The sequence below is a fragment of the Subtercola sp. RTI3 genome, from assembly GCF_035018625.1.
Classification (GTDB): Bacteria; Actinomycetota; Actinomycetes; order Actinomycetales; family Microbacteriaceae; genus Subtercola; species Subtercola vilae.
Window position 1 is genome coordinate 224,590 of the sequence record NZ_JASJXO010000001.1, and the last position, 57,671, is coordinate 282,260.

Annotated in this window: 52 protein-coding genes (2 of these 52 only partly in view); 14 read left to right on the plus strand and 38 right to left on the minus strand. The window is 65.5% G+C overall.

The genetic code is table 11. The features are described 5' to 3' along the window. The 3 genes from QN358_RS01170 to QN358_RS01180 all read left to right on the plus strand — a co-directional run. Positions 1–1,121, plus strand: partial view of a PIG-L family deacetylase gene (locus QN358_RS01170; protein WP_323511249.1) — the 3' portion only. It extends 289 nt beyond the left edge of the window; only the last 1,121 of its 1,410 coding nucleotides appear in the window; its start codon lies beyond the left edge, outside the window; it ends in the stop codon at positions 1,119–1,121. Beyond that, the gene (locus QN358_RS01175) at positions 1,118–1,924 is read left to right on the plus strand and encodes a glycosyltransferase (protein WP_323511250.1); all 807 of its coding nucleotides are present in this window, start codon (positions 1,118–1,120) and stop codon (positions 1,922–1,924) included. The genes QN358_RS01170 and QN358_RS01175 overlap by 4 nt, the downstream gene beginning before the upstream one ends. A 222-nt stretch (positions 1,925–2,146) precedes the next feature. Next, complete coding sequence (locus QN358_RS01180) at positions 2,147–3,913, plus strand: glycoside hydrolase family 15 protein (protein ID WP_323511321.1); 1,767 nt, start codon at positions 2,147–2,149, stop codon at positions 3,911–3,913. On the opposite strand, the gene QN358_RS01185 is transcribed toward QN358_RS01180, so the two are convergent. Then, positions 3,897–4,820, minus strand: coding sequence for an SMP-30/gluconolactonase/LRE family protein (locus QN358_RS01185; protein WP_136640363.1), 924 nt, complete (start codon positions 4,818–4,820; stop codon positions 3,897–3,899). The two genes, QN358_RS01180 and QN358_RS01185, sit on opposite strands and share 17 nt — an antisense overlap. 80 nt (positions 4,821–4,900) lie before the next feature. Here QN358_RS01185 and QN358_RS01190 point away from each other — a divergent pair, with 80 nt between their 5' ends. Both QN358_RS01190 and QN358_RS01195 read left to right on the plus strand, forming a co-directional pair. Further along, the gene (locus QN358_RS01190) at positions 4,901–5,701 is read left to right on the plus strand and encodes an SDR family NAD(P)-dependent oxidoreductase (RefSeq protein WP_323511252.1); all 801 of its coding nucleotides are present in this window, start codon (positions 4,901–4,903) and stop codon (positions 5,699–5,701) included. A 75-nt stretch (positions 5,702–5,776) separates the two neighbouring features. Continuing rightward, positions 5,777–6,322 carry a DNA starvation/stationary phase protection protein gene (locus QN358_RS01195; protein WP_323511253.1) on the plus strand — a complete coding sequence of 182 codons (546 nt, stop codon included), beginning with the start codon at positions 5,777–5,779 and terminating at the stop codon, positions 6,320–6,322. Between the two features lie 85 nt (positions 6,323–6,407). Here QN358_RS01195 and dhaM read toward each other — a convergent pair whose 3' ends face one another. Genes dhaM through dhaK form a run of 3 tightly spaced genes read right to left on the minus strand, consistent with a single transcriptional unit; the run spans position 6,408 to position 8,827 of the window. After that, positions 6,408–7,151: a dihydroxyacetone kinase phosphoryl donor subunit DhaM gene (gene dhaM / locus QN358_RS01200; RefSeq protein WP_323511255.1), complete on the minus strand. Its 744-nt coding sequence runs from the start codon at positions 7,149–7,151 to the stop codon at positions 6,408–6,410. A 1-nt stretch (position 7,152) separates the two neighbouring features. Further along, the gene (gene dhaL / locus QN358_RS01205; RefSeq protein WP_323511257.1) at positions 7,153–7,818 is read right to left on the minus strand and encodes a dihydroxyacetone kinase subunit DhaL; all 666 of its coding nucleotides are present in this window, start codon (positions 7,816–7,818) and stop codon (positions 7,153–7,155) included. Between the two features lie 7 nt (positions 7,819–7,825). Beyond that, a complete protein-coding gene (gene dhaK / locus QN358_RS01210; protein ID WP_323511259.1) occupies positions 7,826–8,827 on the minus strand; it encodes a dihydroxyacetone kinase subunit DhaK in 1,002 nt (333 codons plus the stop codon). Between the two features lie 119 nt (positions 8,828–8,946). On the opposite strand from dhaK, the gene QN358_RS01215 reads away from it, so the two are divergent. Further along, positions 8,947–9,717 (plus strand): MIP/aquaporin family protein, encoded by a 771-nt coding sequence (locus QN358_RS01215; RefSeq protein WP_323511261.1) that lies wholly within the window; start codon positions 8,947–8,949, stop codon positions 9,715–9,717. A gap of 103 nt (positions 9,718–9,820) precedes the next feature. Here QN358_RS01215 and trpD read toward each other — a convergent pair whose 3' ends face one another. Further along, positions 9,821–10,873: an anthranilate phosphoribosyltransferase gene (gene trpD, locus QN358_RS01220; protein WP_136642697.1), complete on the minus strand. Its 1,053-nt coding sequence runs from the start codon at positions 10,871–10,873 to the stop codon at positions 9,821–9,823. Between the two features lie 119 nt (positions 10,874–10,992). On the opposite strand from trpD, the gene QN358_RS01225 reads away from it, so the two are divergent. From QN358_RS01225 to QN358_RS01245, 5 genes are all read left to right on the plus strand, one after another. Then, positions 10,993–11,607: a cytochrome c oxidase subunit 3 gene (locus QN358_RS01225; protein WP_237280418.1), complete on the plus strand. Its 615-nt coding sequence runs from the start codon at positions 10,993–10,995 to the stop codon at positions 11,605–11,607. Between the two features lie 50 nt (positions 11,608–11,657). Next, positions 11,658–12,449 carry a c-type cytochrome gene (locus QN358_RS01230; protein ID WP_136642699.1) on the plus strand — a complete coding sequence of 264 codons (792 nt, stop codon included), beginning with the start codon at positions 11,658–11,660 and terminating at the stop codon, positions 12,447–12,449. Between the two features lie 54 nt (positions 12,450–12,503). Then, positions 12,504–13,601, plus strand: coding sequence for a ubiquinol-cytochrome c reductase iron-sulfur subunit (locus tag QN358_RS01235; protein ID WP_136642700.1), 1,098 nt, complete (start codon positions 12,504–12,506; stop codon positions 13,599–13,601). After that, positions 13,598–15,274: a cytochrome b gene (locus QN358_RS01240; RefSeq protein ID WP_136642701.1), complete on the plus strand. Its 1,677-nt coding sequence runs from the start codon at positions 13,598–13,600 to the stop codon at positions 15,272–15,274. Before QN358_RS01235 ends, QN358_RS01240 begins: the two co-directional genes overlap by 4 nt. Before the next feature lie 122 nt (positions 15,275–15,396). After that, on the plus strand, positions 15,397–17,052 hold the full coding sequence (locus QN358_RS01245) for a hypothetical protein (RefSeq protein ID WP_323511266.1): 1,656 nt from the start codon (positions 15,397–15,399) through the stop codon (positions 17,050–17,052). 116 nt (positions 17,053–17,168) lie between these two features. On the opposite strand, the gene QN358_RS01250 is transcribed toward QN358_RS01245, so the two are convergent. The 5 genes from QN358_RS01250 to QN358_RS01270 all read right to left on the minus strand — a co-directional run bounded on the left by QN358_RS01250 (position 17,169) and on the right by QN358_RS01270 (position 22,358). After that, positions 17,169–17,585: a cytochrome c oxidase subunit 4 gene (locus QN358_RS01250; RefSeq protein ID WP_136642703.1), complete on the minus strand. Its 417-nt coding sequence runs from the start codon at positions 17,583–17,585 to the stop codon at positions 17,169–17,171. Between the two features lie 4 nt (positions 17,586–17,589). Then, positions 17,590–19,296: a cytochrome c oxidase subunit I gene (gene ctaD, locus QN358_RS01255; protein WP_323511270.1), complete on the minus strand. Its 1,707-nt coding sequence runs from the start codon at positions 19,294–19,296 to the stop codon at positions 17,590–17,592. Positions 19,297–19,305: 9 nt separating this feature from the next. Further along, positions 19,306–20,151, minus strand: coding sequence for a cytochrome c oxidase subunit II (gene coxB, locus QN358_RS01260; RefSeq protein ID WP_237280424.1), 846 nt, complete (start codon positions 20,149–20,151; stop codon positions 19,306–19,308). Between the two features lie 296 nt (positions 20,152–20,447). Further along, entirely contained in the window at positions 20,448–20,816 is a 369-nt protein-coding gene (gene erpA, locus QN358_RS01265) for an iron-sulfur cluster insertion protein ErpA (RefSeq protein WP_136642706.1), read from the minus strand. Between the two features lie 108 nt (positions 20,817–20,924). Continuing rightward, positions 20,925–22,358: a dipeptidase gene (locus QN358_RS01270; protein ID WP_323511274.1), complete on the minus strand. Its 1,434-nt coding sequence runs from the start codon at positions 22,356–22,358 to the stop codon at positions 20,925–20,927. Between the two features lie 50 nt (positions 22,359–22,408). Between QN358_RS01270 and QN358_RS01275 the strand changes: the two genes are divergently transcribed. Then, a complete protein-coding gene (locus QN358_RS01275) occupies positions 22,409–22,978 on the plus strand; it encodes a DUF3043 domain-containing protein (RefSeq protein WP_323511276.1) in 570 nt (189 codons plus the stop codon). Positions 22,979–23,176: 198 nt separating this feature from the next. Here QN358_RS01275 and QN358_RS01280 read toward each other — a convergent pair whose 3' ends face one another. The 24 genes from QN358_RS01280 to QN358_RS01395 form a co-directional block, all read right to left on the minus strand. Beyond that, positions 23,177–24,214 (minus strand): quinone-dependent dihydroorotate dehydrogenase, encoded by a 1,038-nt coding sequence (locus QN358_RS01280; protein WP_323511323.1) that lies wholly within the window; start codon positions 24,212–24,214, stop codon positions 23,177–23,179. A 7-nt stretch (positions 24,215–24,221) separates the two neighbouring features. Beyond that, entirely contained in the window at positions 24,222–24,740 is a 519-nt protein-coding gene (gene nrdR / locus QN358_RS01285; protein ID WP_323511277.1) for a transcriptional regulator NrdR, read from the minus strand. 44 nt (positions 24,741–24,784) lie between these two features. Further along, positions 24,785–26,092, minus strand: a complete 1,308-nt coding sequence (gene hisD, locus QN358_RS01290) for a histidinol dehydrogenase (RefSeq protein WP_136642711.1) — start codon at positions 26,090–26,092, stop codon at positions 24,785–24,787. 137 nt (positions 26,093–26,229) lie between these two features. Further along, entirely contained in the window at positions 26,230–29,697 is a 3,468-nt protein-coding gene (dnaE, locus tag QN358_RS01295) for a DNA polymerase III subunit alpha (RefSeq protein WP_136642736.1), read from the minus strand. 543 nt (positions 29,698–30,240) lie between these two features. After that, entirely contained in the window at positions 30,241–31,161 is a 921-nt protein-coding gene (locus QN358_RS01300) for an RluA family pseudouridine synthase (protein ID WP_136642712.1), read from the minus strand. Positions 31,162–31,163: 2 nt separating this feature from the next. Beyond that, positions 31,164–31,769 carry a signal peptidase II gene (gene lspA, locus QN358_RS01305; protein ID WP_323511284.1) on the minus strand — a complete coding sequence of 202 codons (606 nt, stop codon included), beginning with the start codon at positions 31,767–31,769 and terminating at the stop codon, positions 31,164–31,166. A 16-nt stretch (positions 31,770–31,785) separates the two neighbouring features. Next, the gene (locus QN358_RS01310) at positions 31,786–32,454 is read right to left on the minus strand and encodes a DivIVA domain-containing protein (protein WP_323511286.1); all 669 of its coding nucleotides are present in this window, start codon (positions 32,452–32,454) and stop codon (positions 31,786–31,788) included. A 65-nt stretch (positions 32,455–32,519) separates the two neighbouring features. Then, complete coding sequence (locus QN358_RS01315; protein ID WP_272898628.1) at positions 32,520–32,828, minus strand: YggT family protein; 309 nt, start codon at positions 32,826–32,828, stop codon at positions 32,520–32,522. A gap of 18 nt (positions 32,829–32,846) precedes the next feature. Beyond that, positions 32,847–33,380 carry a cell division protein SepF gene (locus QN358_RS01320; RefSeq protein ID WP_136642714.1) on the minus strand — a complete coding sequence of 178 codons (534 nt, stop codon included), beginning with the start codon at positions 33,378–33,380 and terminating at the stop codon, positions 32,847–32,849. Positions 33,381–33,420: 40 nt separating this feature from the next. Further along, the gene (locus QN358_RS01325) at positions 33,421–34,164 is read right to left on the minus strand and encodes a YggS family pyridoxal phosphate-dependent enzyme (RefSeq protein ID WP_136642715.1); all 744 of its coding nucleotides are present in this window, start codon (positions 34,162–34,164) and stop codon (positions 33,421–33,423) included. Continuing rightward, positions 34,161–35,339: a cell division protein FtsZ gene (gene ftsZ, locus QN358_RS01330; RefSeq protein ID WP_136642716.1), complete on the minus strand. Its 1,179-nt coding sequence runs from the start codon at positions 35,337–35,339 to the stop codon at positions 34,161–34,163. The genes QN358_RS01325 and ftsZ overlap by 4 nt, the downstream gene beginning before the upstream one ends. A gap of 185 nt (positions 35,340–35,524) precedes the next feature. Continuing rightward, on the minus strand, positions 35,525–36,643 hold the full coding sequence (locus tag QN358_RS01335; RefSeq protein ID WP_323511291.1) for an FtsQ-type POTRA domain-containing protein: 1,119 nt from the start codon (positions 36,641–36,643) through the stop codon (positions 35,525–35,527). Between the two features lie 120 nt (positions 36,644–36,763). Beyond that, positions 36,764–38,206 (minus strand): UDP-N-acetylmuramate--L-alanine ligase, encoded by a 1,443-nt coding sequence (murC, locus tag QN358_RS01340; RefSeq protein ID WP_136642717.1) that lies wholly within the window; start codon positions 38,204–38,206, stop codon positions 36,764–36,766. A 52-nt stretch (positions 38,207–38,258) separates the two neighbouring features. Further along, positions 38,259–39,446 carry a UDP-N-acetylglucosamine--N-acetylmuramyl-(pentapeptide) pyrophosphoryl-undecaprenol N-acetylglucosamine transferase gene (locus QN358_RS01345; protein WP_323511293.1) on the minus strand — a complete coding sequence of 396 codons (1,188 nt, stop codon included), beginning with the start codon at positions 39,444–39,446 and terminating at the stop codon, positions 38,259–38,261. Then, positions 39,446–40,720, minus strand: a complete 1,275-nt coding sequence (gene ftsW, locus QN358_RS01350) for a putative lipid II flippase FtsW (RefSeq protein ID WP_323511325.1) — start codon at positions 40,718–40,720, stop codon at positions 39,446–39,448. Before ftsW ends, QN358_RS01345 begins: the two co-directional genes overlap by 1 nt. Continuing rightward, entirely contained in the window at positions 40,680–42,209 is a 1,530-nt protein-coding gene (gene murD / locus QN358_RS01355) for a UDP-N-acetylmuramoyl-L-alanine--D-glutamate ligase (protein ID WP_323511295.1), read from the minus strand. The genes ftsW and murD overlap by 41 nt, the downstream gene beginning before the upstream one ends. Position 42,210: 1 nt before the next feature. Then, positions 42,211–43,308, minus strand: a complete 1,098-nt coding sequence (mraY, locus tag QN358_RS01360; protein WP_136642720.1) for a phospho-N-acetylmuramoyl-pentapeptide-transferase — start codon at positions 43,306–43,308, stop codon at positions 42,211–42,213. Beyond that, positions 43,305–44,732 (minus strand): UDP-N-acetylmuramoyl-tripeptide--D-alanyl-D-alanine ligase, encoded by a 1,428-nt coding sequence (locus tag QN358_RS01365; protein ID WP_323511297.1) that lies wholly within the window; start codon positions 44,730–44,732, stop codon positions 43,305–43,307. Before QN358_RS01365 ends, mraY begins: the two co-directional genes overlap by 4 nt. A gap of 4 nt (positions 44,733–44,736) precedes the next feature. Next, positions 44,737–46,278, minus strand: a complete 1,542-nt coding sequence (locus QN358_RS01370; RefSeq protein WP_416351940.1) for a Mur ligase family protein — start codon at positions 46,276–46,278, stop codon at positions 44,737–44,739. Between the two features lie 16 nt (positions 46,279–46,294). Then, on the minus strand, positions 46,295–48,055 hold the full coding sequence (locus tag QN358_RS01375; RefSeq protein WP_136642723.1) for a peptidoglycan D,D-transpeptidase FtsI family protein: 1,761 nt from the start codon (positions 48,053–48,055) through the stop codon (positions 46,295–46,297). Positions 48,056–48,085: 30 nt separating this feature from the next. Then, a complete protein-coding gene (locus QN358_RS01380) occupies positions 48,086–48,766 on the minus strand; it encodes a hypothetical protein (protein ID WP_323511301.1) in 681 nt (226 codons plus the stop codon). Continuing rightward, positions 48,763–49,740, minus strand: a complete 978-nt coding sequence (gene rsmH, locus QN358_RS01385) for a 16S rRNA (cytosine(1402)-N(4))-methyltransferase RsmH (protein WP_323511303.1) — start codon at positions 49,738–49,740, stop codon at positions 48,763–48,765. The genes QN358_RS01380 and rsmH overlap by 4 nt, the downstream gene beginning before the upstream one ends. Before the next feature lie 121 nt (positions 49,741–49,861). Further along, positions 49,862–50,293, minus strand: coding sequence for a division/cell wall cluster transcriptional repressor MraZ (gene mraZ, locus QN358_RS01390; protein WP_136642726.1), 432 nt, complete (start codon positions 50,291–50,293; stop codon positions 49,862–49,864). 168 nt (positions 50,294–50,461) lie between these two features. Further along, entirely contained in the window at positions 50,462–50,845 is a 384-nt protein-coding gene (locus QN358_RS01395) for a DUF3040 domain-containing protein (protein ID WP_136642727.1), read from the minus strand. Between the two features lie 111 nt (positions 50,846–50,956). On the opposite strand from QN358_RS01395, the gene QN358_RS01400 reads away from it, so the two are divergent. Further along, positions 50,957–52,084 (plus strand): polyprenyl synthetase family protein, encoded by a 1,128-nt coding sequence (locus tag QN358_RS01400; protein WP_323511305.1) that lies wholly within the window; start codon positions 50,957–50,959, stop codon positions 52,082–52,084. 50 nt (positions 52,085–52,134) lie between these two features. On the opposite strand, the gene QN358_RS01405 is transcribed toward QN358_RS01400, so the two are convergent. Further along, the gene (locus QN358_RS01405) at positions 52,135–52,476 is read right to left on the minus strand and encodes an Rv2175c family DNA-binding protein (RefSeq protein ID WP_136642729.1); all 342 of its coding nucleotides are present in this window, start codon (positions 52,474–52,476) and stop codon (positions 52,135–52,137) included. A 153-nt stretch (positions 52,477–52,629) separates the two neighbouring features. Between QN358_RS01405 and QN358_RS01410 the strand changes: the two genes are divergently transcribed. After that, positions 52,630–55,002, plus strand: coding sequence for a protein kinase domain-containing protein (locus QN358_RS01410; RefSeq protein WP_416351941.1), 2,373 nt, complete (start codon positions 52,630–52,632; stop codon positions 55,000–55,002). A gap of 133 nt (positions 55,003–55,135) precedes the next feature. Here the strand turns inward: QN358_RS01410 and QN358_RS01415 are convergent, their stop codons facing one another. The 3 genes from QN358_RS01415 to QN358_RS01425 all read right to left on the minus strand — a co-directional run. Beyond that, positions 55,136–56,470: a class II 3-deoxy-7-phosphoheptulonate synthase gene (locus tag QN358_RS01415; protein ID WP_136642731.1), complete on the minus strand. Its 1,335-nt coding sequence runs from the start codon at positions 56,468–56,470 to the stop codon at positions 55,136–55,138. Between the two features lie 113 nt (positions 56,471–56,583). Continuing rightward, positions 56,584–57,270, minus strand: a complete 687-nt coding sequence (locus QN358_RS01420; protein WP_136642732.1) for a lysophospholipid acyltransferase family protein — start codon at positions 57,268–57,270, stop codon at positions 56,584–56,586. 64 nt (positions 57,271–57,334) lie between these two features. Continuing rightward, positions 57,335–57,671: the final stretch of an ROK family glucokinase gene (locus QN358_RS01425; protein WP_136642733.1), read on the minus strand. The gene runs 611 nt beyond the window's last position; the window shows 337 of its 948 coding nt (coding positions 612–948); its start codon lies off the right edge, out of view; its stop codon occupies positions 57,335–57,337.

Consider the following 57,671-nt stretch of genomic DNA (forward strand, 5'->3'; position numbering starts at 1 on the left):
CCGCCGTCGCCCTGCTCTCCCCCGCCGCCGAGGTCGCACTCCTCGACTTCGCCGATGGCTCCCTCGACCGCCAGCTGCCCGCCATCCGCGCCGCGCTCGCCGCGCACCCGGCCCTCGCTACACACACCGGCCCTACCCTGCTCGCGGCTCCGTGGCGCGGCGACGGCCACCGTGACCACCGGCTTCTCGGCGAGCTGGCGGCAGAGCTCGCCCGCGAGCGCGGCCTCACACTCGTCGAGTACCCGATCTGGCTGTGGCACTGGGCGAACCCCGGTCACCCCGACACCCCGTGGACCGGTCTCGTCGCGCTCCCCCTCGGCGACAGCGTTCGTGCGGCGAAGCAGAACGCGATCCGTGAGCACCGCAGCCAGGTCGAGCGGCTCTCGCCCGCCGACGGCGACGAAGAGCAACTTCTGGCCGAGTTTCTGCGGCACTTCGACCGCGGTGACGAGATCTTCGTGCGTTCCGAACATCCGGAACCGAAGCCCGGCGTGGCCCACCCGCCCACTCGCACAGCCCTCCCCGGCACCTACTTCGACGACACCTACGCCCGCCGGGCCGATCCGTGGGGGTTCACCACCCGCTGGTACGAACGGCGCAAGCGCGCCGTGACCCTGGCCGCCCTGCCGCGCGAACGGTATGCGAACGCTCTCGAGATCGGCTGCAGCATCGGCGTTCTCACCCACGACCTCGCCGCCCGCACCGACGCGCTGTTGGCCATAGACATCGCCGAAGCCGCCGTCGAGCGGGCACGCGAACGGCTCGCCGGCGAACCCCACGTCACCGTCGAGCTCGGTGACGCCGCCACCGCATTCCCAGCCGGACGCTTCGACCTCATCGTGCTCTCAGAGGTCGGCTACTACTTCGACGCCCCCACCCTCGCCGCGGTCGCCGCAGACATCTTCGCCGCCCTCACCCCCGACGCCACCTTTGTCGCCTGCCACTGGCGCCACCCTGTCACCGACTACCTGCAGACCGGAGACCACGTGCACACCGTCATCGCCGCCCAAGCCGCCCGGGCCTCCTGCACCCGCCTCGCGCACCACATCGAAGCCGATTTCGTGCTAGACGTCTACTCGCCGAACCCGCGGTCTGTGGCAGCCGAAACGGGCTTGGCATGAGCGCCAGGGTTCCGGATGCCCACCCCCGGCCGTTCGCCACATCCCGTCTGCCAGCTTCCCCCAGCCCGTTTGCGCCTGTGAGGTCATTCGCCATTGTCGTTCCCGCTCGCAATGAAGAGCTGCTCATCGCCCAGTGCCTCACAGCCCTTGGCCTCGCCCGCAGCAGCACAGAAGCGAGCTTCGCCGAACTCGGCGCTCCCTGCCCCCACATCAGCATCACCCTCGTGGTCGACAACAGCGTCGACGACACCGCCCGCATCGCCCGCACCTTTCCCGGAGTCGACGTTCTCGAACTCGATCGCTCCAACGTCGGTGTCTCCCGCGCCCTCGGCGTCGCCCACGCGCTCAGGTCGCTGCGGCCTCAGCTGCTTCACACCGCCTGGATAGCCAACACCGACGCCGACTCGGCCGTACCCTCGAACTGGATCACTTCGCAGCTCGCCCTGGCCGCCGCCGGGGCCGACGTAGTCATCGGAACCGTGCGCCCCGACTTCGCCGACCTCACCGACGCGCAGGTCGCCCGCTGGCGGGAGACCCACACCCCCGGCACCGCTAACGGCCACGTACACGGCGCCAACCTCGGCGTGCGCGCGAGCGTCTATGTCGCGGCCGGCGCGTTCGACTCGCTCGCCGAGCACGAAGACGTCGACCTCGTCGCCCGGCTGCGTTCACTCGGCGCTCGCATCGTCGCCTCGGCCGACGCCGAGGTACTCACCTCCGGCCGGCAGCAGGGCCGCACTCCCGGCGGCTACGCCGGTTACCTTCGCAACAACCTGCTCGGCGAGCCCGCTCCGTCGCGCTAGCCGCGCCCAAGCACCCCCGAGCCGCACCGCGCAAGGCTCAGCACGAGCCGGTTTTCCGTCGTACCGTAAAGGGTGACCAGAGCGACCACCCCGAAGAAAACCGCCCCGACGAGCACTGCAACCCGGCGCGGCACTGCCCAGGCCAACAGGGCAACCCCGAGTGCCCAGCCCAGCGAAAGTGCCCAGCCCACCCAGCCGCCCGCCGGCACCACCCCCATCCGCGTGAACGGTTACGCCGACCTGCGCTCGTACGGCGCCATCGGCGACGGCCGCACCGTGGCGCTCATCGCCCTCGACGGCAGCATCGACTGGTTTCCGGTGCCGAACCTCGGCGGCACGCCGGTGTTCGCCCGCCTGCTCGACGAGGCCGACGGCGGCTCCATCGAGCTCACGCCCACCCAGCCGTTCACCACCACCCGCCGCTACATCGAGGGCACCAACGTGCTCGAGACGACGTTCACCACCGACAGCGGGGTCGCCGTTCTCACCGACGCGCTCGTGACCGGCTTCGCGGGCCGCCTGCCCTGGGCCGAGCTCGCTCGCCGGGTCGACGGCGTGAGCGGTACCGTTCGTTTCCGCTGGCGGGTCGCCCCCGGCACCTGTCTCTCGACGGCCTCGCCGTGGATCCAGAAGACCACCCACGGCCCCGTCATCCGTGTCGACTCCACCACCATCGCCGTACGCGGCATCGACCACGGCCCGCGTGGAGGCGGCGACCGCGCTCTGGCGGGCCGCTTCACCACAGCACCGACATCGCGCCACCTGCTCGCCGTCGTCGGCACGGCCAACGAGCCCCTGCACATCCCCGTTCCCGAACTCACCGACAGCGGAATCGAACGCACCGTCTCGAACTGGCAGTTCTGGTCGCGCGAGTTCACCTACGACGGGCCGTGGCCGGATGCCGTTCAGCGCAGCGCCCTGGCCCTGAAGTTGCTCATCTACAGCCCCACAGGGTCGATCGCCGCCGCAGCCACCACGTCACTGCCCGAGAGCTCGCGTGGCGGCAAGAACTGGGACTATCGCTTCGCCTGGGTGCGCGACGCGGCCTACACACTGCACGCGCTCATCCGGTTCGGCCTGCGCGAAGAGACGCACGCCGCCGTGGCGTGGCTGCTGAAGACCATTCGGGCCAACGGCCCCGACCTGCACGTGTTCTACACGCTCGACGGCCAGCTGCCAGAGGGCGTCACCAAGCACGACTCGCCCGGCTGGCGTAACGCCGGGCCCGTGGTCACGGGCAACCCGGCGAGCGGTCAGCTTCAGCTCGGCGTCTTCGGCGACCTCTTCGACGTACTGCGGCTTTATGTTCAGGCCGGCAACGTGCTCGACAGCGAGACGGGCCGCATGCTCGCCGGCATCGCCGACCGCACCTGCGATGCATGGCGAAGCCCCGACTCCGGGCTCTGGGAGCTCGAAGACATCCGGCACTACACCTCCTCGAAGATGAGCTGCTGGCAGGCTCTCGACTGTGCCGTGCAGCTCGCCGAACTCGGCCAGATTCCGGGCGACCCCGCGCGCTGGCGTGCCGAGCGCGGGCTGATCGCCGAGTGGGTTCGGGAGAACTGCTGGTCTGACGAGCGCCACAGCTACGTCGCCTACCCCGGCACCGACGAACTCGACGCCAGCGTGCTGCTGCACACCGTGAGCGGCTTCGACCGCGGCGAACGCATGTCACAGACCATCGACGCCATCCGGTCTGAACTCGGTCGTGGCCCGCTGGTCTACCGCTACTCCGGTGCCGAGGCAGAAGAGGGCACCTTCGTCGCCTGCGCCTTCTGGCTCGCCTCAGCGCTCGTCTGCGTCGGCCGCCATGATGAGTCGATCGCCCTCATGGACGAGCTCATCGGCCTGTCGAACGACGTCGGCCTCTACTCGGAGATGATCGACGCCAGCGACCTGTCGTTCCTCGGCAACATTCCACAGGGCCTCAGCCACCTCGCCCTCATCAACGCGGCCATCACCATCGAAGAGCTCATGCGTTCGATGTGAAGCTCCGCGCCGGCACGCCCCGGCTGTCGGTGTCGAGCGCGAACACCGAGCCCGAGAGCGGATGCTCCCGCAACTGCTGCTCGGTCAGATTCTCTCGCGCGCTCGTCACGAACAGGGTCGAACGCCCCGGCCCCCCGAAGGCCACCGACGTCAGGTTCGGCGCCGGCAGTTCCCGCCGCAACACCTCGTCACCATTCGCCCGGTACTTCACCACCACGCCTTTGCCGTACAGCGCGGCCCAGAAGTCGCCAGCCGCGTCGCGGGTGAGCCCATCGTGCGGCCCATCGTTCAGAAACACGCTCACCTCACCCAGTTCGCCGGTCGCCGAGTAGGGGGCCACGTACACCGTCTCGACACTCGTGTCGGTGAAGTAGATGAGCGACCCGTCGGCCGACCACTCCAGCCCATTGCCCACGCCCACCCCGCCGCACAGCACACGTTGTTCACCACTCGACGTCACCGAGTAGAACGCTCCGTCGGGCTCGCCGGTGGTGAGGTTCATCGACCCGGTCACCCATCGGCCCGCCGGGTCGACCTTGCCCTCGTTGAGCCGCAATCCCGTGTGGGCATGCCGGATGCCCGCCAGCTCCCGCACGATCACCCCCGCCTCACTGACCAGCACCACCCTGTCGCCGAGCGAGACGACGAAGCCGGGCTCGCCGTCGATACTCGCCAGGTGAAACGAAGCGAGCGGTGCGGGCAGCTCGATGTGCCGATCATCCGCCCCACTGACGGCACCGCCGTAGGGGCTGATGTGAAGGATTCCCGATGTGATGTCGCACCAGAGAAGGTCACCCTCGAGGTCGGGGGTACCGGCTTCACCGCCCGCCGCGCGCCACACGAGGCTCTCGCCGAGGATAGCCTTCTGCTCGCGAAAGACCCGAGGTTCTGAAACGAAATCGCCCATCGAACCATCGAACCACACCCGGTGTCAACCGCCCGCAGGCCGACGTGACGGGTTGACACTGCGAGCGTAACGTGAAGGTCATGGATCTCGGTATACAAGGAAAAACAGCACTCATCTCCGGCGCCGATTCGGGTATCGGCTGGCACACGGCACGTCTCCTTCTCGCTGAGGGCGCAACCGTCGTCATCACTGACAAAGACCAGCAGAGCCTCGACACGGCCGCTAGCGAACTGAACGCGCCCGACGGCGCGCTGCACGCCTTCGCCGCAGACATCACCGACGTGGCATCGATCGCCGCCCTGCACGACAAAGTGACCGGGGTTGTCGGCGACATCGATATTCTGGTTCAGTCGGCTGGCATCACGGGAGCCCAAGGCCTCTTTCATGAGATCGACGACGAGGGCTGGACCTCGACGATCGAGGTCGACCTGATGGGCCCCGTGCGACTCGTCTCGGCGTTTCTGCCGAGTCTGCGCAAGGGCGGCTGGGGCCGGCTTGTGTTCGTCGCCTCTGAAGACGCCGTGCAGCCCTATGACGACGAGCTGCCCTACTGCGCGGCGAAGGCCGGCATCCTCGCCCTGGCGAAGGGCCTCTCCCGCAGCTACGCCCTCGAGGGGCTGCTCGTGAACTGCGTGAGCCCGGCCTTCATCCACACGCCCATGACCGACGCGATGATGGAGAAACGGGCCGACCAGCAGGGCACCGACGTCGACGAGGCCATCGAAAGCTTTCTCGACGAAGAACGCCCGTACATGGAACTCAAGCGGCGCGGCGAGCCAGAGGAGGTGGCGAATGTCATCGCGTTCCTCTGCTCAGAGGCCGCCAGCTTCGTGAACGGTTCGAACTACCGCGTCGACTCCGGCTCGGTCGCCACGATCTAGACCGCCAGCCGCCAACACCCCCTGCCCGGTCATCCGGTCGGGCCATCCCCACGATTCACACCAGAAAGGCACACCATGTCTACGACAACCATCGAACGCGACGTTCACGTTCCCGCCGACGGCGGACCGAAGAGCACGCGCCGACAGAACGCCGAGCGCGGCTTCAAAGCGCCCAAAGAGCTCACCGACGCGCTGCAGCAGGTACTGGTCGACCTCATCGAACTGCACGTTCAGGGCAAGCAGGCGCACTGGAATGTCGTCGGCAAGAACTTTCGAGACCTTCACCTGCAGCTCGACGAGATCATCGATGCAGCTCGTGAATTGAGCGACACCGTCGCTGAGCGTATGCGTGCGTTGCATGCGGTTCCGGATGGCCGTTCCGACACGGTCGCGGCCACGACGACGTTGCCCGAGTACCCCAACGGCGAGATCGACACCGCCGAGACCGTCGACCTGGTGACGGTTCGCATCGAGTCTGTCGTCGGAACCATGCGCGACGTTCACGACGCCGTCGACGAGGCCGACCCGACCAGTGCAGACATTCTGCACGCCATCATCCAGCAACTCGAGCAGTACGCGTGGATGGTATCGGCCGAGAACCGCAAGGCGACCGCCAAGTAGAGCCACAAAACACGAAACCCGCGAACACCGGCCTCGACGGGCTGGTCTTCGCGGGTTTCGTGTTCAGCTCGGCGTGCCGCGCGGCTCAGGCCTCACCGAAGCCCGACTCGATGAGCCCGGCCAGCGCATCGAGCGCGTCGGTACCCGATTGATCGGCGGTGCTGAGCGTGGCGGTCGCCCCGCGCACGAGCCCGAGCGACATGATGCCCAGCAGGCTCTTCGAGTCTTTGCCGTTGATGGTTACCTTCGCGGCGAAGGTGTTCGCGAGTTTCACGAACTCTGCCGCAGGGCGAGCGTGCAGTCCGTCTTTGTTGACGATGCTCACCGTTCGGACGAGCGAACCAGAGGCGCCTCGGGCCGCGTCGACACTGCCGCCCGCCGCACCGTCGGTGTCACCCGGGGTGCCCGCCAGGGCATCCGGAGCCTCACCGAACGAACCGCGCGCACTCTCAGCCGCCGCAACGACCTCATCGAGCGCGCCACCCGTCTCGGCGGTCACCGACGCTGCCACCGCGCCCTCGACCAGCGGCGCGTCGACGATGCGCACACGCTCGCGCACCTCGTCGTCGAGAAAGTCGAGCGCTGTCTCGGCGGTCAGAATGGCCGAGCCAAGGTCGCAGAGCACCACGACCCCGACGCCGGAGTCGACCTCGGCGATGGCCTTCGTCACCTTCTCGAAGCTGGTGCCGATTCCGCCCTCGTCGGTGCCGCCGGCCGCAGCCATCGCCGTCGCCGGCGCCATCTGCGACGCGAGTTCGATGAGGCCCGCCGCGATCTTCTCGCTGTGCGAGACGAACACCAGGCCCACCTTGCCGTCGACTGCCGCCACGCTAGGCGCCGGGGCTTTCGACCAGGCTGAAGCCGGGCTGCGCCGCGTCGGATGCCGCACGCAGCATCAGCGCCGACGACTGCGACCCGGGGTCGCGGTGCCCAATGGCCCGCTCGCCGAGGTAACTCGCCCGGCCCTTGTGGGCCACGAGTGGCTCGGTCGACTCGGCACCCTTCTCGGCGGCATCGGCTGCGGCCAGCAGAATCTCAGGCTCACTCTTGCCGTCGGCCTCCGCTGCCGTTGCAGCGTCGACCGCCGGGCTCCACGCGTCGATCATGGTCTTGTCGCCCACAGCGGCCTTGCCGCGGAGCACTACGCCGTCGCGCGCAGCCGTCAGCAGCGCCACGATGGCCGCACCGTCGAGCTCAGCTTCTTTGCCGACGGCCTGCGCCGCCTTCAGAAAAGCCGTGCCCACCAGCGGCCCCGATGCCCCACCCACGGTGGAGATGAGGGTCGTGGCGACGAGTTTGAGGGCATCACCCGGTAGAGCGTCAGCCGGCAGCGCGTCGAGCTTCACGATCACGGCGCTGAACCCCCTGTCGAGGTTCTCTCCGTGGTCTCCGTCGCCGATCTCCCGGTCGAGGGTGATCAGCTCCACTCTGTGCTCGGCGATCACGCGCGCGCTCAGCCTGATCCAGTCGGTCACCCAGGTGATGCCCAGTGTCATGCGTATACTACCTTCCCCACCGAAGCGCGGCGGTCTGCACGGGGGCATCCCACAGCTCGGTGAGTTCGTCGTCGAGTTTCAGAACGGTGATGGATGCCCCCTGCATCTCGAGCGAGGTGACGAAGTTGCCCACGAGCGTGCGCGACACCGTGATGCCCTTCTCGGCCAGTACCTCGGCCGCGCGACGGAACAGAATGTACAGCTCCACCTGCGGGGTGCCGCCCATGCCATTCACGAACAGCAGCACCTGGTCTCCGGAGGCGAAGGGCAGGTCTTCGAGAATCGGCGCGAGCAGGCGGTCGACAATGGCGTCGGCCGGCTCGAGCTTGATGCGTGCACGACCCGGCTCGCCGTGGATGCCGATACCGATCTCGATCTCGTCTTCTGGCAGGTCGAAGCTCGGCTCGCCGGCGTGCGGCACCACAGGCGCGGTCAGCGCGACACCCATCGACCGCGTCTGCGCGTTGACCTTGGTGGCGACGGCCGCGACGGCGTCGAGATCGTCACCGCGTTCGGCAGCGGCGCCCGCGATCTTCTCGACCAGAACGGTGCCGGCGACACCGCGTCGGCCGGCGGTGTAGAGCGAGTCCTTCACGGCGACGTCGTCGTCGACGATGACGGTACGCACGTCGATGTCTTCGGCACCGGCCAGATCGGCGGCGGTCTCGAAGTTCAGTACGTCTCCGGTGTAGTTCTTCACGATGTGCAGAACGCCTGCTCCGCCGTTGACGGCGATCGTGGCGGCGAGAATCGGGTCGGGCGTGGGCGAGGTGAACACCGGGCCGGGAACGGCGGCATCGAGCATCCCGAAGCCGACGAATCCGCCGTGCAGGGGTTCGTGCCCACTGCCGCCACCGCTCACGATGCCGACTTTGCCCGGGGTGGGGGCGTCTTTTCTCACGATGAAAATGGGGTCGTACGACACCGTGACGAGGTCGGGGTGAGCCGCCGCGATTCCGGCGACCGCTTCGGCCACCACGTTCTTCGGATCATTGATGAGTTTCTTCATTGAAATTCCTTCGCTATCGGCGATCCAGTTCACTCAATCTACGCCAAAAAAGCCCAGCGCCAGTAGAGTGACGGGCATCGCCGCATTCGAACAGATGCGGCACGTACAAAGGGGTCGACATGAATGGTTTGGGTCTTGATTTCGTTTCGGAGCTGGTAGGCACAGCTCTGCTGGTACTCCTGGGAACAGGAGTCGTCGCAAACGTCGCACTCACGAAGTCGAAAGGCTTCAACGGCGGCACCCTGATGGTCAACTTCGGCTGGGGCCTCGCCGTCTTCGCCGGCGTCATCGTCTCCTACGCCTCCGGCGCCCACCTCAACCCCGCCGTCACCCTCGGCCTCGTCGCCAACGGAGCGAAAACCTTCGGCTCAGGCAACGCCCAAGTCGACGTGAACATCGCCACCGTGCTCGTGTTCATCCTCGCCCAACTCCTCGGCGCCATCATCGGAGCCTGCTTCACCTGGCTCGCCTACAAACAGCACTTCGACGAAGAACCCGAACCCGCCAACAAACTCGGCGTCTTCTCCACCGGCCCCTCCATCCGCAGCTACGGCTGGAACCTCGTCACCGAGATCATCGGCACCTTCGTACTCGTGTTCGTCGTCATCGGCTTCGGCCGCAACGGCTCCGCCGCCGGCCTCGCCTCCCTCGGCGCCCTACCCGTAGCCCTACTCGTCATCGGCATCGGCGCCTCCCTCGGCGGCCCCACCGGCTACGCCATCAACCCCGCCCGCGACCTCGGCCCCCGACTCGCACACGCCTTCCTCCCCATCAAAGGCAAAGGCCCCTCAGACTGGTCCTACTCCTGGGTACCCGTCGTCGGCCCCATCATCGGCGGAGTCATCGCCGGCCTCGTCGCCGGCCCACTCCTCCCCATCCTCACCACATAACCCCACCTCCTCGCTGAATGAAGAAACGCCCCAAGACTTCTGTTTTGGGGCGTTTTCGACTCCCGCTGCCCTTCGAACAGAGCCTGGCAGCACGCGGAGATGGTCAGCGGTTGGTGGCGGAGACCCAGAGGTCGAGCTTGGCGGCGGCGGCGCCCGAGTCGATAGCGTGGGCGGCGGTGAGCATGTGGGCGGCGAAACGTTCCACGATGCCGCGCTGCGACTCCGACGGGTCGCGGGCCAGGTCGAAGGCGACGAGGCCCGCCGCCGCGTTCAGCAGCACGATGTCTCGCACGGGCCCGGTGTCTCCCGAAAGAACGCGCCGCACCGTCTCGGCGTTCGCATCAGGTGAGCCGCCGCGAAGATCATCGATGCGCGCGCGGGCGATGCCGAGGTCACGCGGGTCGAGGTCGTGCTCGGTCACAGCACCCCTCGACACCTCCCAGATGTGGCTATGCCCTGTTGTGGTCAGTTCGTCAAGCCCGTCATCGCCCCGAAGAACCAGCGCGGTCGCTCCGCGGGTCTGAAAGACGCCCACAAAGAGCGGAACGCGGTCGAGCTGTGCCACCCCGACAACAGACGCTTCGGGCCGAGCCGGGTTGCAGAGTGGGCCGAGAAAGTTGAACACCGTCGGAATTCCGAGCTCGCGGCGAACCGCGCCGGCGTGCCGAAAACCGGGGTGGAACTTGGCGGCGTACGCGAACGTGATACCGGCTTCGGTCAGTACTCGAGCCACCTCAGAACCCTCAAGATCGAGGTTCAACCCGAGGGCAGCAAGCACATCAGAAGAGCCGGCGAGTGAGCTAGCGGCTTTGTTGCCGTGCTTCACGACGGGCACGCCGGCTGCGGATGCCACTATCGACGCCATTGTGGAGACATTCACGGTGCCGAATCGGTCACCTCCGGTGCCCACAATGTCGAGGGCGAACGGGTCGACCACCAGCGGCATCGCGTGCTCGAGAATCGCATCCCGAAAACCGACGACCTCGTCGACCGTCTCGCCCTTCGCCCGCAGGGCCACCAGGAACCCGGCTACCTGAGCAGGTGTCGCAGAGCCCTCCATGATCTCGTTCATCGACCATGTGGCGTCGGCCACCGAGAGGTCTTTCGCCTCGAGAAGCGACGAGATTATGTGAGACCAACTCTGTTCGGGTGCCATATCAGCGATCATAAAGCGTTGCTGAGGGAAGACACGCCGGGCCCGAGTTCTACAGAGTGTGTAAATGCCCAACGCGCGATAAGAAATCGGACATAATGGAAGTTGTGACGAGCAACTCGATGACCCAAACTCCCACCGCGCCCCTGGTGCAGCGGCCCAATGTCGTGGCCGTCGGCACGATCGTCTGGCTCGGCAGCGAGGTGATGTTCTTTGCTGGCCTCTTCGCCATCTACTTCACGCTGCGCTCGACGTCTCCTGAACTGTGGAGCACCGAGACCGGTCATTTGAACGTACCGTTCGCAACCGTGAATACGCTGATTCTCGTATCGTCGTCGTTCACGTGCCAGTTCGGAGTGTTCGCCGCCGAGCGACTGCAGGCGCGCGCTACGGGCTGGAAGCCCACGCAGTGGGGCATGGTCGAGTGGTTCTTCCTCACCTATGTTCTGGGCGCGCTCTTCGTCTCCGGCCAGGTCTGGGAGTACTCGAACCTCGTTCAAGACGGCATCACCCTCTCGTCGTCGGCCTACGGCTCGGCTTTCTACCTGACCACCGGTTTTCACGCCCTGCACGTCACCGCCGGACTCTTCACCTTCCTCCTCATGATCGGTCGCGCCTTCGGCGTCAAGAACTTCGGTCATCGTGAGGCCACCAGCGCCATCGTCGTGTCGTACTACTGGCACTTCGTCGATGTGGTCTGGATCGGCCTGTTCCTCGTCATCTACGTGCTGAAGTAGCAGCGTCCGTCGTGGCCCGAAAGATTTTGCCCCAAAAGAGAGTTGAGAGAATGGCCCGCACTTCGAAGAAAGCGAACAGACGGCACCCGCTTGCAACCGTCGTGCTGATCGCGATCGGGCTGGCCTTCACCGGCGGCGGTTACGCCCTGTTCACCAGTACGGCGACAGCGAACACCGACACGGCCTCGTCACAGACCACGGTCGATGAAGGCAGCAAGCTGTTCGCATCGAACTGCGCCACCTGCCACGGCATGAACCTGCAGGGCACCGCAGCCGGCCCAAGCCTGCTCGGCGTCGGTGCAGCATCCGTCGACTTCCAGGTGGGTACCGGGCGCATGCCGCTCGCCATGCAGGGCCCGCAGGCCATGCAGAAGCCGGCACAGTTCACGGCAGACCAGACCGCCGCACTCGCCGCCTACGTCGCCTCGCTCTCACCCGGCCCGGCCGTGCCGACCGACGACCAGCTGACCAACACCGGTAACGCTACAAACGGTGGTGAGCTGTTCCGCATCAACTGCGCCATGTGCCACAACGTGGCCGGCGCGGGCGGCGCGCTCACCGAGGGCAAGTTCGCACCCGAGCTGACCGGGGTGGAATCGAAGTACATCTACGAAGCCATGCTCACCGGCCCGCAGAACATGCCCGTCTTCAACGATCACAACATCACCCCCGAAGACAAACGCGACATCATCACCTACTTGAAGTACCTGCAGAACAACCCGTCGCCGGGCGGATTCGACCTCGGCAACCTGGGCCCGGTGGCCGAGGGCCTGTTCATCTGGATCTTCGGCATCGGCGCGGTTGTCGCAATGACAATCTGGCTCACAGCAAAGTCGAACTAGAACCCTCGCCCCGCATCTCCTGCAACACATTCTTTAGGCTCGAAAGGGAACACCATGGCACACGACGACAGCAGCGGTAAGGATCTCGCTGCCACCTCGTCTGGGGCAGGCGGCTTGTCGCTCGACCGCGACCTCGTACCGTCGAAGCAGGTCTCGGGCGGTCTGGCCGTCATCAGTGACGACAACCTCCCCGACCCGGGTCTTCCGCCGCACCGCAAGCGAGTCACCGACCAAGACCCGAAGAAGGCGAGCACCGCCCAACGGCAGGTCTACACCCTCTTCTACCTGTCGATCGCCGGCAGTATCTTCGCCATCGCGGCGTACATGGCATTCCCCATCAACGCGAATGACCCTGGCTCGGTACGACTGAACACGGTGTTCCTCGGCCTCGGCATCACGCTGGCGCTCATGGGCATCGGCCTTGGCGCGGTGCACTGGGCGAAGACCCTCATGCACGACGAAGAGGGCATCGACATCCGTCACCCCGTTCGCAGCAGCGACGAGGTACGAGCTCGTGCGGTGGAGATCTTCCACGAGGGCAACGTCGAGTCGGGTTTCGGCCGTCGTTCGCTCATTCGCAACAGCCTTATCGGCGCGCTGGTGGCTTTTCCGCTGCCGGCGGTCATTCTCTTCCGCGGCCTTGGCCCGCAGAACGAGGTGCCGTCAGAGTTGCTCTCCCACACCATGTGGAAAGCTGGCGCACGCCTCACGCTCGACCCCTCCGGCCTTCCCATCAAGGCCTCCGATGTGACACTGGGCTCGGCCTTCCACATCATTCCCGAGGGTCTCAACGACGCCCCCGACCGGCTCGAGCAGAAGGCGAAAGCTGCCGTACTGCTCATGCGGGTCAACCCTGCTGACCTCAACGTCAGCGCCGGCCGCGAGAGCTGGAACTACGACGGCATCGTCGCGTACTCCAAGATCTGCACGCACGTCGGTTGCCCGGTGGCCCTGTTCGAACAGCAGACACACCACCTTCTCTGCCCCTGCCACCAGTCCACGTTCGACGTGAACAACGAGTGTGAGGTCATCTTCGGCCCGGCCAAGCGGCCGCTGCCCCAGTTGCCCATCACGGTCGACGGCGAGGGCTACCTCATTGCACAGAGTGACTTTCACGAGCCAGTCGGCCCAAGTTTCTGGGAGCGTTCATGAGTACCATCGAAAGAAGCACCGCCCCCGGCCCCGGCCCTCTCGAGTCGGGCCCCACCGAGGCACCGGCCCAGGCCGAAGCCCCGAAGATCTCCAACGCACCATCCGCTCGCTTCACGTCGATCGCAGCGAACTACATTGACGAACGCACGAGCATCTCGGCTGTCGTCAAGGAGTTCGGTCGCAAGATCTTCCCCGACCACTGGTCGTTCATGCTGGGTGAGGTGGCGCTGTACAGCTTCGTCATCATCATTCTGACCGGAACATTCCTGACATTCTTCTTTCAGGCATCCATGGCTCCCGTCACGTACGACGGCAGCTTCGTGCCCCTGAAGGGTGTCGAGATGTCGTCGGCCATGTCGTCGACTCTGAACATCTCGTTCGAGATTCGCGGCGGCTTGCTCGTGCGCCAGATCCACCACTGGGCTGCACTGCTGTTCATCGCCTCCATCGGCCTGCACATGCTGCGCATCTACTTCACCGGCGCGTTCCGGAAGCCCCGTGAGCTGAACTGGGTCATCGGGTTCATTCTGTTCATCCTGGCTCTGGCCGAAGGCTTCACGGGCTACTCGCTTCCTGACGACCTGCTCTCGGGCAACGGCCTCCGCATCATTGATGGCATGGTGAAGGGTGTACCGTTCGCGGGCTCCTGGTTGTCATACCTGATCTTCGGCGGCGAATTCCCGGGCGAACAGATCGTGGGGCGGTTGTACACGCTGCACATACTTTTGCTGCCGGCCATCATCGTGGCGTTGATCGCGCTGCACCTGGTGTTCGTCGTGGTTCACAAGCACACGCAGTACGCGGGCCCCGGCAAGACAAACGAGAACGTCATCGGCTACCCGGTGCTTCCCGTCTACGCAGCCAAGGCCGGTGGATTCTTCTTCATCGTCTTCGGCATCGTGGCGCTGATCGCTTCGTTCTTCACCATCAACCCCATCTGGAACTACGGGCCATACGACCCCTCCCCTGTTTCGGCAGGAACCCAGCCCGACTGGTACATCGGCTTTGCCGATGGTGCTCTGCGGCTCATTCCGCCGGGACTCGAGGCCGTCATCTGGGGCCACACGTATTCGTTCAACATTCTGATTCCCATCGCGGTGCTCGGTCTGTTCATCGTCACCGTGCTGATCTACCCGTTCATCGAAGGCTGGGTGACCGGCGATCGCCGCGAGCACCACATCCTCGACCGCCCGCGCAACGCTCCCACCCGCACGGCCATCGGTGCCGCCGGTGTCACGTTCTACGCAGCCCTCTGGGCCGCGGCGAGCTCCGACATCATCGCTACACACTTCCAGCTGTCGATCGAGGCCGTGATCCACACGATCCAGGCAACGGTCATCCTCGGCCCGATCATTGCGTACTTCGTCGCGAAGCGAGTGTGTCTCGCTCTGCAGAAGAAAGACCGTGAGATCGCGCTGCACGGCTTCGAGTCGGGCCGTATCGTTCGACTGCCGGGTGGCGAGTACATCGAGGTTCACCAAGACGTCGACGAGTATGAGCGATGGAAGCTGGTGTCGTTCAACGAGTACAAGCCGCTGATGATCCGCCCGAACGCTCGCGGCAAGATCACGCAGACCCAGCGTTTGCGTGGTCGCATGTCGAACTGGTTCTTCGAAGATCGCATCGCCCCGGTTCGAAAGACCGACGTCGAGCGCCAGTCGCAACACCACTAGGCAGTACCGCAGCACCTGTAACGCGGCAAAATAACGCTGTGTCAGAAGTCCCTCTCCCTCATCGGGAGGGGGACTTCTTCGTTCTGCCGTAAGCATTCAGTGCCAACTGCATCTCTACAGGCATGACAACGAAAAAGTTCTTACTGGCAACGACGCTCTGCGCCGCTGTCGTGCTGGGCGGGCTCGGCTCCGGGGCCGCTGCATTTGCTGACGAGCCGAGCGGCTGGCACGGCGGCGGCGGTGCGGTAGACGATCCCAGCACCGGCGGTGGGCCGCTCGACGACTCGTCGGGCAAATTGGTGATCTACGAGCCTGCACCAAAAGATGCGACCCCACGCCCCACACCGCCGGGCTTTCGACTGCCCCTGCCCGGGATGACTCCGCGAGAGGATTCTTCGAGCGGAGCAGGCGGCGCCCGGTCATCGAAGGGCGGAGACAAATCCACGGGAGGTGACAAATCGGCGCCTGACGAGCCGACCGACTTCATCAACCCGTTCGCCGGAACTAAGGGAGCCAAGACCCCAACGACCCTCGATGTGTTTCGGCCAGGAGCTGACGCCGACAGTTTCGACCGAGTCACGCTCACGACGTCGAAAGACCTGGCGAAGCTTGCATCAGTCGAGCCGATCACCGGCAAGATGGGACCGGGCATGTTCGTGCAAACCGGTGTCTCGATCTCGTTCACGAGTGATGTGATGTCATCGGCAGCTGACGTCACACAGGCCATCTTCACCCTCAGCCGGGGTGGCATCTCGTCGTGCAAACGCAGCGACGCGACCTTTGTCTGCACGTTCACGAAGCAACGGCAGTCACGCTCGCGACCCACCATAGACACAACAGGCATCGCCGACTTCGCCCCACCCGCCGGAGACGAGCAGCCGGTACCGCTCTGCACCGGGCAGGCCCGCGATGGCGGATTCGGCATCGCCACCATCATTTCGGTGGCCGATGTGTCGTGCGATGCGTCTGCCGACGTTGCGCCGGTTGGTCTCGAGATCGGTCACCTGTACACCGACCCGGCGCTCGGCATCCCCACGGTGCGACCGGGAGACGGCAGCATCGTCTACGACGCCCCGCAGTCCGCCCAGGGCCAGTACGTCACCATGCAGGCATGGGCGGTCGCCGCCGATGGCACCACATCGTGGCCGTTCTACGTCGCCATCCGCAACCGATACGCACCGGAGGCGAAGCCGCAGACGACGATTGAGGCCGTGCGCGGAGTCGACACCGTCATCCCAGCCCGCTCGCTGTTCTCCGACGAAGACGTCGACCTCTACGGAGCCGAAAGTGGTGACCACCTCACCTCGACGGTCACGTCGAACGCAGCCGAGGGCGGCGCGTGGTTCGATGGAGCGGGCAACCTGCACTTCCAGTCGATCGACGTCATTCACGGCGACTACACCGACCACGTGACGGTGAAGGCGGTCGACGCGTTCGGCCTGCCCTCCCCCGAGCTCACGCTCACCGTTCACGTCTCCGACCTGATGCCGGGCTGTGCCACGTCGGGCACGACCACCGATACGGTGACACCGGTGCGCATCGAGCTGCGTTGCTGGATCACCCCTGTCGCCGGGTGGCGACAGATCGCGGGGCTCGACTACAGCCTTGTCGAGGCTCCGGCGTTCGGAACTCTCAGCGCGGTCGACCCGGTCTCGGGCACGGCTACCTACACACCAGACCCGGCACATGCCGGCCCGGTGAGCCTCACGTTTCGAGCAGACAACAACGGAGCATCCAGAGACGCCGTATTTACCGTCAACGTGACCTCGGCGCCGTGATGATCAGTCGCTGAGCGACGACTTCTCGGCGCATTTGTCGAGAAGTCACGAAGAAGCCCCCGCGAGCATCCGGTTGAGGATGCCCACGGGGGCTTCTTTCGTGCCTGAAAGCGGCTCTAGCGGGCGAAAAAGCCCCGGTAGTACTCATAGGTCCAGCCGATGATGGCGATGAGGATGAGTGACACACCGATGAAGCAGATCCACGTGCCGACGGCGAGGCCGGCGAAGAAGATCGCCAGCGAACCACCGAGAACGATGGGCCACCAGCTCCACGGGCTGTAGAAACCCATCTCAGGGTCGCCATCGTCGATGTTCGAGTCGGTCATGTCTTCGGGCAGCTCGCCGCCCTGGGCACCGTGCACGCGGCCGAGGTAGAACGCGAGGAACGCGCCGAGAATAGCGCCGAGCGCTATACCCAGCGTGCCGACCCACTCGACCTTGCCGTACGACACGAGCGACCAGAACACGTAGACCGCGTCGGCGAGGATGAAGAAGCCCGCGAGGATCCAGAAGACGTTGATATTGGCGCGCACGGTACTACTTCACCTTCTCAGTCTGAATGTCGTACGTCGGTGCGTCGGGCGCATCTCTCGCCGGGCCCACTCCGACCGGCACGCCGGCCTCGGGGTGGTTCAAGTCGAATGCAGGAGACTCGCTGCGAATACGGGGAATCGAGGTGAAGTTGTGGCGAGGAGGCGGACAGGAGGTAGCCCACTCGAGCGAGCGGCCGTAGCCCCACGGGTCGTTCACAGTGACCTTCGGAGCGTTTCGGGCCGTGATGTACACGTTCAAGAAGAACGGGATCATCGACGAGGCCAGCAGGAAGGCGCCGACGGTGGAGATCTGGTTCATCCAGGTGAAGCCGTCGTCGGGTGAATACGTCGCGTAGCGACGGGGCATGCCCACCACTCCGAGCCAGTGCTGGATGAGGAACGTGGTGTGGAACCCGATGAACAGCAGCCAGAAGTGCCACTGGCCGAGCTTCTCGTTCAGCATCTTGCCTGTCCACTTCGGCCACCAGAAGTAGAAGCCGGAGAACATGGCGAACACGACGGTACCGAACACCACGTAGTGGAAGTGCGCAACGACGAAGTACGAGTCAGACACGTGGAAGTCAAGCGGCGGCGATGCCAGGATCACACCGGTGAGACCACCGAACGTGAAGGTGATGAGAAAGCCGATGGCCCACATCATGGGTGTTTCGAACGTGACCGAACCGCGCCACATCGTACCGACCCAGTTGAAGATCTTCACACCCGTCGGCACCGCAATGAGCATGGTCATCAGGGCGAAGAACGGCAGCAGCACCGAACCGGTGACGTACATGTGGTGAGCCCACACCGTGACCGAGAGGGCGGCGATCGAGATGGTCGCGTAGACGAGCGTCTTGTAGCCGAAGATGGGCTTCCGGCTGAAGACCGGCAGAACCTCGGAGATGATACCGAAGAAGGGCAGCGCGATGATGTACACCTCGGGGTGCCCGAAGAACCAGAAGAGATGCTGCCAGAGCAACACACCGCCGTTGGCCGCGTCGTAGATGTGACCGCCGAACACGCGGTCGACGCCGAGCGCCGAGAGCGCAGCGGCGAGAACCGGGAAGGCCATCAGAACGAGGATGGACGTGACGAGGATGTTCCAGGTGAAGATGGGCATGCGGAACATGGTCATACCGGGGGCACGCATCGTGATGATGGTCGTGATGAAGTTCACCGCGCCGAGGATGGTGCCGAACCCGCTGAGCACGAGCCCGAACACCCAGAGATTCCCGCCGTCTCCCGGCGTGAACGTTGTACTCGACAAGGGCGCATAGGCGAACCAGCCGAACGACGCAGCGCCCTGGGGGGTGAGGAACCCAGCGACCACGATGGCCGAGCCGAAGGTGTAGAGCCAGAAAGCCAGACCGTTCAGACGCGGGAACGCGACATCCGGAGCACCGATCTGCAGCGGCATGAGCACGTTGGCGAAACCGGCGAACAGTGGTGTCGCGAACATGAGCAGCATGATGGTGCCGTGCATGGTGAAGAGCTGGTTGTACTGGTCTTTGGTTGCCAGCAGCTGCTCACCGGGCTCGAAGAGCTGAGCCCGAATGACGAGTGCCATCACTCCGCCGAGGCAGAAGTAGATGAACGACTCGATGAGGTACATGTACCCGATGGTCTTGTGGTCGGTGGAGGTGATCCACTTGACCAGAACGTTGCCTTTACGTTCGACCGGGGTGGTCTTGGGGGCGGTTAGGGTCGTCATCGTCGCCTTCTACTTCGCGCTGCTGCTGGTCGACTCCGCGAGCGGAGACGTGGTGCCCGGGAGGTTTGTGTTGCGGTTGTAGTCGTCACCGAGCTGGCCAGTGTTGCCTTCAGCCGCAAGCTGAGCCGTGTACGCGTCGTAGTCGGCTTGCGACACGACCTTCACGTTGAACAGCATGTCGGAGTGGTACTCGCCACACAGCTCGGCGCACTTGCCAGCGTATGTTCCGATTCGCTCAGGCGTGACGTACATGTAGTTCGTCTTGCCGGGGATCATGTCTTTCTTGTACAGAAAGTCGATGACCCAGAACGAGTGGATGACGTCGCGGGAGTGAAGCTCGATGGTGATCTTCTTGTCGACGGGCAGAACGAGCGTGGGGATCTGGCTCTCAACGAGCGCGCCGTTCGCGTCGTTGGGGTCGGCCTGCGCCTGCACACCCGCCGTGTAGACGTTCTGGTTCACGTAGTTGAAGTCCCAGGCCCACTGCTTGCCGTAGACCGAGATGACCTGGTCGGGCTGCGCGTAGGGCTGCTCGATGTCGGCCTGGTCTTTCGCGGTGAAGGCGAAGAAGCCGAGCACCAGGATGAGCGGCACGATCGTGTAGAAGATCTCGATGGGCATGTTGTACCGAAGCTGGATGGGCAGGCCCGTCTGGCCCTTGCGGCGACGGAACACCACCACGGCCCAGATCGTGAGGCCCCAGGTGATGATTCCCACGGCGAGGAGAACGATCCACGACGTGACCCAGAGGCCCGTGACCTTGTCGGTGTTGTTGGTGGTACCGGGTTCGGCTGGCAGGAAGCCCTGCAGCTGCTGCTGCGAGCAGCCCGCAAGCAGCAGACCCATGGTTACCATCACCGGGATGGCGACCCATCTAAGACGTCGGTTCGAGCGCACCTGTAACCCTTCGGAACTACTGCTGGCAAATCTTCTGTCAAGTGTATTTGACCCTGCCTAGCCTAACGCGTCGATTTCAGCGGCAATGTCTCACGACTCACCTGAGAAACTGCTCACTCGCGCATGTGAATCGGGTTAAAGCACCGATGGGGCCGCCATTTGGCAGCCCCATCGAGTGATGAAGAAGGGTTCTACTTGACGTAGAAAAATTTACCGCGGCGTGTGGCCGCAGCAGAATGAGGTAAGAGCAGGAGTCAGTGGAACGAGTCGCCACACGCGCAGCTGCCGCCGGCGTTCGGATTGTCGATGGTGAAGCCCTGCTTCTGGATGGTGTCTTCGAAGTCGATGGTGGCGCCCTCGAGGTACGGCACGCTCATCTTGTCGACGATGACCTCGACGCCGTCGAAGTCGACGACCCCGTCGCCGTCGAGCTGGCGCTCGTCGAAGTACAGCTGGTAGATGAGGCCTGAACAGCCGCCGGGCTGCACGGCCACGCGCAGGCGCAGGTCGTCACGACCCTCCTGGTTCAACAGGTTCTTGACCTTGAGCGCGGCGGCGTCGGTGAGACCGACCTTGTGCGCGGGGCTCTGCACCTCGGGTGCGAGGGTGATGGTGTCGCTCATGAGTGTCTCCTTACGGGTGACCGGCACGGATGCCCGGCACGGGTGACCAGAATTACTGAAATCCTAAACCTCCAACCTGCGAAGTCGGGCAATCATTCCGAATCGGGGTCAGAAATCGGTGAGCCGCTTCTCTGCCAGCCGTGACAGCAGCAGCGCTTCGGTGAGAATGGCCCGCTTGAACACGCCGAGGTGCAGCGATTCATTCGGGCTGTGCGCCCGCGTGTCGGGGTCTTCGACGCCGGTGACGAGAATCTGCGCCTCGGGAAAGACACGCACCAGGTCGGCGATGAATGGAATCGAGCCGCCGACCCCCGTCTCGACCGGGTCGACTCCCCAGGCGTCGGCCATGGCCTGCTTGGCCTCGGCCACCGCCCATCCGCTGGTGTCGACGAGAAATGCCTGACCGGTGTCGACGTCGCTGATCTCGAGGTGGGCACCGAAGGGGGCGTTGGCATAGAGGTGCGTCTTCAGGGCCTCGAAGGCGACCCGGGCATCCTGACCCGGAGCGATGCGCGCGCTGATCTTCACCGAGACCTGCGGCTGCAGCGTGTTCGACGCGTTCTGAACGCTGGGCGCGTCAATGCCGGTGACCGTGATGGCCGGCTTCGCCCAGAGGCGGCCGAGCAGGGGGCCCGTGCCGATGGGCGTGACCCCCGGCAGAAGCCCAGCGTCGACGATGAAGTCGGCGTCAGAGCTTTCGGGCACGGCCTCGCCCGACGAAGTAAGACCCTCGACGGCAACCGAACCGTCGGTCGTGTGCAGTGTCGACAGCAGCCGGATGGTCGCCAGCATGGCGTCGGGCGCTGCGCCGCCGAACATGCCGGAGTGCGAGGCGTGTGAGAGCGTCGAGACGGTGAGCTTCAGGGTGACGTTGCCGCGCAGGCTGATGGTGAGGGCCGGAGTGTCGATGTTCCAGTTGTCGGAGTCGGCGACGACGATGACGTCGGCGGCCAGCGCCTCCCGGTTCTGCTCGAGAAAGTCGGCGAACGAGCGCGAACCGAACTCTTCTTCGCCCTCGATGAAGACCACAAGACCGAGCTCGAGGTCGTCGCCATACGATTCGGCGAGGGCGCGCACAGCGGCCACGTGCGAGACGACACCCGCTTTGTCGTCTGCGGCGCCGCGGCCGTACAGGCGGTCGCCGCGTACGGTCGGTTCGAAGGGGGGCGAGTTCCAGTCGGCGTCGTTGCCGGGAGGCTGCACGTCGTGGTGCGCGTACAGCAGCACGGTGGGCTTGCCGTTGCGGGCGGTTCGCGTTGCCAGAACGGCAGGCTGGCCCGCCTCCCCTGTTTCGGTGTTCGCTCGCTTCACCGACACCGCGTCGAAGACGCCCGTCGCCTCGAAGAGTGCCGCAACAGCCTCGGCGCTCTGCGCCACTGCTGACGCATCGAAGCCGTCCCACGACACCGACGGAATGCGCACCAGGTCGCTCAGATCGGCGATGGCCACGGGCAGCCCTGCTGCAACAGATGAGCGGATACCCGCCTCGCGTTCGCTCGACTGGCTGTGTTTCTGCACCGAAGTGCCCTCTTGTTCGGTCATACGGGTAATCTTAACGGGCGGGCCCGAACGTGGCCCGCCGAACTCGAGGAATGACTGTGGCCAAGCGCGAAACACCCGTAATCGAAGCTCCAGAAAGCGACGCTTCGCACGTCGGCAAGGGTCGGGCGACCCCGACCCGTAAAGAGCGCGAAGACGCTCGCAAGCGCCCGCTGGTGCCGAGCGACCGCAAAGAAGCGGCCCGCAGCGCAAAGACGCAGACCCAGGCAGCCCGTGAGCGTGCCCGCATCGGCATGGCCGCAGGAGAAGAGAAGTACCTGCTGGCCCGCGACCGCGGCCCCCAGCGCCGGTACGTTCGCAACTACGTCGACGCGCGGTTCAGCATCGGTGAAGTGATCATCCCCGTCATGTTCGGGGTGATCCTGCTGACGCTGGTGCCGAACACGAGCATCCAGACCTACCTCATGCTCGTGCTCTACGCCTTCGTGCTCATCGTCGTTGTCGACATCTTCGTGATGGGCACACGCATCAACAAGCGTCTCGCCGCGAAGTTCGGTTCGGCCGACCGTGGTCTCCGCTGGTACGGCGCCATGCGCGCCCTGCAGCTGCGGCCCATGCGCCTGCCGAAGCCGCAGGTGAAGCGCGGCCAGTTTCCCGCCTGAGCGGGCCCTGCAGCAGTAACGAAGAAGCCCCTCGGATCCTGAGATCCGGGGGGCTTCTTCGTGTCGACGCGCGACGGCTCTCTGCCGGCACCAGAGCGCCGCGCGAAACGCGGAGGAGCGGGGAACCCGCGGTGCGGGCGCGCGGCGAACAGGGCGGGGTGAGGCGAACAGGGCGGAAGTCGGGTGGAGGCGGGCCGCTCAGGCGGGGAGGAGCCGGGCGAGGCCGCGGTTGATCTCGCGCGCCCAGAGCGGCCCGCGGTAGAGAAACGCCGTGTAGCCCTGCACGAGGGTCGCACCGGCGGCGAGGCGCTCGGCGACGTCTTCGGCGGTTTCGACACCGCCGACGGAGATGACGCACATGTCGGCGGGAACGACGGCGCGCACCAGCTTCAGTACCTCGAGCGAGCGAGCGGCGAGCGGGGGGCCGGCGAGCCCGCCCGCACCGGCCGCCGCGATCAGGGCCGGATCGCTGACGAGCCCCAGCTCTTCGCGCAGAATGGTGGTGTTGGTGGCGATGATTCCGTCGAGGCCGAGGTCGACCGCGAGCTGGGAGATGCGGCGCACCTCGTCGTCGCTGAGGTCGGGCGCGATCTTCACGAGCAGAGGAACGGTGCCCGACTCTTCGCGCACGGCCGTCAGGAGCGGTGCGAGTTTGTCGAGCTCCTGCAGCCCGCGGAGCCCCGGTGTGTTCGGCGAGCTGACGTTCACGACGAGATAGTCGGCGACGGGTGCCAGGGCGCGCGCACTCGAGCGATAGTCGTCGATGGCGTCGTCGACGTCGACCACCCGGCTCTTGCCGATGTTGACGCCGACGATAGGTCGCCAACGGGCCGACGTGGTCTGCGCGATGCGGAGGGCCGCACCGGCCGCTCCCCCGTTGTTGAAACCCATGCGGTTGATGACGGCGCGGTCGGCTACGAGGCGAAAGAGGCGGGGGCGCTCGTTGCCCGGCTGCGCCTTGGCGGTCAGCGTGCCGACCTCCACGTGACCGAAGCCCAGCTGGCCGAGCCCGACGATCGCCCGGCCGTCTTTGTCGAACCCGGCGGCAACACCGAACGGCGACTCGAACTCGAGCCCGAGAGTGTGAACACGCAGCTGCGGCGCTGGCGCGGTGTAGCGGCGGAGATACTCGCCGAGCGCGGTGCGTGGCAGGGCACGAATCACGTCGAACGCGAGGTGGTGGGCCTGCTCGGGGTCGAGGCGTGAGAGCACGTGCCGAAACAGCTGGCTGTACAACCCCACGCTACTCGGCCGACGCTTTCGAGCCGGCTGCGCCGCCCGGGCCGTTCGAACCGCCCGCGGCACCCGCCGCCGCATCGTGCTCGACACGCAGCAGCGTGATGGCCGCCTCGAAGTCGTCGAGCGAATCGAACGCCTGGTAGACGCTGGCGAAGCGCAGATAGGCGACCTCGTCGAGTTCGCGAAGCGGCTGCAGGATGGCCAGGCCGATGTCGTTCGCCTCAACCTGCGCAGCACCCGTAGAGCGCACGGTCTCTTCGACCCGCTGCGCGAGCACCGCGAGGTCGGAGTCGGTCACCGGGCGCCCCTGGCAGGCCTTGCGCACTCCGTTGATGATCTTCTCGCGGCTGAACGGCGCCACGACGCCGCTCCGTTTGATGACGTTGAGGCTCGCCGTCTCAGTGGTGCTGAAGCGTCGGCCACAGTCGGGGCACTGGCGCCGACGTCGAATGGCAACGCCGTCGTCAGTGGTGCGCGAGTCGACGACGCGGGAATCTGGGTACCGGCAATACGGGCAATACATGGTGCTGCAAGTTTACCGGTCACCGCCGCGGCTCGGCGCCGAACTCAGTGCCCGAACCGCGCCTCGACCGCTTCGGCGTGCGCCGGCAGATTCTCTGAGTGCGCCAGCGCGTGAATTCGCCCGGCCACCGCCTCGAGCGCGGCCTTGTCGTAGCGAATGACTTGCTGGGGCTTCAAGAACGTGTATGCCCCGAGACCCGACGAGAAGCGCGACTGCCCGCCCGTCGGCAGAACGTGGTTCGACCCGGCGAGGTAGTCGCCGAGGCTCACCGGCGAGTACGAGCCCATGAAGATGGCTCCGGCCGAGTGGATGCTCGCCAGCACCGCCTCCGAATCAGAGACCTGAATCTCCAGGTGTTCCGGCCCGTATGCGTCGCTGAACCGTGCCGCAGCGGCAAGATCGTCGACCAGCACGATGGCCGACTGCTGCCCGCCGAGGGAGACCAGCACGCGCTCCGAGTGCAGCGTCGCCGCAGCGAAACCTTCGAGCTCGACCCGAACCTCCCCGGCGAACGCGGGTGACGTCGTCACCAGCACCGCCGCCGCCAGCTCATCGTGCTCTGCCTGGCTGACCAGGTCGGCCGCAACATACCGCGCGTCGGCCGTCTCGTCGGCGATGATGAGAATCTCGGTGGGCCCCGCCTCCGAGTCGATACCGGTGCGACCGCGCACAAGCCGCTTCGCCGCTGCGACGTACACGTTGCCCGGGCCGGTGATGATCTGCACGGGCTCGAGCCCGATGTCGTCGACACCGTACGCCAGCGCACCGATCGCGCCGGCACCACCCATGGCGTACACCTCCGTGACGCCCAGAAGCCCAGCGGCCCCCAGGATGACCGGGTGCACGTGCCCGCCGAACTCCCGCTGCGGCGGCGAGACCAGCGCAATCGACTGCACTCCCGCCGACTGCGCAGGAACCACGTTCATCACCACGCTCGACGGATACACCGCCTTACCGCCCGGAACGTAGAGCCCCACCCGGTCGACCGGCTGCCAGCGCTGCTCCACCACGGCGCCGTCGCCGAGCTGGGTGAGCTGGCCCGCGGGAATCTGCGCCGCAGTGGCGGAACGCACACGGTCGATGGCCTCGTCGAGCGCCGCCCGAACATCCGGAGCCAGCGCCGCAACGGCATCGGCGATCTCGCTCTCGGGCACCCGCACGCTCGCCGCCTCACCGCCGTCAAACCGCTCGGCCTGCTCGCGCAGGGCCGCAACCCCGCGGGAGCGAACGTCGTCGATGAGAGCCTCTGCGGCCTCGGTGGCGACACTGACATCGGTCACCGCCCGCGGTACGAGGTCGAGCAACTGGGCACGGGAGGGGGTCTGGCCCCGCAAATCGATGGTCTGGATCATAGCTCCCCCACTCTACCCAAGGCGCCGGGCCGGGGCTCTGGGGTAGACAGCCCGACTCAGACAGCCCGACTCAGACAGGCCAGCGCAGACAGGCCAGCACAGAGAGCCCAGCGCAGACGCCCCCAGCGCCCGCACCCCTACATCAGGCAGGAGGGCCCGAGCAGCGACTTCAACTCGCCGTACAGGTCTGCGGTGACCCGCACCCTGAACGGAATCTCGAACACCCGCGCGGTCTGCCCCTTGATGAGTTTCAGCCGTACCTCGTTGTCACCCGCGTGCCTGATCAGCACGTCGTTCAGTGCCTGCACGGTGTCGGTCGTCGCCCGCGCCTCTGACATCGAGATCTCGATGGGGCCGCCACCGCCCTGCTGCCCGAGGTCGGGCGTGAAGACGCTGAAGGCGTGCAGGTTCATTCCGTCGTCGCGGATGCTCACCCGCCCCCGCAGCACCACGATCGAGTCGTTCGTGAGGGCGGGCGCGAACTCCTGGTAAGCCTTGCCCATGAACATGGCCGTCACCTCGCCGCCGAAGTCTTCGACCACGATCGAGCCGTACTGGTTGCCAGAGTTGCGCGCCACGCGGTGCTGCACGTTGGTGATCAGCCCGGCCACCGTGACCGTGTCGCCGTCGTTCGTGTACTCGCTCGTCAGCATCTCGGTGATGGTCGTCGAGGCATGTTTGGCCAGCGCGATCTCGAGCCCGGCAAGTGGATGATCGGAGACATAGAGCCCGAGCATGTCGCGCTCGAAGGCCAGCTTGTCTCTCTTCGCCCACTCGGGCCGGTCGGGAACCTGCCGATTGTCTTGCGGGGCATCCCACAGGCTGTCGAAGTCGAAGCCGACCTGCCCGTTCGCCTCGGCCCGCTTCTCGCTCACCGCGGCCTCGACGGCACCCTCGTGAATCTCGACGAGCGCGCGCCGCGTGTTGCCGAGCGAGTCGAACGCGCCCGCCTTGATGAGCGATTCGACCGTGCGCTTGTTCGTCGCCTGCATCGGAATCTTCTGCAGGAAGTCGTGGAACGACGTGAACCGCCCCTTGCTCTCGCGCGACTCGCGAATGCCCTCTACCACGTTCGAACCCACGTTTCGCACAGCGCCGAGGCCGAACCGGATGTCTTCGCCCACCGCCGCGAAGAACCCGATCGACTCGTTCACGTCAGGCGGCAGCACGGTGATGTTCATGCGCCGGCACTCGTTCAGATAGATCGCCGACTTGTCTTTCGAGTCGCCGACGCTCGTGAGCAGGGCCGCCATGTACTCGGCCGGGAAGTGCGCTTTGAGGTAGGCGGTCCAGTACGAGATGACCCCGTACGCCGCCGAGTGCGCCTTGTTGAACGCGTAATCGGAGAAGGGCAGCAGAATGTCCCACAGCGTCTTGACGGCGGCGTTCGAGTAGCCGTTGTCGTTCATGCCCTTCGAGAAGCCCTCGTACTGTTTGTCGAGCTCGCTCTTCTTCTTCTTGCCCATCGCGCGGCGCAGCAGGTCGGCTTGGGCGAGCGTGAACCCGCCGAGCTTCTGCGCGATCGACATCACCTGCTCCTGGTACACGATCAGCCCGTAGGTCTGGCCGAGCACCTCGCGCAGCGGTTCTTCGAGCTCGGGGTGAATCGGGGTGACGAGCTGCAGACCGTTCTTTCGCAGCGCGTAGTTGGTGTGCGAGTCGGCACCCATCGGCCCCGGGCGATACAGCGCGAGGATGGCCGAGATGTCTTCGAAGTTGTCGGGTTTCATCAGGCGCAGCAGCGACCGCATGGGCCCGCCATCGAGCTGGAACACCCCGAGGGTGTCGCCCCGTGCCAGCAGCTCGTACGCCGGCACGTCGTCGAGTTCGAGGTCTTCGAGCACCGGCCTGAACCCTCGGTTCGACTGGATGTTGTCGAGCGCGTCATCGATGATGGTGAGGTTTCGAAGCCCCAGGAAGTCCATCTTGATCAGACCCAGCGACTCGCAGGCCGGGTAGTCGAACTGCGTGACGATCTGGCCGTCTTGCTCACGCTTCATGATGGGAATGATGTCGATCAGCGGGTCGCTCGACATGATCACACCCGCCGCGTGCACGCCCCACTGGCGCTTCAGGTTCTCGATGCCCACGGCGGTGTCGAAGACCGTGCGTGCTTCGGGGTCGGCCTCGATGACGGCCCGCACATCGGCCGCCTCCTTGAATCGCGGATGATCGCGATCGAAGATTCCCGATAGCGGAATGTCTTTACCCATGATGGGCGGCGGCATCGCCTTGGTCAGCTTCTCACCCATACCGAAGGGAAAACCGAGCACGCGCGAGGAGTCTTTCAGTGCCTGCTTGGCCTTGATGGTGCCGTACGTGACGATCTGCGCCACGCGCTCGTCACCGTACTTCTCTGTGACGTAGCGAATCACCTCGCCGCGGCGACGATCGTCGAAGTCGACGTCGAAGTCGGGCATCGAGACGCGGTCGGGGTTCAGAAAGCGCTCGAAGATGAGCCCGTGGCGAATCGGGTCGAGGTCGGTGATACGCATGGCGTACGCGACCATTGAACCGGCACCAGAGCCTCGGCCCGGGCCGACCCGAATGCCGTTGTTCTTCGACCAGTTGATGAAGTCGGCCACCACCAGGAAGTAGCCGGGAAACCCCATCTGCACGATGACGCCGACTTCGTAGTCGGCCCGCTCGCGTACCGCCTGCGAGATGCCGCCGGGGTACCGGTCGACCAGGCCCTTCTCGACCTCTTTGATGAACCAGGTGTCTTCGGTCTCGCCTTCGGGCACCGGGTAGCGGGGCATGTAGCTCGCCGAGGTGTCGAACTTGACCTCGCAACGCTCGGCGATGAGCAGCGTGTTGTCGCAGGCATCGGGGTGATCGCGGAAGATCTGCCGCATCTCCGCGGCACTCTTCAGATAGAACTCGTCGGCATCGAACTTGAACCGGTTCGGGTCGCTGAGCGTCGAGCCCGACTGCACGCAGAGCAGAGCGGCGTGGCTCGTCGCGTCGTGCGCGTGGGTGTAATGCAGGTCATTCGTTGCCACGAGCGGCAGGTCGAGCTCTTTCGAGAGCCGCAGCAGATCGCCCATGATCTGGCGTTCGATACCGAGACCGTGATCCATGATCTCGCAGAAGTAGTTCTCGCGGCCGAAGATGTCGCGAAAGTCGGAGGCCGCCTTCACGGCTTCGGCGTACTGACCGAGGCGCAACCTCGTCTGAACCTCGCCCGACGGGCACCCGGTCGTCGCAATGAGGCCGCTTGAGTACTGCGCGAGCAGCTCGCGATCCATTCGGGGCTTGAAGTAGTAGCCCTCAAGCGACGCGCGCGACGACAGACGAAAAAGGTTGTGCATGCCGGCGGTGTTCTCGCTCAGCAGGGTCATGTGCGTGTACGCGCCCGAGCCGGAGACGTCGTCGCGGCCGGAGTTCGGGCCGCCCCACTTCACGCGTGTCTTGTCACTGCGGTGGGTGCCGGGCGTGATGTACGCCTCGGTGCCGATGATGGGCTTGATTCCGGCGTCGGTCGCCGTCTTCCAGAAGTCGAATGCACCGAAGACATTGCCATGATCGGTGACCGCCACAGCGGGCATGCCCTGCTCAACAGCGGCTTCGATCAGGGGTTTAACCCGGGCGGCCCCGTCGAGCATCGAGTACTCGCTGTGCACGTGAAGATGAACGAATGAGCTGTCTCGGGTGGGCACAGATTCTCCGGCTAGCTAGGGGGTACGACCTCGCCTCTGGGGTAAGGAGAGACCCTTCAGTTTAGCCACTGTGCAGCAGAGCTCGGCGTCAACAGCTCGGCCGAATGGCCTGCTCAGTCGATGGATCGAGACTATTCGAAGAACTCTCTACCAACGCGACCATCGCCGCCGACCGATAATCAGGCGCACGGCGATTCGCGAAACGATCCATGCGGCAAATGCCAAAACACCGAGCCACTCCGCACCGATAAGGATTACCTGGAAAAATATCTCCCAAAAGGTGTTCACCACGACACGCGCTCCGACCGTACACGCAATGCTCACGATGATCATGGCGTACATCAGTTGTACCGAGATATCTCTACTGCGGTACCCTGCGTCTCGAACGGCTGGGCGCACCTTAAGACTCGATCGAAAAGGCATCGACACCTGTCGTTCATATACAAGAATATAGTGACTACTCCTCACTATAGCCCTACTTTTGGTCGGTCAATCATTTCGAAGCAGGTCGAGCGCGTGATGCAGGTCGTCGGGGTAGGTCGTCTCGAACGACACATACTGACGCGATGCCGGATGCACGAATCCGAGTTTCAGAGCGTGCAACCACTGCCGAGTGAGCCCGAGTCTCGCCGACATCGTGGGGTCGGCGCCGTACATCGCATCTCCCACGCACGGGTGGCGCTGCGCCGACATGTGCACGCGGATCTGGTGCGTGCGGCCGGTCTCGAGGTGGATCTCGAGCAGCGATGCGCTCGGAAACGCCTCGATGGTCTCGTAGTGCGTCACCGAGTTCTTGCCGTCTGAGACGACGGCGAACTTCCAGTCGCTCTTCGGGTGCCGGCCGATGGGGGCGTCGATCGTACCCGCCAACGGGTCTGGGTGCCCCTGCACCACCGCGTGGTAGATCTTGTCGACCTCACGGTCGTGAAAGAGGCGCTTCATCCACGTGTAGGCGTCTTCCGACTTAGCCACCACCATCAGCCCACTGGTGCCGGCGTCGAGGCGGTGCACGATTCCGGCGCGCTCAGCGGCTCCGCTCGTCGAGATGCGGTAGCCCGCCGCGGCGAGTGCGCCGAGAACGGTGGGGCCCGTCCAGCCGACCGACGGATGCGCGGCCACGCCCACGGGCTTGTCGACCACCACGATGTCATCGTCGTCGTACACGATCGTCAGGTTGTCGACCGGAGTCTCGACGATGCGCACCTCTTCTCGCGGCGCCCAGCTGACCTCGAGCCAGGAGTCTCGGCGTAACTTGTCTGACTTGGAGACGACACGGCCATCGACCACGACTCCCCCGGCCTCAACGACGTCGGCCGCGAAGTTGCGCGAGAAGCCGAGCAGTTTGGCGAGGCCGGCGTCGACACGGTCACCGTCGAGCCCGTCGGGAACGGGTAGTTGGCGAAACTCCACAGCTACTCGGCCTCGGTGCGGTCGGGATGCCCGGCGCCGGGCTCGAGGCTCTGCGTGGTTTCGGGGGCCGCTTCGGTAGCTTCACCGGTCTTCGGCGCACGACGACCGTCGAGGCCGACGCCCATCACTGTCAGCACCAGAAAGACCACCATGGCAGCGCAGATGGCCGTGTCAGCCAGGTTGAAGATGGCGGGCAGCAGCGGAATCTTGATGAAGTCGACAACGTGCCCGATGCCGAAGCCGGGCTCACGAAAGAGGCGGTCGGTGAGGTTGCCGAGAACCCCGCCGAGAAGCAGCCCGAAGACCACGGCCCAGCCAAGCGAGCGGATGCGCCGGGAGAACCACACGATGAACACGAACACGGCGGCGGCCAGCACCGAGAAGATCCAGGTGTAGGCACTGCCGATGGAGAAGGCTGCGCCGGAGTTGGTGACATAGAAGAATTGCAGCACGTCACCCAATACAGGAACGTACTGGTTCAAGGGCAGGTTGGCGACAACCAAGTATTTCGCGATCTGGTCGATCGCATAGACGAAAACAGCGACAACCACAAGAAGGGCCAGCGCACGTGGGCTGACCCTTCTTGAGCGGCCCGTTTCAGGGCTCACAGTCGTTGTTTGGGCGTCAGGCCCCAAAACCCTGGAAGCTGGAGGCCGGAGCCGCCGCTTCTCCACTGTCTGAACCTGACGAGTCGAGGTCGCGCAACTGGCCCTCGATGTACCCGCGCAGCTTCAGGCGGTATTCCTTCTCGAACGAGCGCAGCTCGTCGATACGGTGCTCGATGCCCGACTTCTCTTGGTTGAGCTTCGCGAGCTCGGTGCGCTGCTTGGCCTCAGCCTCAGCCACGAGGCGCGTAGCGGTTGCCTGGCCCTCTTCGATGAGCTCGGCGCGCTTGTCGGCGCCCTCTTTGACGTGCTCGTCGTGAAGACGGCGAGCAAGCTGCAGCAGGCTGGTGGTGCTCTGTGCGTCGTCGCCGTCGACCGGGGCGGCGACGGGAGCAGCAGCAACCGGAGCCGCTGCGGCCTGGCTGTCATCGGAGTCGACCACGTCGACCACGGCGGTGTCGTCAGCGACGGGTGCGGCCTCGACGGGCGCAGCCTCTTCGCTGGCGGCAGGGGTTGCACTCGCGGCGGGAACGATACCGGCACGCAGTTCTTCGTTCTCCTGAATCAGGCGACGAAGCTCTACTACTACCTCATCGAGAAAGTCGTCGACCTCATCTTGGTCGTAGCCTGCCCGAAACTGGGTTTGCGAGAAGCGCTTGTTAACCACTTCTTCTGGAGTTAACGGCATGTTCTTCCACCTTTATTACTTGAGACTTGAGAGTTATGGGCGTTTCACAAACTACGATACATGCGTCACGCAATCAAGCGTACGTAACTCGTAACCGAAAGCAGTATGACCACGAGGAGCATTACGATGCTCCACCCGAAATCAAAGGCAACGGGCCCCACGCGAAGAGGAGGGATGACGCGCCGAAAAAACTTTATGGGTGGGTCTGTCACCGTGTACGCGACCTCGGCCATCACCAGAACGGCACCCTGCGGGCGCCATTGGCGCTGAAAACTGCGCACCAGATCAAGAATGAACCGGCCCCACATCACGAAGAAGTAGAGCAGGAGCGCGAAGTACGCGACTGTTGCGATAAGACCGACTAGTGAACCCACTCGTCAATTATGACTGGACTACGACTGAACGAAGAACGATGCCTCAGCGCGAGCGTCGGTTGCGGCCTCACCTGAAACTGAGACGTGCGACGGCGACAACAGGAACACCTTGCTCGTGACGCGCTCGATCTTGCCGTAGAGACCCTGTGAGAGGCCGCCAGCGAAGTCGATGAGGCGGCGCGCGTCGGCGTCGGTCATCTGCGAGAGGTTGATGATGACCGGGATGCCCTCGCGAAAGCTCTCGGCGATGATCTGAGCGTCTTTGTACTGCTTGGGGTGAACGGTCAGGATTTCATTCATTTCGAGCGGCGCCACATTCTTTTGAACTTGGGTTCGACGGAGGGGGGTGACCGGAGCACGGCCCGCGTTGTTCGCGGCACCGTTGTGTGCGGAGTTGTTGTGACCGGCAGACGCCTGCGCCCGCTGCACGGGGGCGGCTTCAGCCTGCGGGTGTGCCACATGGGCGACCGGCGATGCCGGGGTCTCTTCGTACTCGAGCTCTTCGTCTGCGAGCCCGAGGTAGACCATCGTCTTGCGTAGTGGATTGGCCATGTGATCCTCCGGAGGTGATTGCGGGTGCCTGGTAACGAGATTAACGTTGCACGGGCCTGAATCCGGTGATTGCCGACCCAATTCGTAGGTGTGTCGCACCTTCGGCGATGGCGTCGGCGAAGTCGTTCGACATTCCGGCCGAGATGGCGCTTGCACCGGCGTCGATGCGCTGTACCGCGGCCGAGAGCAGCCGCAGGCGCTCGAAGGCGGGCCGGGCCGGCTCGCCGAGGGGAGCGACCGCCATGACTCCTCTGAGGCGGAGGCCGGCCAGCCCGGAGACATGCTCTGCGAGGGCTTCAAGGTCGCCGGGAGTTGCTCCCCCGCGGGCGGGATCGGGGGTGAGGTTGACCTGGATGAAGACGTCGACGGGTGGCCGGGCATCCGATGCCGACGCTGCAGCTTTCAGCACGGTTTCAGGCGACGACGACAACGTCGTACCGAGCAGGTCGGCGACCGATGCGCGGTCGAGCGAGTGGATGACCGCGCTGTACGCCGCGATCTGCCGGGCCTTCTTGCTCTGAATCTGCCCCACGAAGTGCCACGTGAGGTCAAGATCGGCGAGGTTCGCCGCTTTGTCACGCGCCTCTTGGTGCCGGCTCTCGCCGAAGTCGCGAACGCCGAGCGCGGCGAGCTCACGCAGGAGTGACTCGTCGTGGAACTTGGTGATGGCGATGAGGGTCAGCTCATCGCTCGACCGGTCGGCGGCGCTGGCCGCCTCGCCGATCTGCTGCCGAACGAGGGCGAGCCGCTCGGCGAGGCCGGGGCCGCCCTCGTTCGAGCTCACTTCAGAAAGTCGGGAACGTCGAGGTCGGAGTCGTCGTCGTCAGACGCCGGGTCGAGCTGCGCTGTTCCGGTGATGCTGTGCTCGGGGGTCTGCGCCCACGATGCCGCGGCGGGCGGCTCTTCTGCACGGTCGCGGCGAAGCGGCGCTGCCGAGCTCGAAGCGAACAGGTCGCTGGCATCGTTCGGAACAGCGGGGAACGCCTTCTTCGACTCGGCCGACGAGCTGGCATCTCCGCTGTCGAACCCGGCCGCGATGACGGTGACCCGTACCTCGTCGCCGAGCGTGTCGTCGATGACGGCACCGAAGATGATGTTGGCTTCGGGATGCACGGCGTCTTGCACGAGCTTGGCAGCATCGTTGATCTCGAAGATGCCGAGATTCGACCCGCCCTGAATGGAGAGCAGAACGCCGTGGGCACCCTCGATGCTCGCCTCGAGCAGGGGCGACGCGACGGCCAGCTCCGCGGCCTTGATGGCCCGGTCGGCTCCCCTCGCCGACCCGATGCCCATCAGGGCCGAGCCTGCACCCTGCATGACGCTCTTCACGTCGGCGAAGTCGAGGTTGATCAGGCCAGGGGTGGTGATGAGGTCGGTGATGCCCTGAACACCGGCGAGCAGCACCTGGTCGGCAGTCGAGAACGCCTCGAGCATGCTGATACCGCGGTCGCTGATCTCGAGCAGGCGGTCGTTCGGCACGACGATGAGGGTGTCGACCTCGTTCTTCAGCGTGGCAACGCCGTCTTCGGCCTGCGACATGCGGCGCTTGCCTTCGAAGCCGAACGGCTTGGTGACGACACCGATGGTGAGAGCGCCGATCGACTTGGCGATGCGGGCCACGACGGGAGCGCCACCGGTACCGGTACCGCCACCTTCGCCGGCGGTGACGAATACCATGTCAGCGCCGGCCAGCGCCTCTTCGATCTCGTCGGCGTGGTCTTCTGCTGCACGGCGGCCGACCTCGGGGTCGGCGCCGGCGCCGAGACCGCGGGTGAGCTCACGGCCCACGTCGAGTTTCACGTCGGCGTCGCTCATCAGGAGCGCCTGCGCGTCAGTGTTGATGGCGATGAACTCGACGCCGCGAAGGCCGAGCTCGATCATGCGGTTGACGGCGTTGACACCACCACCGCCGATACCGACGACTTTGATTACGGCGAGGTAGTTCTGGTTTGACGTCACGTCTGGCCTCCGGGCTCATTTAGTGTCAACGGGCGCATACTTTCAACCTCAGGTTGACAGTTAATGTTATGCTCAGTATGCAATTCCTACGACGAACCTATGGTCGATGTAGTGGGCTGCGCGTTTAGCCGCGCCGCGTGTCGCGAACCGGCGACCAGAATCGGGCATCGGATGCCGCACGCACGTCATTCGACGACAGGGCTTTCGGGGCTCGACACGTCGTACGTCAGTTTCTCGTTCGCGCTCTGGGTCGTGATGAGCTTGTCGAGCACGCGGGCCTTCAGGGCACTGTTGGCCGAACTGCCCCAGATGACTTTCTGGCCCACTCCCCCGAGCACCATCGTCACCGAATCTGGCGTAGCGGCGCTGATGGAGTCGACGTTGGCCAGCAGGTCTGCGGGCAGGGTGCGCAGCACGGTCGTGGCGGCAAGGAAGCCGGGGCTGCCGACGGGGGTTCCGGCCAGGTCGATCAGCGCAAAGCCGGCCGGGCGGGCGTCGCTGTGCTCAACGACGACACCCGCGGGGTCGACCAGGTCGAACCCGGCGCCGCTTGCACTCACGATCGAGCCGACGGGCTGGCGTTCGACGACGCGGATGACAAGTGTGTTCGGCAGCTGCGACTCGGTCGAGTAGCTCTGGATCAGCGGGAACGCGGCGAGCTGAGACTGAATGGAGCCGTAGTCGACCAGAGCCAATGGGCGGCCCACCTGGCCCGAGAGCGCGGCCTCCACCTGCGCGGCGTCGATGCGGCTCGTGCCAGTGATGCTGACCGAGCGCACGGCGAACAGGGGTGAGTATGCGGTGACGACGACGACCACGATGAGACCCACGAGGGTTCCGAGCGAGATCAACCAGGTGAGGCGACGACGACGCGACCGCTCGGTGAACCGGCGGGATTCGGCTCGCTCGTAACGCCGACGGCGACGCTCGGCGACCCGCACGTTCTTGCGTGCGAGTGCTTCGTCGCTGCGTGAGCGGCTCGGCGGGGCGCCGATGGCGGTCTTGACCTTCGCGGTCGGTCGCGGCGCGGCGGAGTCGGCGGAGGCAGGGGTGGCTCCCTGCGGGTGAGAGGTGGGTGGCTTCGCGGCACGGTTCTGTGCGATGGGCTTCGTGCTGCCGGGCTTCGATCCGCCCGGAGTGGCCGGGGTGGCGTTCGCCGAACCCGGCTCGGTGTCTGCGGTGCGGGTTTCGGGCTCAGCCGTCTGCCACCGGGTCGTCTTCAGGCGGGGTGGCGTGGCCGACGACCGAGCGGGAGCGGGCGCGGTTGCGTCAACGCCGGCGGTGTCAGCTCCGTCACGAACCACTGCGGGACGCTTCGAGGCCTTCGGCGCCTTCGGCGCGCGCGGCGATCCCTGTGCCGAAGCAGGAGCTTCGGGCGGGGGCGGTGGCGGAAATCCGTTGGGGCGCTTCACGGGCGCCTCCGATTACGCACCCGCAGCCACAGGCACCGCGAGGGCGCCGAGCAGCTGCGGAACGAGCAGGTTCACGTCGCCGCAGCCAAGGGTGACGATGAAGTCGCCGGGGCGCGCGATCGACGCGGTGAAGTCGGCCGCCTGCTGCCAGTCGGCGATGTAGGCCACCTTGCTCTGATCGGCGAACCGCCCGGAGACGAGCGCGCCCGTGACGCCGGGCACCGGGTCTTCACGCGCTCCGCAGACGTCGAGCACCACGGTGAAGTCTGCGGTGCGCTCGAGCGTTTCGGCGAAGTCGCCGGCGAGCAGCTGGGTGCGGCTGTAGAGGTGCGGCTGATGAACCGCGATGATGCGCCCGGTACCGACCACTGTACGCGCGGCGGTGAGTGCGGCATCCACTTCGGTGGGGTGGTGCGCGTAGTCGTCGTAGACGCTCACACCGCGAACGGTGTCGTGCAGTTCGAATCGGCGACCGGTGCCGTCGAACTCGCCCAGGGCGGCGAGCGAGGCGGCGGGGTCGAAGCCGGTGCCCACGAGCACCGCGAAGGCGCCCGCCGCATTGATGGCATTGTGGATGCCCGGCACCCGCAGCGCGCCCGCATAGCTCTCACCGAGGTAGTCGATCACGAACGACACCGCACCCTCGGCCACGATCGAATGCACCCGCACGTCGGCGTCTGCTGCCTGACCGAACGTGAGTACGCGCCCGCCGGAGCGGGTCTGCCCCGCGCCTACTGGCTGCCGGGCGGCGAGCCGCGCGTCGACACGCTTCGCACCGGCATCGTCTGAGGAGATCACCACGAGCTCGCTGGCCTCGTCGGCGAACGTCACGAAGGCATCTTCGACTGCTTCGGTCGAACCGTAGTGGTCGAGGTGGTCGGGGTCGACGTTGGTGATGAGGGCCACGGCCGTGTCGTAGAGCAGAAACGAGCCGTCGGATTCGTCGGCTTCGAGCACGAACAGCTCACCGTCGCCCCAGGCGGAACTCGTGCCGAGCGCGGAGATGACACCGCCGTTCACGAAGCTCGGTTCGGCGTTCAGGCCGATCAGCGCGGTCACGATCATGCCGGTGGAGGTTGTCTTACCGTGCGCCCCGGCGACCGAGATGAGCCGGCGGCGGTTCACGAGCCAGGCCAGCGCCTGCGAGCGATGCAGCACCGGCAGGCCGTGCTGCTCGGCGTAGACGAGTTCGGGGTTGTCAGGCCAGAGCGCCGAGGTGACCACGAGCGTGTCAGCCGAACCGACGTTTGCGGCGTCGTGGCCGACGTGCACTGTGGCCCCGAGCGCGCGCAGCTTCTGGGCGGTTTTCGAATCGGTGCGGTCAGAACCGGTGACCGTCACGCCGGCAGCGATGAACAGTCGTGCGATACCGCTCATGCCGGCACCGCCGATGCCCACGAAATGCACCGCGCCGAGCTCCGCCGGAATGGTGAGGGTCAGGTCGGGTTTGATCACGAGGGGGTACCTTCTGTTCTGCAGGATGTGCGGGCAAGCGTCAAGGTTACGCTCACTCTGCGGCACCCTTGCCCGGGGCGTCATCAGTGGGGGCGCCATCAATGGGGGCGCCATCGATCAAGCCATCGTCGTTCGGGGTGTACTCGACGTCGGCCGCGTCGGTGAGGGCAGCGCCGATGAGGTTCGCCGTGCGCGCCGAACCGTCGCGCACGCCCACACTGGCCGCCGCCCGGGCCATGGCGGCAACGCGGTCGGGCTCGCCGAGCAGCGGCACCAATGTCGACGCCACCCACTCAGGCGTGACATCGGAGTCGGGGACGAGAATCGCACCGCCCGCCGCAACCACGTCGGCCGCGTTGAAGCGCTGCTCGCCATTGCCGACCGCGTAGGGCACGAGCACCGAGGGAACGCCGAGCGCCGCAAGCTCTGAGACCGTCGCGGCGCCCGCCCGCGAGACCGCGAGCGACGCCACCGCGAGAGCGAGATGCATTCGGTCGGAATAGGCGAGCATCCGGTAGCCCGAGATCTCGGGGTCGACCAGTGTCGAGCGACCGCCCACGATGTGCAGAACCTGCCAGCCGGCAGCGAGAATGGGCGCGATCGAGGCGAAGACCGCGCTGTTCAGGCGTTCGGCGCCGAGCGATCCGCCGGTGACCAGCAGTACGGGCATGTCGTCTGAAAGCCCGAACAGCTCGAGGCCTTCGATGCGCGCCTCGGCGAGAGCCTCAGCTGTCTCTAGCGTCTCGATCTCGGCTCGCAGCGGCATGCCAACGAACCGCGCGTGCGGCAGCTCTGTTCCCCGAAAAGCCACGCCGACGTAGGGCGTGAAGCGGGCCCCGAGCCGGTTGGCGAGCCCCGGTTTGGCGTTGGCTTCATGGATGACCAGCGGCACCCGCGCCCGCCGGGCCGCCAGATACGCCGGTGCTGCCGCATAGCCGCCGAATCCGACCACCACGTCGACGTGGCGCTCGACGATCAGCGCGGCGAGGTCGGAGATGACCCGCAGCAGTTTCGGCGCGAACGTCACGGCGGCGCGGTTGGGGCGACGCGGAAACGGCAGTTTGGCGATGGTCACGAGCTCGTAGCCCCTCGCCGGAACGAGCCGGGCCTCGAGGCCCTGGGCCGTGCCCACCACGATGATCTCAGCGGAGGGGTCGCGGCGGCGCAGCTCGTCGGCTGTGGCGAGAAGTGGGTTCACGTGGCCGGCCGTGCCGCCGCCGGCCAGAAGGTAGGTGGCCATCAGCGACGCACCCACGGAGCCCGGCGAGGGGCGCCCGGAAGAACGAGTTCGTCATCGTCGTCGCCGACCGGCGTGGTCTGCTGGCGGGCGATCGAGAGCACAACACCGATTCCGATGAGTGTGGTGATGAGCGCCGACCCTCCCGACGAAATGAGCGGCAGCGGTACCCCCAGCACCGGAATGAGCCCCAGCACCACGGCGATGTTCACGAACGCCTGGCTGATGATCCACACCATGACCGAACCGGCGACGACCTTCGAGAACATGTCGTTGCTCGAACGCACGATGCGCAGGAACGCCACGGCGAGAGCAACGAACAGCGCGATGACCACGAGAGCGCCGATCATGCCCAGCTCTTCGCCGATGATGGCGAAGATGAAGTCGTTGTCGGCGGCCGGCAGCCACGACCACTTGGCCTTCGAATTGCCGAGGCCCACACCGAAGAAGCCGCCCGCGGCCAGCGCGAAGAGCCCGTGCTGGGTCTGCCAGCAGCTGTCGGCGTAGTCGGAGCATTCCGAACTCAGAAACGACCCGATGCGCGAAACCCGGCTTGCGCTCGAGAACGCGATGACCACGATGGCGGCCGAGCCGATGATGAGGGGTACCGCGAGCATCCGGAGCTTGATGCCGGCGAAGAAGAGGGCGCCGAAGATGAGCCCGGCCATGATCATCACGGTGCCGAGGTCGCCGCCCAGCATCACCAGCAGAACGCCGGCGCCGGCCACGGGCACGACCGGGATGGCGAGGTGCCCCCAGAGGTGCAGGTAGCGCTGTTTCTTAGCGAGGATCACACCCAGCCAGATGACGAGACCGAGCTTGATGAGCTCGGAGGGCTGCATGTTGATGCCGCCCACCGACAGCCAGTTCAGGTTGCCGCCCACCTCGACGCCGAGAGGAGTGAAGAGCACGATGAGCTGAAGACCCGCGCCGCCCGCGAGGGCGAGCCAGCCCCAGCGCTTCCAGAAGCGCATCGGCAGGCGGGAGATGACGAGCATCAGCGGCACACCGACGAGCGCGAAGAGGCCTTGCTTGGCGAAGGTGCCGAAGAAGCCCTGCCGGGCGGTGTACGAGTCGACCGACGACGACGAGAGCACCATCACCAGCCCGAGCACAACCAGGAAGAGGGTGGTGCCGAGCAGAAAGTAGTAGTTGCTCGACTCGGCCTGAAAGGCCCGGCCCACCGAGACCCGCGCGGTGTGCATCCGCGAAGCCGACGGATGATCGGCGGCGCTTCTAGCCCCGGGGCGGCGCATCGTGTTCGTCAGCTGCCCCACCTCCAAGTAAGTCGCGTACTGCCTGGGCAAAACGGGTGCCACGGTCGGAATAGTCGACGAACTGGTCCATCGACGCCGCCGCGGGTGCAAGCAGCACCACGTCTCCCGCGAGTGCCACTGCCGCCGCCAACCGCACCGCGGCCGACATCACCTCTTCAGTCTCGGTGTGGTCGACCTCGAACACGGGCACCCCGGGCGCGTGTCGCTCGAATGCCTTTCTGAGAGTCTCGCGCTCGGTGCCGATCAGTACGACAGCCCGCAGCCTGCCGGCCCGACCCCTGATCAGCGGATCGACATCGACACCTTTCAGCAGCCCGCCGGCGATCCAGACCACCGAGTCGAAGGCACCGAGCGACGCGTTCGCCGCGTGGGCGTTGGTGGCTTTCGAATCGTTGACCCAGCTCACCCCGTCGGCCGAGGCGACGAGTTCGATGCGGTGGTGATCGAGTTCGAACCGGGCTAGCGCTCGGCGAATGGCCTCGACGCTCACGCCGAAACTGCGGGCGAGGGCAGCGGCCGCCAGAACGTTGGCGACGGTGTGCGGCGCACCGAGGCCGCGTGCGGCGAGGTCGGCGACGGTCGTGATCTCACGAGCTGCCGTGCGGCGATCGTCGATGAACGCGCGGTCGCAGAGGATTCCGTCGACGATGCCCACATCACTCGGCCCGGGCACCCCCAGCCCGAAACCCACGGCGCGGGCACCCTCGACGACATCGGCGTTCTCGACCATCGACTCGGTGCGGGCATCCGACCGGTTGTAGACGCAGGCCACCTTCGTGTTCGTGTACACGCGGGCCTTGGCGTCAGCGTACGCGTCGAACGACCCGTGCCAGTCGAGGTGGTCTTCGGCGAGGTTCAGACACACAGCGGAATAGGGCGACATGCTGAAAGTGGAGTGCAACTGATAGCTCGAGAGCTCGACCACCAGCACATCGAACCCCTGTGGGTCGCGAATGGCATCGAGAATGGGAATGCCGATGTTGCCGCAGGGGGCCGCCCTGAAGCCGCCCTCGACGAGCATCGTGGCGGTGAGCTGAACCGTGGTGGTCTTGCCGTTGGTGCCGGTCACGGCGATCCACTCGGCAGGCGCCCGGTTTGAACCGTCAGCATTCGTCAGCACCTTGTCACGCAAGCGCCAGGCCAATTCAACGTCGCCCCAAACGGGTATGCCATGCTCGCCGGCCCACTCGAGCACCGGATGATCGGGGTGGAACCCCGGCGACACGACCAGCACCTCGGGCCGAAGCTCGACAAGCTGCACGGGGGCCGCCGCCAGCTGCTCGTCGAGCACCAGCGCCGCACCGATCACCTCGACCAGCCGCACCTGCGCTTCGTCGGCACGCTGAGCCACGATGAGCACCTCTGCACCCAGTTCGACGAGCGTGTCAGCCACCGAGAACCCGGTCTTACCGAGGCCGAGAACACCGACCCTCAGCCCCTTCCAGTCGGAATGCCAGCTGGTGAGTGTTGAAAGCCTGTCGTGTGCCATGTCAGTCCTGCAGAATCCATTCGAGATAGAACGCTCCGACGCCGGCTGCGACGCAGAGCCCGGCGATGATCCAGAACCGAACCACAATGGTGACCTCGGCCCACCCCTTCATCTCGAAGTGATGGTGCAGTGGGCTGGCCCGCCAGATGCGTTTACCGCCTGTGAGGCGAAAGTAGGTGAGCTGAATGACGACCTGGCCGGCGACGATCACGAAGATACCGCCGATCAGAACGAGCAGCAGTTCGGTGTGGCTCTCGATGGCGAGGGCGGCGAGGGCGCCGCCAATGGCCAGTGAGCCCGTGTCGCCGAGAAAGATCTTTGCGGGGTTGGTGTTCCACCAGAGAAAGCCGACGAGCGCACCCGCGATGGCCGCGGCGATGACCGCAAGGTCGAGCGGTTCGCGCACGTCGTAGCACTTGAACACCACTTCGGCATCGAGCGTCGGGCTCGCGCACGACTGGTTCGACTGCCAGAACCCGATGATGACGAACGACCCGATGGCCAGAATCGCCGAGCCGGGCGCGAGGCCGTCGAGCCCGTCCGTGAGGTTCACCGCGTTCGACGTGGCCATGACGATGAGCACGATCCACAGCACGAAGGCGATGGTGCCGATCACCAGACCCCAGCCGAGGAAGTCGAAATTCAGGTTGCGCACCGTGGAGATGTGGGTGGAGCCGGGCGTCACACCCGCTGAGTTCGGAAACTGGATGGCCAGCAGAGCGAACACCGCACCGACGATGATCTGGCCGGCCAGCTTCGACTTCGGCCCGAGGCCGAGGCTCCGCTTCTTCTGAGTCTTGATGAAGTCGTCGATGAACCCCACCAGCCCCAGGCCCACCATGAGAAAGAGCACGAGGAGCACCGACACCGAGGGCGGGTTGCCGGTGACCAGCAGCGCCACGAAGTACCCGAACAGCGTCGCCAGAATGATGACGATGCCGCCCATCGTGGGCGTACCCCGCTTCACCTGGTGACTGCTCGGGCCGTCGATATTGATGTACTGGCCCCAGGCCAGCTTCTTGAACAGTCTGATGAAGACGGGTGTCATGAGCAGCGAGAAGATCATCGAGAGACCACCCGCACCGATCAGTGTGATCATGCGAACAGCTCCCCCAGTCTGTCTCCCAGAAAGCGCAGGCCTGCCGAGTTCGACGACTTCACCAGCACCACATCGCCCGACCGCAGTTCGGTCTCGAGCAGAGCGTATGCCTCATCAGCCGTTTCGAAGAACGCCGACTCGCCGTCCCACGAGCCTTCGTGCGTGGCCGCGAGGTGCAGAGCGCGCGCGCCTTCGCCGATGACGAAGATACGCTCGATACCGAGCCTGACGATGGTGCGGCCGATGCGGTCGTGTTCGGCCAGCGAGAATTCGCCGAGTTCGCTCATCTCACCGAGAATCGCCACGCGCCGGATGCCCTCGCCCGAGATCTGCGCGAGCGTCTTCAGCCCGGCGAGCATCGAGTCGGGGCTGGCGTTGTAGGCGTCGTTGATGATGGTGACGCCCTTCGTCGTGGGCAGCACCTCCATGCGCCAGCGCTCGGCACGGGTGACCGACTGAAGGGCGTCGACGATCTCGGCGAGGGGAACTCCGAGGGTGTGCGCCACCGCGGCCGCGGCCAGGGCATTCATGACGTGGTGCTCCCCGAGAACGCCGAAACGCACACTCTGCGACTCGCCGGTGGGCAGGGTCAGGGTGAAGGTGGTGCCGGTGGAGGTCGCGACGAGGTCGGTGGCCCGAACATCCGCCCCCGACTCGAGGCCGAACCACAGCACAGAGGCGCTCGTCTTGGCCGCCATGCCCTCGACGCGAAAGTCGTCGATGTTCAGCACGGCGACGTCGGTGCTCAGCAGATCGGTGACCATCTCGGTCTTCGTCTGAAGCGTCTTCTCGATGCCGCCGAACTCGCCGGCGTGGGCGAGGCCGACGGTCAGCACCACCCCGACATCGGGGCGAGCCATGCGAACGAGGCGGCTGATCTCGCCTGGCTTGCTGGCGCCCATCTCTGCCACGAGGTACTGGCTGTCGCTCTCGAGCTTCAGCATGGTGAGCGGCGCGCCGACCTCGTTGTTGAACGAGTCGCGCGGGGCAACCGTGGGGCCGCGGCGTTCGAGAATGATGCGCACGAGGTTCTTCGTGGTGGTCTTGCCGTTCGAGCCGGTGATACCCACGACCTTCAGAACGCCGCCGGCCCGGATGCGGCGAACCACTTCGGTGGCCAGCGCCGCGAGAGCGTCGACCGAGTCAGCCACGACGATCTGCGGCACCGCGAGGTCGTCGATGACTCTCTCGCAGATGACCAGGTCTGCGCCGTTATCGATGGCGGCCGGAATGAACAGGTGCCCGTCGCTGAACTCGCCGGGCTTGGCAACGAAGATACCGCCGGTGCCGATCTCGCGGGAGTCAGTGTCGACCAGCCCGTTCACGATAGTCGATTCGTTTGTGCCCTGTGCCACGGCGTGGTCGCCGAGCACCAGGGTGCCGCCGGTGATGCGGGCGACCTCATCGAGAGTCAGGTCGATCATGGGTTCAGAGCCATCCAAATTCGTGAAGCGCGAGTCGCGCGTCGTCTCGTGCTGAGTAGGGCAGGTGTTCGCCCGCCACCTCGTGGTAATCCTCGTGGCCCGGCCCCGCGTACAGAATCGCGTCGTCGGGCGTCGCAACTGACAGGGCCTGTCGAAGTGCCTCCCGGGGGTCGGCGACTTCATACAGTTCGCGCGACGGCACAGCAGCCCGGGCCGCATCGACCAGCACGCGGCGAATGGCCGCAGGGTCTTCGGTGCGCGGGTGAAAGTCGGTGATGACCACAACGTCGGCGAGCCGTGCTGCGATCTGGCCCATCTCTTCGCGCTTGCTCGGGTCGCGGTCACCGTCGGCACCGAACAGCATGATGATGCGGCCATCGGTGACGCGCCGAAGCGAATCGAGGGTGCTGGTAAAGGCGTCGGGGCTGTGCCCGTAGTCGATGAAAACGGCGGGCCCCGAGTTGGCGATGCGCTCGGCCCGGCCAGGAATGTACACATCGATGCCGCCGTCGCGCTCGAGCACGGCCGCAATGGCCGACAGCTCGATGCCCGAGTCGACGAGCATCACGAGCGCGAGGGCTGCGTTCTCGGCCATGTGCCGACCCAGAACCGGGATGCTCGTGGTGATGCTCTGATTGTCGGGGCCGTTCAGAATGAACCGCGTCTCGTCCATGCTCTCGCGAAGAATCGCTGCGTACCAGTCAGCCGGGCGGCCGGGATAGGTCGAGACGGTCGTGACCGGCACCGTCGCGGCGCGAGACAGCTTCACACCCCACTCCGCGTCGGTGATGATCACGCCGCGGCGGGCACGTTCGGTGGTGAACAGCGGCATCTTCGCCTCGAAGTAGGCCTGCATCGTTTTGTAGTCGTCGAGGTGGTCGTGTGTGAGGTTCGTGAACCCGACCACGTCGAACACGATGCCGTCGACGCGGTGGCGGGTCAGCGCCTGAGCCGACACCTCGATGATGACGGCCTCGGCCTCGGCCTCCTGCATGCGGGCCAGCAGTCCGTGCACCTCAGTGGCCTCGGGGGTGGTGAGGGCACTCGTCACGGCGAGGTCGCCGATGCGGCGCTCTGCTGTGGTGCTGAGCCCGGCGAGCACGCCGAGTTGACGGAGGACGGCCTCGAGGATGTAGGCGACCGAGGTCTTGCCGTTTGTTCCGGTGACACCGAAGAGCGTCGGTGTGTTCTCGGTCGTGCGGTAGACCCAGGCAGAGAGGGCTCCGAGGGCGGCGCGCGGGTCGGCGGTGACCAGCACGGGCAGACCCGAGCGGGCGGCCAGGGTCGCCCCCCGAGCATCCGTCACGACGGCAATGGCGCCCTTCGCCTTCGCGTCGTCGACGTACTGCGCCCCGTGCGCGTGCACACCGGCGAGCCCCACGTAGAGGTCACCCGGTTCGACGGTCTTCGATGAGAGCGTGATGCCCGTGATCTCGAGGCCGTCGACCGAGCCGCGCACCTCGAGCCCGAACTGCGAGACCAGATCGGTCACCAGACGAGCGTCGGGGTGCGAAGGCCGCAGCCTGGGAGAAACCCCTGTCGTCACCTGGCTCCTTGTGTTCTTAATAGCTTGTCGGGTAGTTGACGGCTGGCGTCGTTGACGGCAGCACTCGGTACTTCTGCAGAACCTGCGACATGATCTTCTGAAAGACAGGGGCGGCGGCAGAACCGTCTTCAATGGTAACCGGCTTCATGAGGTTGACCGAAACGACGTACTGCGGGGCCTCGGCCGGAGCCAGGCCCGCGACGCTGGTGAGGTACCCGCCACCGTACGCACCCTGGCCATTGCTGACCTCAGCGGTGCCCGTCTTGGCTGCCACGTTGTAGCCCGGAATCTTCAGCAGGCTTGCGGCGTATCCACCGGTCACCACGCTCTGCATCATGTTCACTGTCTGCTGCGCCGCGTCGGAGGAGATGACCTGTTCGCCCTGGGTTGAGGGCTGTTCGCTCACGGAGCCGTCGGCGGCCTTGCAACCCGAGACGAGGCTCACCGGCAGGCGCACGCCGCCGTTGCCGAGGGTCTGGTAGATGCTCGCGATCTGTGCCGCCGTGGTGGTGACACCCTGGCCGAATGAGCTGTTGTAGAGGGTCTGCTCACCCCACTGGCTCGGATCGCCCAGAATGCCTTCCGACTCGCCGGGAAAGTTGACCTCGGTCTTCTCTCCGAGGTGGAACTTCTTCATGTAGTCGTAGCGCTGCTGCGTGGTGAGCATGGCACTGAGAATGGAGATACCGACGTTCGACGATTCCTGGATCACGCCGGTCAGGGTCCACTGGGCGGGGTCGTGGTTCTCCGAGTCAGTGATGACCGAGCCGCCCGGCGCTTTGTAGCGGTAGGGAACGAGCACTTGGGTGGCCGGGGTCGCCTTACCGGCGTCGATCAGTGCCGCGGCCGACTCGGCCTTGAACGTGGAGCCCGGTTCGAACGGGTCGCTGAACGCCGTGGCGCCCCAGAAGTGCGGGTCGGTGGCGTCGAGGTTGTTCGGGTCGGGGGTGGGGTACTGCGCCACGGCCAGCAGCTTGCCCGTCTTCACTTCTTCGACGACCACGCTGCCCCACTCGGCCTTCGTGGAGGTCACTTGCTGGGCGAGCACCTGCTGCGAGTAGTACTGCAGGTCGCTGTCGATGGTGGTCATCACGGTACCGCCGGTGACGGGCGCCTTGTCGACGACGAGGGTGTTCGGAATCGCCACCCCGTCGGCGCCTTTCTCGTAGGTCTGCGAGCCATCTGAGCCAGTGAGGCACTGGTTCTCTTTGGCTTCAAGGCCGCCGTTGGTGGAGCTGTCGGCACCGAGGTAGCCCACGAGGTTGCCACCGACGCTGCCGTTGGGATAGACCCGCTGGGGGTTGGTCTGGTACTGCAGCCACGGGATGCTGAGGGCCCTGATGGCGTTGTACTTGTCGAGGTCGATGGCCTTGATGATGAGCGCGTAGCCCGACGACGGATCGGCCGTCAGCAGTGCGTACACATCGGTCGCGCTCTGCCCGGTGATCGCGCCGATCTGGCCGGCGGCCTGCAGGGGTGTCACGTCGACCGCAGCGCCGTTGACGGTCTGAGTGAAGTCTGCAACGTCTTTAGGCGATGCCGTGACGTCGTACCGGATGACCGTGGTGGCCAGCACCGTTCCGGTGGAATCGACGATATCGCCCCGCGCCCCGTAGAGCGTCTGCCCCACCGAGAGTTTGTCGTATGCCTGGGCATTCAGCGAGCTGGCCTGCACCACCTGGATGTCGACGAGCTTGACCACCAGAACAGCGACCACGGCGGTGATCACAACGATGGCGACAGCGATGCGGTTTCGTGTGGAACGTCTACTGGTCACGAATGCACTTTCATTGTGGGGCGGTGAAGATCAGTGTGTTGTCGGCGAGGGCAACTCACCCGTCCACGGTACTGTTGCCGCGGCCGCAGCGGCGGGAGGCGCGCTCGGAGTGACTGCTGCCGCGCCCGCGGCGGCGGTAGGGGTCGCCGGCTGGCCGGCTGCAGCCGCGCCGGCGATCGCGGCGTTCGGAGTGAGCGACGACTGCCCGCCCGTGAGCGAGCCAGCCGAGGCCTGCGCCTTCTTGGGTGTGCCGAGAACGGCGCCGTCGGAGAGCCGCAGGTACACCGGGTTCACGTTCGAGACCATGCCGAGCGACTCGGCGCTGGCCGCGAGGTTCTGGGGTGACGAGAGCGAGTCGATCTTCTCGCTCAGCGACTCGTTCGAGCGACCGAGGTCTTTCTGCGTCGACTGCAGCGACTCGATCTGGTACGCGCCGTTCGAGAGCCCGATGCTGAGCAGCAGCTGGGTCACGACGATGGCCATCACGCCCACGATCACGACGGCGGCGTAGGCGAGCTTCGGCTTGCGGCGACGAAGCACGCGATTGCCGGCCAGAGTCAGGGTCGACCGGATGCCCGGGCGGGTGCCCGGCGTGTGGCCGGGGGCCCAGCTCGGGGCCCAGCTGGGTGCCGGAAAGTCGTCGAACGGGTCGAGCTCGGGGCTGTCTGACGGCGCAATCGTAGGGCTGTAGGCGGGGGCCAGGTTGGTCATGATGCGACTCTCACTCGCTCGGCCGCGCGCAGGCGCACGGGGGTTGATCGGGGGTTGGCTGCCTTCTCGTCATCGGTGGCCAGTTCGGCCCCGCGAACGAGCAGCTTCAGCTGCGGCTGGTGTTCGGGCAGTTCGACGGGCAGGCCCTGGGGTGTACTCGAGGTGGAGGCGGCGGCGAAGGCGCGCTTCACGATGCGGTCTTCGAGCGACTGGTACGACAGCACGACCATGCGGCCGTGCAGGGCGAGAGACTCGATGGCGCGGGGAATCGCGTTCTCGAGCGCGACCAGCTCCTGGTTCACCTCGATGCGAAGCGCCTGGAAGACCCGCTTGGCCGGGTGGCCCTGGCGGGCGAGGGCCGCAGGAGTGGCCCGCTGGATGAGGTCGACGAGCTGAGCCGAGCGAACCAGCCGCGTGTCAGCGCGACGCTCCACGATGCGCTTGGCGTAGCGCGAGGCGAGGCGTTCTTCGCCGTACTCCCAGAAGATGCGGCGAAGCTCGCCCTCCGAGTAATCGGCCAGAATCTGCTCGGCGGTGACGTCTGCCGTGCCGTCCATACGCATGTCGAGCGGGGCGTCTTTCGAGTAGGCGAAACCGCGCTCGGCACGATCGAGCTGCATCGAGGAGACACCGAGGTCGAAGAGGATGCCATGGGCTTCGGCGTGGCCGAGGCTCCGCAGGGCATCCTGAATCTCATCGTAGACACAGTGCACGAGCTGAGCCCGCTCGCCAAAGGGGGCAAGCCGTGCGCCCGCTAGCTTCAGCGCCTCGGGGTCGCGGTCGAGCCCCACGAGGGTGAGGCCGGGAAAACGGCTGAGGAAGTTCTCGGCGTGCCCGCCCAGGCCGAGCGTGGCATCGATCAGAATCGCCCCGGGCTGGCTGAGGGCCGGCGCCAGCAGCTCGATCGAGCGCTCGAGCATGACCGGAACGTGGATCTTGTTCGTCTCGGTCTCGGCGAGTGGGTCTGTGTGCATTTCATCGTTCATATATAAGAGGGAGATCTGGGATTCGTTGCCCCTGATCCCCACCCGCTTCGACCTGGCACCGGGGAAGTGTGTCAGGGCGAACGGCTGGGAGTCACAGGCAACGAGGTCGTCAGAAGAGGCCCGGGATCACCTCCTCAGAGGTGTCGGCGAATGCGGCCTCCTGGGCCGCGAGGTAGGTCTCCCACGCCTCGGCGTCCCAGATCTCGGCGCGGCTGCCCGCACCGATGACGACGAGGTCGCGATCGAGGCCGGCGTAGCTGCGAAGTGGTGCCGGCACAGTGACCCGGTGCTGGCTGTCGGGGTTTTCCGCACTCGCGCCAGACAGGAAGACACGGAGGTAGTCACGTGCCTGCTTGCTGGTCACGGGAGCTTCGCGGATCTTTTCGTGCAAAGTCTCGAATTCACGCGTGCTGAACACGTAGATGCAGTGCTCCTGGCCCCGGGTCATCACGACGCCGCTCGAGAGTTCGTCTCGAAACTTCGCTGGCAGGATGACGCGGCCTTTGTCGTCGAGTTTGGGGGTGTAGGTACCAAGGAACATGCTCCTTACTCCCCCTCATTTCCGGCCAGATTGCGGGTGTTCCTCCACTTTACTCCACTTCACCCCACATTGGTGGTTTATTCCTCCACCAAGTTCCCCGCGCCTCCCTTTTGGGCACAAAAAAAGGCCAACCCGAGGGTTGGCCTTTTTCGAAAGTCTCTGTTGTTGTTACTCGTTCTTCTCGTCGCGGTTGTCCCAGCGATCGTTCAGTCGATCCATGAAGCCGGCCCTGTTCTGCGGCGAACCCGGCGACCTTGCCGAACGGGCGCTCGAGCGGCCCATGCGGCCGAGACCGCGGCTCGGTCGAAGCGCCACGAGTACACCCGTGAACATGAGGGCGAAGCCGAGGATGCCGACCAGGGGTACGTGAATCACGACACCCACGATGACGACGCCCAGGCCCACAATGGCCAGCAGCACGCCGAGAACCAGCGACCCGTAATTCAGGCGACCCCGACCGGCACCGACGGCCGACACGAAATCGGCATCGTTGTGATAGAGGCTGCGCTCCATCTCATCGAGGAGCTTCTGCTCTTGCTCCGAAAGCGGCATTTCTCTTCACCTCAGGTTCGGGAGAGACCGTGCTGACACACGGCCTTCGCGCCCTTCAAATAGTACTGCGCCACAAAATGTTACTGCTTGGTCTGTAGCTAGGCTAGGCGTGTGACTCAAAGTACACACCTGACCTCGCTCGTCGACTCTAACATCGCAAGCTTTGTCGCAGACCGTGCTCCTATTCTCGTCGCAATCGCGCCAGATCTCGCGCCTTTTGCCGAATTCTCGCGGGATCTTCTCAGGGGCGGCAAACGGTTTCGCGCGCAGTTCTGCTATTGGGGCTGGCGGGCGGTTTCCGACGCCGATTTTGTGCCCGATTCAGGGGTGGAATCGGGCCCGAAAGCGAAGGCTGAGTTCGGGGCCCTCGTCGAACTCTGCACGGCGCTCGAGTTCTTTCACGCGGCCGCGTTGGTGCACGACGACATCATCGACAACTCCGACACTCGCCGGGGCATGCCCGCCGCGCATCGACGGTTCGAAGCGCTGCACGCGAATAGCTCCTTCACGGGAAACGCCAGCGACTACGGCCGAGCCAGTGCCATTCTGATGGGCGACCTTCTGCTGGCCTTCAGCGACGAGCTGGTGGGGCAGGCACTTGAGATGCTCAGCGACCCCCGGGCATCCAGAGCCGCTCGCCTCGAGTTCAACCGCATGCGCACCGAGGTGACGCTGGGGCAGTACCTCGACATTCTCGAAGAGGGTGCCTGGCCTGTGGTGGCCGAGAATGAGCTGCTCGCTCGGGCTGAGCGCGTCATCGTGTACAAGTCGGCAAAGTACAGCGTGGAAGCGCCCCTCGTGCTCGGTGCTCGGCTGCACGGGGCGGGCGACGAACACGTTGCGGCGCTTCGGGCCTTTGGTCTGCCGCTCGGCATTGCGTTTCAGCTTCGGGATGACCTGCTGGGCGTCTTCGGCGACGCAGAGCGAACCGGCAAACCCAGCGGCGACGACTTGCGCGAGGGCAAGCGCACCGTTCTGGTTGCGCTGACCCGCGAGACGCTGTCACCCGGCAGCCGACGGTTGTTCGACGAACTGCTCGGAGACCCCGAGCTCGATGCCGAGCAGATCAGCATGCTGCAGGCCACCATCTCGAACAGTGGGGCGGCCGATCGCGTCGAGGCGCTGATCAGCCAACACGCAGAGAACGCTCTTCACGCGCTGGCCGCGTCGAAGCTCGGCGAGGAGTCGAAGATCGAGCTGGCGAACCTCGCCACGCTGATCACACAGCGCGACGCCTGACTGTTCGGCCGTTGGGCCGTTCGGCTGTTGGGCCATTCGGCCGGAAGGTTCTATCCGAGCGCCTGGGCGATGCGGCGAACCTCGGCCTTGCGGCCCGCGAGCAGTGCATCGATGGGGGCTGCACCGAGCGAGTCTTCGGGCTCGAGCATCCACGTCATCATCTCGTCGTTCGAGAAGCCGCTGTCGCCCAACACGACGATGGTGCCCTTCAGCTCGCTGAGCGGCAGGTCACCGGCGATGAAGACGTCGGGCACGCTCAGCACGCCGTCGCGGCGAACAGCCAGCAGCGCGCCCTCTTCGATGAGCTTGCGCACTTTGCTCGGGGTGATGCCCAGCCGGTCAGACAGGTCGGTAATGGAAAGCCAATTTCTGGCCGAAGAAGTTTCACTCACACGACAAGACTGCCATGTCGCGTGCCTTCAGCGACAATCCGGCGTGTTTCGACGGGTTGCGCCGGGAACTGTCATGTCGAATCGAGAGATGTCACCACCGGCTTCCCAGTGTCTATACCGGCTTACCCGGTCTCGGCAATTTAGAATCAGCACGTGACCAGCGCGCCTGCCGACCCCATGATCGACCGTCTCATCGACGGCCGCTACGAGGTGCACTCGCGCATAGCCCGGGGCGGCATGGCCACGGTCTACGTGGCGAACGACCTGCGGCTCGACCGCCGGGTCGCCATCAAGATCATGCACGGGCACCTCGCCGACGACGATGCGTTTCGCGAGCGATTCGTGCAGGAGGCGCGATCGGCTGCTCGGCTCGCGCATCCGAACGTGGTCAGTGTGTTCGACCAGGGGCAAGACAGCGAGATGGCCTACATGGTCATGGAGTACCTGCCCGGCATGACGCTGCGCGACCTGCTGAAAGACTACGGCCGGCTCACCACCGAGCAGACGCTCGACATCATGGAGGCGGTGCTCGGCGGGCTGGCGGCTGCGCACAAGGCGGGCATCGTGCATCGCGACGTGAAACCAGAGAACGTGCTGCTGGCCGACGACGGGCGCATCAAGATCGGTGACTTCGGTCTGGCGCGGGCGGCTTCGGCGAACACGGCGACCGGCCAGGCCCTGCTCGGTACGATCGCGTACCTCTCCCCCGAACTTCTGACGCGCGGCGTGGCAGATGCCCGCAGCGACATCTATGCCACCGGAATCATGATGTACGAGATGCTCGTCGGTGAGCAGCCGTACAAGGGCGAACAGCCCATGCAGATCGCCTTTCAGCACGCGAATGAGACGGTTCCGGCGCCGAGTATCGCGAACCCGTCGATTCCGCCGGAGGTCGATGAGTTGGTCACGTGGGCCACGTCGCGCGACCCCAACGAACGACCACACGATGCGCGGGTGATGCTCGACCGGCTACTCGAGGCCGAGGCGGTGGCGACCGCGTCGATTCGCGCGACGGCGCAGATGCTGCGGGCATCGGCGCTCGAGACGGCGGTGCTGCCGAAGTCGATGTTCGAGGTCAACGGTGTTGGTGCTGCTGCTGGTGCTGCTGGTGCTGCTGGCGGCGGCTTCGATGCGGCCAGCGCGGATGCCCAGGGTGAAGACGAAGGCGAGACACAGGTTCTGCGTCGCCCGGTAAAGGTTCGGCGAGCCGAGCGCAAGCGTGCTGCGGCGGATGCGGCGGGTCTGGCCAGTGCGGCTGGCATTGCCGGCGCGGCCGGTTTTGGCGCAGCCGCTGGCGCTGGTTCGACCAGGATCGCTCCGGGCGCGAGCCAGCTGGCTGGTACGGGTGTTGCGGGCGCTACGGGGTTTGCGGGCGGCACTGGGTTTGCGGCGATGCCGGCGATTACGGGCGAGACGACGAAGTTCGGGTCGACCGGGCTGATCGGTTCGTCGGAGCGTGGTGGGGCATCCGGAGCCCCGGGCGCACCGGGCTACCCCCACGACTATGACGCGGGGTTCGACAACACAGACGGCAGCGGCTCGAACGACGGCAGCGGGCACGGTATCGCGGTGGCGACACGGCCGGCCGGGCCTGTTGAGAAGCTCGCCGCCCGCAGTTCGAAGCGGCGTCGGCGCGGCTGGTGGATCGTGGCGCTGGTGCTGTTGATCGCCGCGGCCTCTGGCGGAACCGGGTGGTACTTCAGTTCGGGCCCCGGCGGCCAGCTCGGCGTTCCGTCGGTGGCGGGGCTCACGCCCGACCAGGCATCAGCGGCACTCACGGGTGTCGGACTGCAGGTGAGTCAGGGCTCGGCGACGAACCCCACCGTGCCAGCGGGAACTGTCATCGGCAGCGACCCGAGCGGCGGGGCCATGGTTCTGAACGGATCGAACATCACCGTCATCGTGTCGACCGGCCCGGCTCAGCTACCCGTGCCGCCGAACTTGGTCGGGCAGGCCGAAGCCGCTGCGGGCCAGGCCGTGAAAGACGCGGGCTTCACCCTTGCTCCGTCGCAGACCGAATTCTCGTCGAAGAACGACACGGGAACCGTCATGCAGGTACTCGGTGCAGACGGGCAGCCGCTGGGGCCGACCTACGCCGAGCAACGCCCTGTCACGTTCATGGTGTCGCTCGGGTCTGTACCGAACACCGTGGGCAAGTCGTCTGCTGACGCGAATGCGGCACTCGTCGCGGCCGGGCTGGCGAGTTCGGTGGCGACCGAGAGCTACAGCGAGACCGTGCCGACCGGCGTGGTCATCTCGTACGCGCTGCCGGCCGACCCGACTCAGGTCGGTGCGACGGTCACGCTCGAAGTGTCGAAGGGGCCCGCGCCGGTTCCCGTGCCCGACGTGACGAGCAAGTCGTGGAGCGACGCGAAGGCGGCACTGCAGGCCGCCGGCTTCACCCTCGCCTATAACGGCCTCGCCGATCTGGCACCCTCCGCCTTCACCGTGCGTGCAACCGACCCCGTCGCCGGCACCTCACTCCCCCGCGGTAGCAAGATCACCGTCAGCTTCAGCGGCTTCTGACCGCCGGCCTCAGCTGCCGACCAGTCAGCAACCCGCCGCCCCTCCGACCCTCCGCCACCAGCCCAACCGGCCATCCGGCCACCCGGCCATCCGGCCAGCAGCCAGCAGCCAGCAGCCAGCAGCCAGCGTGCTACTACTGCTTGGCGTTTCGCAGTTCTTCGGCTACCAGGAAGGCCAGCTCGAGCGACTGCATGTGGTTGAGGCGAGGATCGCAGAGCGACTCGTAGCGCGACTCGAGCGTGTGCTCATCGATGTGCTCCGAACCGCCGAGGCACTCGGTGACGTCGTCGCCCGTGAGCTCGACGTGAATACCGCCCGGGTGGGTTCCGACCGCGCGGTGCGCCTCGAAGAAGCCCTTGACCTCGTCGACCACGTCGTCGAAACGACGGGTCTTGTAGCCGTTCGGGGTGGTGAGCCCGTTGCCGTGCATCGGGTCGGTGACCCACAGCGGCGTGGCATCGGATGCCTTGATGGCCTCGAGCAGGGGCGGGAGGGCATCCCGAATCTTGCCCGCACCCATGCGCGTGATGAACGTGATGCGACCGGGCTCGCGCGCGGGGTCGAGCTTGTCGATGAGGCGCAACATGTCGTCGGGGGTCGTCGAGGGGCCGAGCTTGATGCCGATGGGGTTGCGGATGCGCGACAGGAAGTCGACGTGCGCACCGTCGAGATCGCGGGTGCGCTCACCGATCCACTGGAAGTGGCTCGACGTGTTGTACGGGGTACCCGTGCGCGAGTCGATGCGCGTCATGGGTCGCTCGTAGTCGAACAGCAGCGCCTCGTGCGCGGTGTAGAACTCGGTGCGCTTCAGCGCCTCGAAGTCGGCGCCGCACGCGATCATGAATTGGATGGCGCGGTCGATCTCGCGTGCGAGGTCTTCGTAGCGCGCGTTGGCGGGGTTCGAGGTGAAGCCCTTGTTCCAGTGGTGCACCTCACGCAGGTCGGCGAACCCACCCTGTGTGAAGGCGCGGATCAGGTTGAGGGTCGACGCGGCCGTGTGGTACCCAGCGACGAGGCGCGCGGGGTCGGCGGCGCGCGACTCGGGTGTGAAGTCGTAGCCATTCACGATGTCGCCGCGGTAGGCGGGCAGGGTGATGCCGTTGCGGGTCTCGGTGTCGCTCGAGCGCGGCTTGGCGAACTGGCCGGCCATGCGGCCCATCTTGATGACGGGCATCGAGGCGCCGTAGGTCAGAACCACGGCCATCTGCAGCACGGTCTTGACGCGATTGCGAATCTGGTCGGCGGTCGCACCGGCGAAAGTCTCGGCGCAGTCACCGCCCTGAAGCAGAAATGCGTTGCCAGATGCTGCGGTGGCGAGTCGTTCGCGCAGCGTGTCGACCTCGCCCGCGAAAACCAGCGGAGGCAGTACAGAGAGCTGAGCAGAGGCGGCTTCGACGGCCGAGCGGTCATTCCACGTCGGCTGCTGCTTCGCCTCGAGTGTGCGCCAATAGTCGAGTCCGTCAATCACAGAAGGCTCCGCTTCGATGACACGTTCAGACAGATCTATCACAGCAGCACGTTTCCATTGTTTTCGTTTGAACAGAATTTCTGAATCGACCCTTGTAGTCGAACCAGATCGAGCTAGCGAGCGACGCGCGCGCGCTTCTCTTTGACCGAAGTCGCATATACGTCTGAGTATTCCTGACCGCTGATGCGGTGCAGCTCGTACATGATCTCGTCGGTGATGCTCCGAAGCACGAATCGGTCTGATTCCATGCCTTCGAACCTAGAGAAATCTAACGGCTCACCGATCACGATGCCAACCCGGCGAATGCGGATGCCCTTGCCGACAGACATCACTTTCTCGGTATCGATCATGGCGACCGGGATGATCGGCACCCCCGCCTCGAGCACCATGCGTGCCACGCCGGTACGCCCGCGGTACATCTTGCCGTCGGGGCTGCGGGTTCCTTCGGGGTAGATGCCGAGCAGGTCACCCTGGCCCAGAACCTCGAGGCCCGTGTTGAGCGAGGCCTCGCTGGCCTTGCCGCCCGACCGGTCGATCGGCAGTTGGCCGGTGGCAGTGAAGAACAGTTTCACCAACCGACCCTTGAGGCCCTTGCCTGTGAAGTACTCGCTCTTCGCAAGAAAGGAGACTCGCCTGTCGATCGACAGAGGCAGAAATACAGAGTCTGCGAACGACAGGTGGTTGCTGGCCAGAATGGCCCCGCCGGTCTTCGGAATATTCTCGGCGCCGCGCACCCACGGGCGGAATACGGCCTTCACTATGGGGCCAGCCACCAGGTACTTCATGAACCAGTAAAACATCGTTGTCCTCGCCGTGGGCAGTAGTGGTTCTCCGGTGGTGCGACGGTGTGCCGTGGTTCTGAGTCTAGATCGACTCGGCATAGATGCGGGCCAGATCGGCCGCACCCACCACACCGGCGTCGTTGACGAGCTCGGCGATACGAAACTCGGGCTCAGGGTGAAAGCCTCGAGCGGGAAGCACATCGAGATACGCCTGGCGAATAGGGTCGAGCAGCAGGTCTCCCGCTTGAGCCACCCCGCCGCCGATCACGAACAGCTGTGGATCGAGAACGGCTCCGAAACTCGCGCAGGCCTGACCGAGCCAATGCCCGAGCGTGCGCAGGGCGAGAAGTGCACCTGGGTCGCCCGACTGGATGAGCGTGCTCACGTCGATTCCGGAGAGGGTTCCGACCCGGGCGCGA

Bases quoted from the DNA above. Each gene is read 5' to 3' on its own strand.
- QN358_RS01175 (WP_323511250.1), top strand. From the start codon at position 1,118: ATGAGCGCCAGGGTTCCGGATGCCCACCCCCGGCCGTTCGCCACATCC.
- QN358_RS01185 (WP_136640363.1), bottom strand. From the start codon at position 4,820: ATGGGCGATTTCGTTTCAGAACCTCGGGTCTTTCGCGAGCAGAAGGCT.
- QN358_RS01190 (WP_323511252.1), top strand. From the start codon at position 4,901: ATGGATCTCGGTATACAAGGAAAAACAGCACTCATCTCCGGCGCCGAT.
- QN358_RS01195 (WP_323511253.1), top strand. From the start codon at position 5,777: ATGTCTACGACAACCATCGAACGCGACGTTCACGTTCCCGCCGACGGC.
- dhaL (WP_323511257.1), bottom strand. From the start codon at position 7,818: ATGACACTGGGCATCACCTGGGTGACCGACTGGATCAGGCTGAGCGCG.
- dhaK (WP_323511259.1), bottom strand. From the start codon at position 8,827: ATGAAGAAACTCATCAATGATCCGAAGAACGTGGTGGCCGAAGCGGTC.
- QN358_RS01215 (WP_323511261.1), top strand. From the start codon at position 8,947: ATGAATGGTTTGGGTCTTGATTTCGTTTCGGAGCTGGTAGGCACAGCT.
- trpD (WP_136642697.1), bottom strand. From the start codon at position 10,873: ATGGCACCCGAACAGAGTTGGTCTCACATAATCTCGTCGCTTCTCGAG.
- QN358_RS01225 (WP_237280418.1), top strand. From the start codon at position 10,993: ATGACCCAAACTCCCACCGCGCCCCTGGTGCAGCGGCCCAATGTCGTG.
- QN358_RS01230 (WP_136642699.1), top strand. From the start codon at position 11,658: ATGGCCCGCACTTCGAAGAAAGCGAACAGACGGCACCCGCTTGCAACC.
- QN358_RS01235 (WP_136642700.1), top strand. From the start codon at position 12,504: ATGGCACACGACGACAGCAGCGGTAAGGATCTCGCTGCCACCTCGTCT.
- QN358_RS01240 (WP_136642701.1), top strand. From the start codon at position 13,598: ATGAGTACCATCGAAAGAAGCACCGCCCCCGGCCCCGGCCCTCTCGAG.
- QN358_RS01245 (WP_323511266.1), top strand. From the start codon at position 15,397: ATGACAACGAAAAAGTTCTTACTGGCAACGACGCTCTGCGCCGCTGTC.
- ctaD (WP_323511270.1), bottom strand. From the start codon at position 19,296: ATGACGACCCTAACCGCCCCCAAGACCACCCCGGTCGAACGTAAAGGC.
- coxB (WP_237280424.1), bottom strand. From the start codon at position 20,151: ATGGTAACCATGGGTCTGCTGCTTGCGGGCTGCTCGCAGCAGCAGCTG.
- erpA (WP_136642706.1), bottom strand. From the start codon at position 20,816: ATGAGCGACACCATCACCCTCGCACCCGAGGTGCAGAGCCCCGCGCAC.
- QN358_RS01270 (WP_323511274.1), bottom strand. From the start codon at position 22,358: ATGACCGAACAAGAGGGCACTTCGGTGCAGAAACACAGCCAGTCGAGC.
- QN358_RS01275 (WP_323511276.1), top strand. From the start codon at position 22,409: ATGACTGTGGCCAAGCGCGAAACACCCGTAATCGAAGCTCCAGAAAGC.
- nrdR (WP_323511277.1), bottom strand. From the start codon at position 24,740: ATGTATTGCCCGTATTGCCGGTACCCAGATTCCCGCGTCGTCGACTCG.
- hisD (WP_136642711.1), bottom strand. From the start codon at position 26,092: ATGATCCAGACCATCGATTTGCGGGGCCAGACCCCCTCCCGTGCCCAG.
- dnaE (WP_136642736.1), bottom strand. From the start codon at position 29,697: ATGCTCGACGGGGCCGCCCGGGTTAAACCCCTGATCGAAGCCGCTGTT.
- QN358_RS01310 (WP_323511286.1), bottom strand. From the start codon at position 32,454: ATGCCGTTAACTCCAGAAGAAGTGGTTAACAAGCGCTTCTCGCAAACC.
- QN358_RS01320 (WP_136642714.1), bottom strand. From the start codon at position 33,380: ATGGCCAATCCACTACGCAAGACGATGGTCTACCTCGGGCTCGCAGAC.
- QN358_RS01345 (WP_323511293.1), bottom strand. From the start codon at position 39,446: ATGGCCACCTACCTTCTGGCCGGCGGCGGCACGGCCGGCCACGTGAAC.
- murD (WP_323511295.1), bottom strand. From the start codon at position 42,209: ATGGCACACGACAGGCTTTCAACACTCACCAGCTGGCATTCCGACTGG.
- mraY (WP_136642720.1), bottom strand. From the start codon at position 43,308: ATGATCACACTGATCGGTGCGGGTGGTCTCTCGATGATCTTCTCGCTG.
- QN358_RS01365 (WP_323511297.1), bottom strand. From the start codon at position 44,732: ATGATCGACCTGACTCTCGATGAGGTCGCCCGCATCACCGGCGGCACC.
- QN358_RS01380 (WP_323511301.1), bottom strand. From the start codon at position 48,766: ATGACCAACCTGGCCCCCGCCTACAGCCCTACGATTGCGCCGTCAGAC.
- rsmH (WP_323511303.1), bottom strand. From the start codon at position 49,740: ATGCACACAGACCCACTCGCCGAGACCGAGACGAACAAGATCCACGTT.
- mraZ (WP_136642726.1), bottom strand. From the start codon at position 50,293: ATGTTCCTTGGTACCTACACCCCCAAACTCGACGACAAAGGCCGCGTC.
- QN358_RS01395 (WP_136642727.1), bottom strand. From the start codon at position 50,845: ATGCCGCTTTCGGAGCAAGAGCAGAAGCTCCTCGATGAGATGGAGCGC.
- QN358_RS01420 (WP_136642732.1), bottom strand. From the start codon at position 57,270: ATGTTTTACTGGTTCATGAAGTACCTGGTGGCTGGCCCCATAGTGAAG.